Origin of the sequence: Bradyrhizobium yuanmingense, assembly GCF_900094575.1 — a bacterium.
In the GTDB taxonomy this organism is placed as follows: domain Bacteria; phylum Pseudomonadota; class Alphaproteobacteria; order Rhizobiales; family Xanthobacteraceae; genus Bradyrhizobium; species Bradyrhizobium yuanmingense.
This window is the reverse complement of the sequence record NZ_FMAE01000012.1, coordinates 113,649-159,771: the sequence shown is the minus strand read 5'-3', so window position 1 is coordinate 159,771 and position 46,123 is coordinate 113,649. Positions and strand designations below refer to the sequence as shown.

Sequence of the window (46,123 nt, the reverse complement as noted above, 5' to 3'; positions counted from 1 at the left end):
GCCGAGCAGGTGTCCGGTGGCGGCTACGACGTGGTCTGGAAGAACTCGGCCAATGGGCACTACTCGGTCTGGAGCACCGACAGCAGCGGCAATTTCGTGACGACGCTAGCCGCGGCTCCCGAGGTCCTGGGGAGCGATCCGACCCTGAAAGCACTGGAGCCGACGCTGCAGCAGGATCTCAATGGCGACGGCACGATCGGAGTGCCGATTGCCAGCCCCGTCACGATCGAGGCGTTGGGATCGACCAGCGTGGTGGTGTCCGGCGGCAATTACTATCTGACCAACATCTCGACTGGCGTCGGCCCAACGCTGAAATACCAAGGCAATGTGGTGGACACGGCCAATTACACGACGTGGTCCGTCATTGCTGCCGAGCAGGTGTCCAGTGGCGGCTACGACGTGGTCTGGAAGAACTCGGCCAACGGGCACTACTCGGTCTGGAGCACTGACAGCACGGGCAACTTCCTGACCACCCTTGCCGCGGCTCCGGAAGTGCTCGGGTCCGATCCGTCTCTGAAAGCGTTGGAGCCGACGCTCCAGCAGGACCTCAACGGCGACGGCACGGTGGGCGCTGCGCCGACATCCGGTGATGGTTTCGCGTTCGATTTCACCCAAAGCGGGGCGTCGCTGACTGCTCCATCCGAGCCGCCGGACTTTATCCCGGCACCAGCCGATCCGTGGACCGCGTCGGATCAGTGGACTTCACCGGCGGACAGTCACGGTACGGCTGCAATCGACATTCTGGCCGACTTTCTCCAGGCCCGTCACGATTTCGATTTCCAGCTGACCTGAAGGCGATGTCGTTTCCGTGAGGCTTCTCCGGCAAACATCTCTGTCTTGGTTCGCCGATGTCCCATCCTGGCGACTAAATTGCAGCTATCCGCAGTGACGGGAATGGCCCGCGAGCGGGATCAGGCGATTTCGAGCGAGTGCTTGAAGTAAGCGATCGTCTCCTTCAGCCCGTCTTCGAGCGCAACCTTCGGCTCCCAGTTCAGCACGGCCTTCGCCTTGGCGAGGTCGGGCTGGCGCTGACGCGGGTCGTCCTGCGGCAGCGGCTTGAACTCGAGCTTGGAGCGCGAGCCGGTGAGCTCGATGACCTTTTCGGCGAGCTCGCGAATCGTGAACTCGGAATTGTTGCCGAGATTGATCGGGCCGGTGACGTCTTCCCCAGTCACCATCAACCGCATGATGGCCTCGACGAGATCGTCGACATAGCAGAACGAGCGGGTCTGGCCGCCGTCGCCGAACACGCTGATCGGCTCGCCCTTCAGCGCCTGGACGATGAAGGACGAGACCACGCGACCGTCATTTGGCTGCATGCGCGGGCCGTAGGTGTTAAAGATGCGCGCGACCTTGATCGGCAGGCTGTGCTGGCGCCAGTAGTCGAAGAACAGCGTTTCGGCGCAGCGCTTGCCCTCGTCGTAGCAGGAACGGATGCCGATCGGGTTGACGTTGCCCCAGTAATCCTCGGTCTGCGGGTGGATCAGCGGATCGCCATAGACCTCGCTGGTCGAAGCCTGGAAGATGCGCGCCTTGAGGCGCTTGGCGAGTCCCAGCATGTTGATGGCGCCGTGCACCGAGGTCTTGGTGGTCTGCACGGGATCGCGCTGGTAGTGGATCGGTGAGGCCGGACAGGCCAGGTTGAAGATCGCATCGACCTCGATGTAGAGCGGGAAGGTGACGTCGTGCCGGACCGCCTCGAACAGCGGATTTGCGATCAGATGGGCGATGTTGCGTCGGCTGCCGGTGAAATAATTGTCCGCGGACACCACCTCGGCGCCGGCATCCAGCAGCCGCTCGCAGAGGTGCGAACCGATGAACCCGGCGCCCCCGGTCACGAGGATGCGGCTGTTCCTGTAGTTTTCAAACGGCATGATCGGTTCCAGATTGTCCGCGGGGAGCAGGCTGAGTGGTATCGGCAACGGCCGGACTCGCCAATAGCCAAATGGGTTTGGATGGAGGTGTTATAGTATCCCTACTGTGCATGGGGTTGTTTTGGCATTTCTTTCCAGCCGGGTCCCGCCATACCTCTAGAATTCCCGCCGTTTCAGCCAGGCCCGCGCCCCCCAATGGGCAAAGCACCAGGCGGACCGGGGCAAGGAGAGCTGCTCGACGTTGCGATAGATCTGCCAGACCCATTTGGCCGAACGCAGCGGACGACTGGAGACCGAGGAGCCTCTGACCCGGTAACGGGCCAGATCCTCGTTGAGGCCGTGTGCGGTATGGCCGCGCTTGAGGATCGAGAGCCACAGGCAGAAATCGTCGTAGCCCTCGTTCTTCATAGCGACGGGACCTGCGATCTCGCGGTCGACCATCGCGGTCAGCGTCGCGATCGCAGTGTTCTTCAGGAGCTGCCCATAGGCGAGCGAGGCCGGCACCTCGATCAGCCGGCCAGTCACCGTGTTGGTGTCGTTGATGCGGCGAAAGGCGGTGTAGCTGAGTGCGGCCTGCTTTGCCTTCGCGAAGGCGAGCTGCCGCTCGAGCTTCTCGGGCAGCCACAGATCGTCGCTGTCGAGGAAGGCGAGATAGCGGCCCTTCGCCTGGTCGATCGCGGCCTGTCGCGCCAGCGCCGGGCCGCCATTCTTCGCCTGCCGGATCAGCTTGACGCGCGGATCGCGCTCGCCGATGCCGGCGATGATTTGCGGGGTCTTGTCCGTCGAGCAGTCGTCGGCGATCAAGAGCTCCCAATCTGTGAATGTCTGGCTCTGCACCGAGCGGATCGTCTCCTCGATCAGGCCTTCGACGTTCCAGGATGGAGTGATGATCGAAACGAGCGGCATGACGGGTCCGTTCAGTTCGCGCGGTCAGGCGCGGCGATTGCGGTACGCAAGGAGGCCGCAAAGGTGTCGAGCAGCTTGGTGTCGCTGACATAGAGCTCGCCCGGATAAGACCGTCGCCAGGCCGACTCGAAATAGGGCGCGCCCTTGGCGGGATCGAACGGCCCGGCGGCGAGCGCCGCGCGCAACCGTGCGGGTACGTCGGCCAGACGATCGACCGCATAGACCAGCGGACAGGAGCGGTAGAATGCGTCGCCCATCACCACCACCGGCTTGCCGAGCAGTAGCGCTTCGGCGCCCGACTTGCTGTTGACGGAGACGACGGCAGCGGCGCGATCGAGCACCGTGTAATTGTTGGTCTGCGGCGGCAACAGCACGAAATTGTCGAACCGGTGCGCGAGCTCGAACAGGCGGGCGGCCGAGATTGCCCCGATCTGGGCAGGATGCTCCTTCACCACCAGCACATGCGAATCCGGGATCGTGCGCAGCAGGAAGTCGACGGTCGCGACCTGGTCGAGATAGTCCGGCGAGCGAAGCGTCAGCGCCATATCTGCCGGAACGTGGAACGGATAGTAGACGAAGGGCGTTTGGGGAAGCGGCTGGTAGAGCTTGCGCAACCGCGTCGCGTTAAGCGCCATCGCGGCATGCACCTGAGCGTGACGCAGATTGTGCCCGAATTCCTGGTGCTTGCCGAGCGCGAACTGGTCCCAGAGCTTTTCGACGAGACGATTGGCGTTGCGCAAATTGACGATCTTCTTGAAGGCCGCCGAATAATGATGCTGGTCCTTCTTGGGAATGACGATCGCGCGCTGCGTCAGCGTGTCGTCGAGATAGGCGCGGACCTCTGATGAAACCGTGTCCGCCGGCGTCGGCATCACGTCGGGCGCGCCGAGCGTGTCGGGCGTGAAATACATGCGGCCGCGAAAGAACGACGGCTCGATGAACCAGTTGCGGATGTTGCGGCGCCTTGCGGCGTAGAAGCTCGCGATCACCGAGAGAAAGCCGCCGAGCTCCTGCACCAGCTCCGCGTGCTTGCCTTGCCGCTCCAGCCGGTCGAGCACCGTCTCCATCGCGTTGGCGTAGATCATGAAGCGGCGGCGCAAGGCGGCGCTATCGCGGATCCCGAAGGTGAAGCGCTCATGGCTGAACAGGAAGTTCGTTCCGTCCAACCCGTAAGATGCGACGCGCGTATCGAAGGCGCCGCGATCGTCGGGCGAGGAGCCGGCCTTGAGGCCTTCGCGATACATGTTTGTGACCGGCACGCCCTCGGCTACCGACATCTCGGCACTGCGATCGTCGAAGGCAAGCAGCTCCACGTCATGGCCTGCCGCGCGCAAGCGTTGCGCCACCGGAATCCAGAACCGCGTCTGGTATTCGGCAAGCGTGGTGATGAGAATGGTCTTCGCAGATGCTGTCATGGCTCTATTGGGCGTGTTCGATCGCAATGCTCGCGAGCGGCAAGCCCGTCATCGCGCAATGTGCGCGCCTTGCCGTATATTGCGACGGGCTCGCCTGATCGTGCGCGGCAATGCGCTGAAGCAGGGGCTGGACGATGGACGGTGCGATCCGCTTGTCGCGACGGGCCGGATTGAATTGGCTGCGAAGCCGCTCGGTGACGGCCGAGCCGAGCGCGGCGCTGGCGGCGCCCTTGATGATCTGGCCGATGCTCGGCTTGTCGCGCGTGCCCTTCATGGTGGCAAGCAGCGATACGTAGGGCCGGCGCGCGTTCAGCGCGCGCGTCAGGACGTCGGCGACGCGTTCGGCGGCTTGCCCGTCGTTCAGGTGAAAGAATGCCTCGATATCGGCGGCGTGAACGCGGGCGAAATCGAAGGCCTCGGTCTCGCGCTCGATATGGTCGATGGCGCTAAGCAGCTCGTCGAACGAGGCGACCGGCCGGCTCACGCGTGCGGGCAGCGCGGCATGGCCGGCGGTCGTTGGCGTGTTCAGGTATTCGAGCTGGAGCGGGAGCTTGCCGAGCAGGACCGATTCCACGGCCGTTCCACAATTGAGATGAATGACGGCGGCCGCATTGCGGATGCGGTCGAGCACGCTGCCGGTGCCGTCGATCAGGACGTTGGCGTGGCGCGAGAGCGCGCTGCGGTAGACGTCTTCTCTCTCGAAGGGGTGCGGTCGCACGAGAATGTTGCGGTCGGGGCGCGCTGCGGCAAGCCGGTCGATCTCGCCGAGATAGCTCGCGAAGACCTGCTTCAGGTCCGCGATGAAGCGATCGACATAGGTGCCGTCCCAGCCGGCCCGCACCATCGCTTCGCGCTCGCCGCCCGGCCTGCCGGTGAAGCGTGAATTGACCAGCGGAAAGTTGGCGTTGACGAGCAGGTAGCCGCGCGGCTCGCCGTCGAGCAGCGTGCGCCAGCGTGGGGCTGCAAAGTCGAAGCGCGGGCATCCGGTGAGGTGAAGCTGCTCCGGCTTCATCGTTTCGGCGGCGAGAAAGGCGTCGTGCAGCCGGCTGCCCCAGAAGAAATAGCCCGTCAGGATGTCCGCGTAGCCGCTGCCCTTGATGTGGGCCGCCATAGCCGGTGGCGAATTGCCGCCTTTCTCGGCGAGCACGCCGCCCTCGGTATCGAGCACGTAAAGCGCGAGGCCCGCCTTGGCGAAGCTGCGCATCAGGTCGAGATTGACGGCACGCGCGTAGTTGACGACCAGTGCGTCCAGCCCGAGCCGTGGGACATCGACGGCCTGCTCGTACATCGGCACCAGCACGACCGAGACCCCGCGTCGCGCGAGTTGATAACCGAGCATGACCGCCCCCGGCAAGTCACGCTTGGGGTGATCGACCACCAGGCCTATGCGCAAGATGTGACTCCCGGCCGGCCGCGTCAGAGCCGCATTACTGCGCGCTCGAGCTCCGTCAGCGCGCCGGCCGCTCGGAAGCGCGGCGGCGGCTCGGGGAAGATGCGCGGCTGTTGGATGTAGGTTGCCGTGTAGAGGAGGCGGTTGTGATCCGACTGAATTCGGCTTCCCATGTGCAGGCAGCGGGCCGTGTTCACAATGAAGGAAGACAGGCGCGGCGCGATCATTTCCTTGACCGCGTCAGGACCGGTCTTGGCGAACACCTGTGCGTCGCTCATGTGGCTCTTCAGCGTGTTGCGGAAAGGCCTCGACGGGCCGGCCGGGATGAACGTGAACGGACCGTCGGCCGTGTCCCTTACATCGGTGAGATAGATGAAGAGCTTGCACACGCGCTTGTCGTCGTGATCCAGATGCCACAGCTGAGAGTAACTCAGTGCTTGGTTCGGAGTGGGTTGCGACAGCGTCAGCAATACGTCCGACAATTGTGGCAGATCGTGCATGAAGTCGCCGATGATGCGCAGTGCAGCCGGTTGTAGGGCGTAGCGCACGAAAGGATGGTCGGTCGCGAATGCGCCGTTGACGAGGTCTTCGTCCAGCAGACTGACCCAGAAGGACTTATGCCCGAGCTGCTGCTTGCCGGTAAGTTCGTTCAGCCGGCTCACCTTGGCCTCGCCCACCGCAGCGACCGCTTCAGCGAGGCTGCGGTCCACGAGCTCGGACACGTCGACATACCCGTCCGCCGCCAGCTTGCGGCTCGCCTCGGACCATTCGGGCTTCGAGGGAAGCCGATTGAGGAGCTCGATGCGTTTGGCGCGCGCTGGCAACTGCAAGGTGGTCAGAGCTGCCTTTATCGCCCATCCAAGATCAGTGCGATTGACATGCCACAGGAGGCGACGGAATTGGCTGACCTTTGGCTTGCTCGGGGCGGGCCGATCAGTCGTCGTGTCGATGGCTGTCATGTGGGCTCCCAGCAATACAAAAAACCATCATTGTGGATCGTCGGCGCGAACGGCATTCGTTCGCGCGCCAGGACGCGGAGGCGGCCCTGCCGCTCGTAATCGTCGAGCGTCGAGAACAGCTGCGTCTGGTAGTCGACCGAACGGATGTAGAGGAAGCTGACGATATCTCGGGGGCTCGAGAGATTCAGTAGCTCCGTCGTCGGCTCGATGTTGATGACGCGCTTTGGCCTCGCAGCAATGATGTTGTCCACCACCTTGCGCACGTCATAAGGGATTTGCTCGATGCAGAAGTACGTGAAGACGACCTGATCCTTGATGGCGGAATAGTTCGGGTCGTTGCTGTCGGTCAGGTCGATTTTGTCGAGCGATATCCGGTCCGAAAGGCCAAAATGTGCTGCGATCTCCCGGCCCGCAGCAATGCCGTTCGGCGCGATGTCGAACCCGCGGAGCCTCCAGTCGGGATGACTGAGGTGAAGCGACAGCAGATTGATGCCGCAGCCCGCGCCGAGTTCGATGACCTCCGTGGCGCCACCAGTATGCCGTGCCAGCAGGTCGGCGAGGGCTCTGGCGCGATAGCGATAGTAGTCGTCAGCCGCGGTCCTGCAAATCTGATTGTCCACCTTGCGAAGACCCAGCGCGGGGTTCTTCTGTATCAGGAACTCGTCGACGTTGGCAGCCTTGGTCCATTTCTTTTCTGACAGCATCCGCTGCCAATGCGTCAGATTATACTCGGAATCGACGATGTCGGCCGTGCGCTTCACGCGGCGCAAGGCAAGACGGCCAATGCTCCTTGCTGCGTCGATAGCATAGCTCATGGCCTTGTCCGACAAAGACGCCGGAGCGAACCCTGGAGTGACCGCTTTCGTATCTGTCGCGTGGATGTTCATTCAACTGCTTTTGGATGTCAGTCCCATCAATTGCCCGACGGCGGGAAATACACTCCGGTGCCGCTTCTCCAGCACCAGGAAGTATTGGAGCACCCAGGTCACCAGACAGAAAACCATGGAACCGAGCGCGAGCTTTAGCACGCTGTCGAACCGAATGTAACCTGCAATTGTTGCTAGAAAAACGCTTGCCAGGAGGAGGATTGCGAACTGGGTTCCGATCATCTTCGCGAACTGATTGCGATCGAGCTCGAGTGCACTGCGCAACTCTCTCAACTGCAAGGGAAGCACGGCGATACTGCCGATGACCTGGCCAAGTATCAGGGCGCGTTCCGCGAACAAATGCAGTGTCGCGGCGGAGATCGCCGCCCAGATCAGAAGCTGAACGGCCACCAGCCGGTTGAGCTTGGCCTGCACCTCGGGCCGCGTCAGGAAGATCAGGCTGCCGGTTGCCACATATTGCGCGCAGATCGGAACCAGGAAGCTGAGGCCCATCCAGAACGCGTAGGGCGCAAGAAGCGGGCCGATCCAGATCTCCATGATTTGAGGCGAAAGGATAGCGGTGCTGGCGAGCGGCGGTACGACGAACATCGGCATCATGACGACGCCGAGGTCGCCGAGGCGCTGGAACGACGCGGCGCTGCCGCGCTCGTCGAGCCGACTGGCAACCGGAAGCAGAGCGGAAGTCAGGAGACTGACCACAACCTTGGAGAGCCGCGACAATCGTACCAGCGCGTCGTAGGTGCCGACGGCCCTGGGGCCGAACAGCAATCCGATCAGGAACGGTTGAAACGGTCCGGAAATGCCGCCCATCAGCTTGCCTTGCAGCAGCAGCAGGCAACGATGCAGAATGTCCTTTCGGATGTCCCGGGTCCAGGGCAGCAATCGCACGTGCTTGTGCCGCAGGGCGACGAAGGCGGCAATACCGATGACGACGGCGCGGGCCACCAGGGTGGCGAGATAGATGTAGGCGACCACCTCGAAGCCTGCCGCCGCCCACGATGCTGCGAATGTCAGGCCGACATAGGCCGCCGTCGACGTGACCTCGGCGGCGCGGAGCAGGTTGTAGCGCTCGAAGCCTTTGACAATGCCTTCCCACACCAGCGCCGGAACGAAGATCAGATTCGCGAGGGCCGTGTAATGCATGATGCGGGCGAACGTATCGAGGTGTGCGGCGTCAACTTTCATCGCGATGACGAACAGCGGCGTCGCGAGCCAGATCGCGGCGCTGAGGATCAAGGCAAGAGCGATGGAGGCCGCGGCCAGGAAGGCGATCTGGCGGCTGGCCTGGGTCCAGTTACGGTGCTCGCGCGCGCGCGCGACGACCTGGGTGGCGACTTCGGACAGGCCGAGGTCCAGCACCGCCATCATGCCACTGGGAAGCAGCAGTCGCGAGATGACGATGAGGCCGAACTCGGTCACCCCCCAGGTACCGATGATCAGCGGAATGACTGCGAGGCCCAGCAAGGCGGCCACGCCGAAGGCAAACGCCGAAATCACCGTGTTCTGGATTAGGCGCTTGATCATCGGTGTTTGGTTACCAGGCGCTCAATCCGCCATCGACGGCGATGTTCTGCCCGGTCACATAGGAGGCCGCGTCGGACACCAGGAACAGCATTGTCCCCACCATCTCATCCGCCCGCGCCATGCGGCCAAGCGGGACGCGAGCACCGTAGCGCGCCTTGAAGGTCTCGTTCTGGCCGCTCTCCACCCCGCCCGGGGTGAGCGTGTTGACCCGAACGCCCTTCGCAGCCCAGTAAGTCGCGAGGTGCTTGGTCAGGCCGATGACGCCGGCTTTGGACGCCGTATAGACCGCCGGCGTGTTGATGGCGCGGCCGAGATATTCGGAGCCGTCGTAGATGCGCTGGTCGGGTGCCATCAGGCCGTAGATCGAGGCGGTCTGCACGATCGCACCATAGCCGCGCTCGGCCATCCGGCCGCCGAGCACCTGCGCGACGGTGAACATACCGTCGAGATTGACCGACATGATCTCGCGCCAGGTATCCTGCGAGAACGTCTCGACCGGGGCGAAGAAGGCGTCCACATCGCGGGTCTTGCTGGCGGCGTTGTTGAGCAGGATCGAGACCACTCCGAGGTCGGATTCGATTGCATCGGCCGTCTTGCGCACCGCATCGGGATTGGTGATGTCGCAACCGTAGCCCTTGGCCCGGACGGCATGGCGTGAGGCGACGTCGGCCGCCGCCGCGTCGGTCGCAGCCTGATCGAGATCCACGATCGCGACATTGGCGCCGAACTCGGCAAGCCCCTCGGCAAATCGACGTCCGAGAATGCCGCAGCCGCCGGTGACGACGGCCGTCCGCCCAGTCAGATCGAACAGAGCCTTGAAGCTCGCGGTCATCGCTTGCGCCTCCTCAGGCCGGCAGCCGCTGGCGGAGCAATAGTTCCACCAATGCAAAATCGAGATCCGAATCGATGTCGATCGAACGCTCTTCCGGCATCTCGAACAGGCGCGTATCCGGATAGAACACCGCGGGGTGCTCCAGGAACGGTGCGACCCGCCAGACATAGATCGACGCGTTCATGTCGAAGCAGCGCGGGGCGTCCTGCCGTCGGGTGATGGGCGGATTGGCGGATTTCGAGAGGCCGACGCTGCCGTCGGTGCGCTGCTCGACGAGGTTGAAATACGGCGAGCGCCGCGCCGGCGCACCGGTGATGACATTGCGCGCGCCGCTCTCGCGCAGCAACGCCACTGCACCGGTGATGTCCGAGGCCAGCCTGAGCGGGGAAGTGACGTCGAGATCGACGAAAATTTCCGGCGTCCGACCCATTTGCGCTATGGCCTGCTCGAGGCAGTGCCGGATCGCCGGCAGCTTCGGCGCGGTGTCGGTCGCCATCTCGTCGGGGCGTTTGACCGCGATATCGGCGCCGGCCTTCACCGCCGCATCGAGCAAGGCGTCCGAATCGCTGCTGAAGGCGATCGCGTCGAACAGGCCGGTCTCGCGCGCCTGCTCGATGCTCCACGCGAGCACGGGCCTACCCAGGAGATCGCGCGCGTTCTTGCCGACGACACCTTTCGAGCCGCCTCGCGCGCAGATGGTACAGACAAGGCTCATGGCGACACCCAGGTCTTGCTGCGCAACGCGCGCTCGCTGGCGTCGATCAGATGCATGACGCCGAGGGCCTCCGGCAGGGAGCAGGCCGGACTGGCGCCTTGCATCGCGGCGACATGCATGTCGCGGTAGGTCTGGTCGCGCTCGCTGGGAATCTCCCTTGCCTTGCCGTTGACGGCGAGGCGGCCGCCGACGAGATCGGCCTCGATGGTGTCGTCCTCGACATTGACGCGAATGCGGCGGACGCCCTGACGGTCGAGATAGTCCATGTGGACGTGGACGGACGGCGCCCGCTGCATATCGAGCAGCAGGTCAAGGTGGTCGTCGACGTCGATGTCGCGCGCACCGGAGGCGCCGCCAAGCGCAGCGACGCGATGCCATGGCCCGAACAGCCAGAGCAGATAGTCCAGCTCGTGGCTGAGATCCCGCAGCACGCCGCCCCCGGCATCAGCCGTGGCGGAGGCGGTTGTGCGGTGATCGCGGTCCGGTCGCCAGTCCCTGATGTCCTGGCCGACATAGGCGCCGACCGTGATCACGTCGCGTCCGCGCAGCGTGTCCGCCAGCGCCGTCATCACTGGGTGAAAGCGCAGATTGTATCCGACGCTGACATGGGCAAACGGATATTTCGGGGGCGGTGCCGGCGTTGCGAAAAGCGGCTTTTCGACGAGGACTTTGCCATGGAAGCCGGTTTGCGCCAGCTCTTGCAGATGGTCCGCATGGCGCGCCGTCTCGGTGGCAATCACCACGTAGTCCGGATGCGCCGCCGCGACGGCCTGCGCGATCGAACCGTAGTCGCCACCTTCGCGCCGGCTGACCGTTGCGACCCGAAGGCCGAGCTCGCGCAGGACGCGCGCATGCCTTGTGCCGATCGAGCCGAGGCCAACCACGACGGCTGTTGTCGAGATCACGGGAAGACCTCGTGAAACTCCGCATGCGCCTGCTCGAAATCCTCCAGCCGGCCGATGTCGAGCCAGTACTCGCGAATTGGATAGACCGCGACGCGTCCCTTGTCGGCGATCACGCGCTCGAGCACGGTCGGCATATCGATGCTGACGCCCCGCGTGACGTGGCGGAAGACCGACCTGCCGATCACATAGATGCCCGCACTGACGAACCAGCTCTCGGTCGGCTTCTCGCGAATGGTCTGGAGAAATCCGTCCGTGGTGGACACCACCCCATAGGGGACGTGCACCTTGTGCTCGCGGACAGCCATCGTCGCTTCTGCCGGCGCTCCGTTGTGGAAGTCGAGAAGCGCTCCGTAGTTGATCGTGGTGAGGATGTCGCCGTTGGTGACGATCATCGGCAGATCCGGCGGTGTTGCAAACAGCCCGAGCGCACCGGCAGTGCCGAGGCGCTCGGTCTCGTGCACGTACTGGATGTTAGCGCCAAAGGCGACGCCATCGGCAAAGTAATCCTTGATCGTCTGGGCCTTGTAATTCACCGAAATGAAGATGTTGCCGAAGCCTTGCTGGACGACGTTGCGGACGATCGTCTCGAGCAGCGGGCGGCCGCCGACATTGAGCATCGGCTTCGGAACGTCGCGCGTCAGCGCACCCAGGCGCTCGCCGAGGCCGCCGGCCATGATCAGCACCGGATTCTGATACTGGCGCGGCTCGAGCAGCTCATCGAGCGTCTCGACCACGACGAGATGGCCGCCCTCGTCGACGAGCGGGAGCTGCTTGATCGACCTCTGCCGCATCAAATGCAGGCGATCCTCACGGGGCAAGGTCGCAGGGGCCGACACCGGCGTCCGGTTCATGATGTCGGTCGCAAGCCCGGTGAGGGCGATGCCGCGCAGCAGTCCGCGTCTGACGTCGCCGTCGGTGACCACGCCGAGCAGCCGGTTCTGGTCGTCGAGCACCAGCGCAATCTGGATGCTTCCGCTCTCGATCGCGGCAATGGCCTCGCCCACACTGGCCTGGGTACCGACGATGGCCTTGCGCCAGGATTTCATGGCAATTCTGCCTCGTACACGCCGGATTTGTGGGCAGCCCACGGCTGAGCCTGCTATATCGCGGCTGCGAGAGGCGGCGTCAACCCCGTCAGGGGACCCGGGCTTGTCCTTGTTAATTCAAGCGTTTTCAGGCGCAATCGGTCGGTTTGAAGCGCCCGGGCCCGGCCGCTAAGATCGGTGCAGCTCAGGGGAATCGCGATGGACGATCTGATCATCATCGGCGGCGGCGAACATGCCTTCATGGTCTACGAGGCAGCGCTTCTGTCGGGCCAGTTCAACGTCATCGGTTTCCTCGATCGCCAGCCGGGAACGTTGGGCGATGCGCGCTATCTCGGAACCGATGATGTTGCGCCGAACTATCCCGATGCCGCCTTCGTGGTCGGGGTCGGAACGATGCAGGCGGGGCCCGCGCGCCGGCAGATGATCGGCCGGCTGCAGCTGACGCGCTGGGCGTCGGTGATCCATCCGCGCGCGTTCGTCTCGCCGTCGGCAACGATCGGTCTGGGCTGCGTCATCATGCCGGGCGCGATCGTCAATGCGCGAAGCATGATCGGCCATCACTGCATCATCAATTCGGGCGCGGTCGTCGAGCACGACGTGCGCATTGGACACTACACCCATCTCTCGCCGGGAACGGTGGTCGGCGGTGGCGCCGAGATCGGCGACAATTGCTTCGTCGGGCTCGGCAGCCGTGTCCGCGATCACATTTCCATCGGCAACGATACGCTGGTCGCGATGGGCTCTGTCGTCACCGGCTCATGGCCGTCCGGCTCGGTGCTGCGCGGGGTTCCTGCCAAGCCTCGCCGCTAGACCGGATCATCCGGCTCGAGCGCCCGCGGTGCCGCGGTCCCGATCAGGGACCAGTACTCGATCGGCGACCGCCCCGTGCCCGGCCGCTTGGCGGTGATGTCGGCCGGGCCGATGATCTCGCCGGCCTTCAGTGCGCGTGCCGCCACGATGCTCTTGCGCGCGACCGGCACATTGCCGACCTCGGACTCCCTCGGTGCCTTAACGCCGTCGCCGAGCGCGGCCTCAACATTGCGGATGGCGCCGACCATCCGCTTGAAATCATCAGGTTCGAGCGAGGCCGCGTGGTCGGGACCGGGCGCGCTGCGATCCAGCGTCAGGTGCTTCTCGATGACCGCCGCGCCGAGCGCGACCGCGGCGACCGAAACCTCGAAACCGTCAGTGTGATCGGAATAGCCGACCGGAAGCTGGAACGCCGACCGCATCGTCGCCATCGCAGCGAGGTTCACATCGGCGATGGGGCAGGGATATTCGGTCGTGCAATGGAGCAGGCTGACGTGCCGCGCCAGCGCGGCGCGCGCTGCCGGATCGCGCCACGCCGCGCGGAAAGATGCGAGGCCCGCAGCATCGTTGCGCTGCGCGTAGCCGTGCGCCAATACGCCGAGGGCTTCCTCGATCTCGCTGAGCGTCGCCATGCCGGTCGAGAGGATCAGCGTCGCACCGGCCCTCGCTGCAGCGTGCAGCAGCGGGGCATTGGTGAGATCGCCCGATCCGATCTTGATGCGCGGCAGTTCGAGCGACAGCAGAAAGGCGAGTGAAGCGTCGTCGAAGGGTGTCGACAGGAACTCGATACCGCGCTCCTCGGCGCGCGCGATCAGTGTGTGATGTGCAGCCTGCGGCAGCTCGAGACGTTCCAGCATGGCGAGCTGGCTCTCGGCGGCGTCCGTCGTGCGCTGCTGGTAGCCGGCCTTCTTCGCCGCTCCGCCCGCCAGCGCCTTTGCATTGAAGGTCTGGAACTTGACGATGTCGGCACCGGCATCGGCCGCAGCATCGACGAGGGCCAGTGCCTTGTCCAGGCTGCCGTCGTGATTGACGCCGGCCTCCGCGATGATCAGCGTGTGTCTCGTCATGGCCGCGCTCCGTTTGCGGGAGCTTCGTAGAAGCCCTTCTTCAGGAGCTGGCCGAAATCCGGGATGGCCGCGATGATGTCGGCAAAGCGCCGGCTGGAATCGCCGTCGCCATAGGGATTGACGGTGTCCTTGCGGCCCCGCTCAAGCGCTTGCGAGATCGCCGCGGCGATCGCGCCGCGCTCGGGCGTGGCGTGAAATACCGAGTCGGCGCGCTCGCGCCCCTTCTGACGGTCGCCGATGTCCACCGTCGGAACACCGAATGACGGCGCTTCGAGGATGCCGCTCGACGAATTGCCGATCACGACGTCCACCTGGCTCATCAGGCTGAGATAGCGGAGCTGCCCGAGCGAGGCGACCGCGATCGTGTTCGGCCGGCCGGCCGCGAAGGCCTTGGTCCGGTCGTTCAGCGCGCGCCCTTCGGCATCGGCATTGGCGAGCGTGAAGATGAGGCGAAAGCCGGGATCGAGCCTCGACAGCGCCGCGAACAGCTCATCCAGCTCGGCCACCGAGCGTCCGGCCTCGACCGTCACCGGATGGAACGTCACGAGCGCATTGCGCTCGCCGAGCGGCATCCCGATCGCGTTGCCGATGTCGTCGCGGTTCATCAGATCGAGATGCTTGATGGCGTCGATGCCGACCGAGCCGATGGTGTGGACACGGGTTGGGTGCTCGCCAAGCTGCATCAAGCGCCGCGTCGAGTCCTGATTGCTGGTGAAATGCAGATGCGACATCTTGCTGATGGCGTGGCGGACGGATTCGTCGACCGCGCCTTCGGTGACGTCGCCGCCGAACAGATGCGCCATCGGCAGCCGCATGAACATCGCGGCCTGGGCGGCCGCGAACATCTCGAAGCGGTCGCCGAGCACGACGACGAGATCCGGTTGCAGCCGCGTGAACGCGTCGGCAAAGCCGATCACGCCGAGCCCGACCGATTTTGCAACGCCCGCGCCGGTGTCGCTGGCAAGCAGCGTCTCGACGCGCTCGTCGACTTCGAAGCCCTCGTCGCGGATGGCGTTGAAGGTGTAGCCGAACTCGGGCGCGAGATGCATACCGGTGGCGATGAGCTGGAGCCTCAAGCCTGACGTCTCGCGGATCGCGCGCATCGGCCAGACCAGCAGCCCGAAATCGGCCCGGCTGCCGGTGACGAAGCAGATCTTTCGCGTTCCGCTATTCATCGCGGGCTCTGATGCTGGCGCTGCTCGGCAGGTTGATCAGGCGGCGCTCGATCGACTCGGCGGTGGCGAGATCGCCGCGCGGGCTGTCCGAGAACATCGGCAGGCGGTGCATCAGGGTCCAGGCCGGCCGCGCGCCGAAGCCGGCTTCGTTCAGCGCCGTCAGCAGGTCGTCCCGCCGTCCGGCATGGGCCTCGTCGAGCAGGATCGCGTTCAGCCAGTAATTGCTCGTGGTGCCCTCGGGCTCGCGCGAGAAGCATACGCCGGGAACGTCCGCAAAGACGCGCTCATAGGCCGCAGCCAGCCGGCGCTTGCTTGCCAGGAAACCGTCGAGCTGCTCGAGCTGGGCGCAGCCGAGCGCGGCGTTCAGGTTGGGCAGGCGGTAGTTGAAGCCGATCTCGTCGTGCACGAAGGCCCATTTGTGCGGCAGCTTCGCGGTGGTGGTGAGATGCTTGGCGCGGCGTCCGAGCTCCTCGTCGTTGGTGAGGATGGCGCCGCCGCCGCCTGTGGTGACGATCTTGTTGCCGTTGAAACTCAGCGCCGCGAGCCGCGCCTGCGATCCGACGGCGTGACCCTTGTAGGTCGAGCCCAAGGATTCCGCGGCGTCCTCCACCAGTGCGATGCCCCAGTCGCGGGCGATCGCGGCGATCTCGTCGAGCTCGACGGGATGGCCGAACGTGTGCATCGGCGAGATCGCAGCGATGCGGTGTCCGGTCTCGCGATTGACCGCGCCCTTTGGCGTTCGCTCGGCAATCCTCTCGAGCCGCGCGGCGAGGGCGCGCGGGTCCATGCCGAGCGTGGCGAAGGAGCTGTCGACGAAATGCGGCACCGCCCCGCAATAGGCGATCGCGTTCGTGGTCGCGATGAAGGTCAGCGCCGGCGAGATGACCTCGTCGCCGGGCTCGACGCCGGCGAGGCGGAAGCAGGCGTGCAATGCCGCCGTGCCGTTGACGACGGCGACCGCGCGTTTGGCGCCCGTCACCTCCTCCAGCATCCGCTCGAAGCGGTCGACGAACGGGCCGACCGAGGAGACGAAAGTGCTCTTGATGCATTCTTCGAGATAGGCGACCTCGTTGCCGGCAAACACCGGCTCGTGCAGGCCGAGGATGCCGTTGGGCGTGCCTGCGGCGCGCCGGACGGCATCGACCACGGCGTTCGGATCGAAGGTGCGCGTAGAGACGTCGGATCTGGTCGCGGCCGTTCCCACAATTGCCTCAGACATTGTAGACGTCCGCCTTGTAGCGGCCGAGATTGACGGGATTGGTGAACCAGTTCACCGTCTTCACGATGCCCTGGCGCATGCCTTCGATCCCACCGAATTCCGGGGCCCAGCCGAGCTGCTGGCGCGCCTTGGAATTGTCGGCCCAGAGGCGCTCGACCTCGCTATTGGCGGGACGCAGCCGCGCCTCGTCGGTCTCGATCTCGATCGTGGTCCCCATGACGTCGGCGATCATCTGCGCGGTGGCGCCGACCGAGATCTCGAAGCCGCTACCGAGATTGATGGTCTGGCCGACGGTCTGCTCGGCCGGTGCGGTGAGTCCCGCGATCAGGCCGCGCGCGGTGTCGGTGACGAAGGAGAAGTCACGGGTCGGGCTGACGGCGCCGAGACGAATCCTGCGCTTGCCGGTCGCGATCTGGCTGATGATCGTGGGGATCACCGCACGCGCCGATTGCCGCGGTCCATAGGTGTTGAACGGCCTGATCACGACGACCGGCATGTCGAACGAGGCGTGGAACGATAGCGCCATCTGATCGGAGGCAATCTTCGAGGCCGAGTAGGGCGACTGGCCGACCAGCGGATGGCTCTCCTTGATCGGAACGGTCTGCGCCGTGCCATAGACCTCGCTGGTCGAGGTCTGCACGAAGCGCCGCACGCCGGCCATGCGCGCGGCCTGGAGCACGTTCACGGTGCCGCGCACATTGGTCTCGACATAGGAATCGGGCGCGACATAGGAGAAGGGAATCGCGATCAGCGCCGCCAGGTGCAGCACGTCGGTGCAGCCGCTGGCGGCTGCGATCATGAAATGCGGATCGCGGATGTCGCCGGCGACCACCTCCACGGACTTCATGATGTCGGCGGGAACGGTGTCCAGCCAGCCCCAGGAGTTGAAGGAGTTGTAGCAGACGATCGCCTTGACGCGGGCCCCGGCTTTCACCAGCTCCTCGACGACATGCGAACCGATGAAGCCGTCGCTGCCGGTAACGAGGACGCGGGCGTCCCTCAGATCTGCCATGCCGGACCCCAAAAGGCGATTAAGCCAGTCTTCGCAACAAGATGGCGCTATAGCATACTGGCGGTCGCGCGCAACATAGCAGCGGTGCGAAAGCTGACAAATGCCCGGGAATGCAGCAGTTTTTGACGCGCCATCTAAGTGTTGCCGGCCGCGTTCAGGCGCGCTCTTACGAACGCCTCGAGATTGCCGCCCTGGAACAAATGGCCGGGAAGTCCGGCAGCCTGCGCGGCCTCGAGGTCGCTCGGCTTGTCGCCGATCACCATGCTGCGCGCCATGTCGATGGGGAAACGCTGCGCCAGGTCGGCGATCATGCCCGGCGCCGGCTTGCGACGGTCGCTGACGCGGCAATAGCGGGCCACGGTTCCCTCGGGATGATCGGGGCAATATTCGAAGGCGTCGATATGCGCGCCGACCAGCGCCATCTGCTCCGCCATCCAGCGGTGCAGGGTGACGACGTGATGCTCCTCGTAATAGCCGCGCGCGACGCCGGATTGATTGGTGATGACGAAGGCGAAATAGCCGGCGTCGTTGACGGTCTTCACGGCCTCGCGTGCCCCGTCGATCCATTCGAGCTTGTGCGTCTCGAATGTGTAGCCGGAATCATGGTTGAGCACGCCGTCACGGTCGAAGAACACGGCGGGACGCCGCAGCTTCTCGCGCAGCTCGCGGTCGGCGCGCGCGAAATCGTCGGGGATGCCGATGTCGATGAAATAGCCGCGATAGGCGGTGCCGCGCAGCTCGCCGCGCGCGGCAAGGCCGGGAAACACGTCCTGTTCGAGGGAGGCGGGAAGCTTCGCGATATCGGCGAGAACGGACTTGTCGACGACGTAGATCCCGGCATTGACCGGCCCCGTGGCGCCCGCACCCGGGGCGATGAAATCGCGCACCACGTCGCCTTCGAGCGCGACGCGCCCGTAGCGGTCCCCGACGACGCCGTCGCGCAATGCCATGTGAATCCGACCGTCCCGCGCACGCGCGATCAGATCAAGCAGGTTGAAGTCGAACAGCGAGTCGCCGTTGAGCAGCAGGAAACGGTCGTGCAGCAGATCGCGCGCGTTCACGAGCGCGCCGCCGGTACCGAGCGGCTCGGTTTCGCGCGACACGACGATCTTTGCCCGGCCCCGCGCCGCTCCGGCGTAGTGGCTCTCGACGATGTCGGCCTTGTGGCCGGCAAGCAACAGGATCTCATCGAAGGCCTGATAGCGGGCGAGTTCATCGATCAGCGTGTCGAGAAACGGCCGGCCGCCGATCTCGAGCATCGGCTTCGGCACGGATTTGGTGCGTTCGCCAAGGCGGGTGCCGAGCCCACCGACGAGGATGACGGCTTGTCTCAGCATGATTTGTCCCTCCGATGGCATGAGTGATGCAACACGACGCGCATCAGAGGGGCGATCAGGCTGCAAGTATCTGCAAGCCGCTGATCTCCTTCGGCCGGCTGCAGAGTCGTGCGTACGACCGATTTTGCACCTGTTGCGATCATTTCGTTCACGGTGTCCAGACTGGAGAACAGATGGGCGGCCGGCGCGCCGTTGGTCGCCCGGACGATGCCGATCGTATACGGGTCCGAGAGGATGTAGGTTCTGGCGGAGCCAACTGTGCCGAGCTGGATCAGGAAGAACAGCAAGGTCAGGACAAATGTGATCGTCCACATCGCGAGATCTCTTGGATGGGGCCCGTCGCAGCAGCCGAGAATTGGCGATCTTCAATTTCCTTTCGGCAGGTCAGTCGGGCGGCCAACGATCAGGGAGCCTAGCGTGAACAGATCCTCCGGAGAGAAATTTCGAAAGCGCGGTGCCAACCGTTCCAGGATCTGCTGCTCAGGTGGCCGGCGGTCTGGTTGGTCGCTGAGAAGTTCAAACCCGGCCTCTCTGAACAGCTGCAGATATTCGCTATGGCGCAAACGATTGACGTATTGGAAGCGAGACTGGAAGGGCGCCCAATCCTCGTCGGAATAGGTCAGGAAATTGAATGAGCTGATGGACGGATCGAAGCCTTTGAAGTGGTCGCCGTAGTCGATTTGCATGAGGATAAGCCCGTCAGGGCGCATGATGCGTCGCAACTCCTTCAGGATCGCCGCGATGTCGCTCTTGGGAATGTGCTCGAGCGTTTCGACCGAGACCGCGCAGTCGATCGAATCGGCTGGCAGGCCTGTCGTTCGGGCATCGGCCGGTGCGCGGTAGTCGATGTGCCAGTAACGTTCGAGGTCCTCTACGGACTTCAAGTCGGGGTGGTCGGTCCCGCTCAGTCGAGAAATCACGGCTGCGTTGGCGCGGATCAGTTCCAGCTTGGCCAAGCGCTCGATGTCGACGGTGATGAAACGTCGCGCCCCATGTGCACTGAAGGCGAGAGGAATGATCAGATCCCGCCCGGCGCCGAACTCGTAAAAAGTCGAATCCCGTAACGGTCGGATGCTGTACCTGTCGTGGACGCCCAGCAGCCGCTGCGCAAGCGTATAGATGGACCTGACCTGTCGTTCGGGGCGCGGCAGCCGTCGTGTGACGTAGCGCTGCAGGGCGTAATGCAGGTCTTCGCCCCAGGGAATGTTCGACAATACGGAGAACGCCCGCGCCTTTGTTTGCCAGCGCACGTCAGCATTTCCTCGCCGGAATGGCCACGATCGGAGTGATGCTGACGAGCGGTGGTTGAAGCACGGTGTAGGTCCAAGAAAGGCCGATGTTCTGCCTGTTTGAGGCAGATACCAACTCACATAGCTAGTTTCGGTCATACGGGAGCCGCAGCCCCAATGCAAGGACTGGAGCACAGAGATGGCGGCACTCGTTCCGGTAGCAAGAGCGCCCTCATGTCCAGCAGCCGCTTGGGCGACCAAGGCTTGAGCCTGACGAAAGTCGCGGGTCACCTTTGGTGGATCAGACGGCAGGACGGACCGAGGGCGGCCAGGGCCACAATGGTTCCTCGAGAATTTGGCACAGGAGCCGATTAATCAACCATAGATTGCTTAGTATGATGTCGACCGGGCGCCCCATTCACGGTATGGAGCTTTCCGTTCATATTGTGTCCGGGACAAGAGTACATGCCCATGATCGAGCGTGCGCCCCAAGCTTCAGTTCGTCCGCAGCTTGCGAGGTGGTCCGATGTCGCTATCCGAACAGTACGGAAGCATTGGGTTCTTTCGCTCGCCATCGGAGCCATGTTGTTGGCTGCTCTCGGTTCCCTGGACGTCGGCCGAAAGGTGGAATCCTGGACCGCAAGCGCGACGATTGCACTTGGTACAATGCCCAGCCTTGACGGCCTTCTCGGCCGGTCTGCGATGACCGTCGAACGCGTAGAGAGTGCCCGTGAGCTGGTGACACGGATCGGAGGGATTCAGTTCCAAGACAGTGTACTTGCCGATGCTCGCAAGGCACTTCACGACCGCCGGGGGGCGTTCGCCGGAGCTTCGTTGCGCGGGATCGTCATAGACGATTCCATCATCCGTCTGGAGGCAAGTTCCGCCTCGAAGGAGGAGGCGCTGATCCTGCTTAAACAGGCCGTTGCCGCAATCCAGGCCGTTCATCAGAAATTGCTTGAACCCAGAATGGAATTGTTGCGTTCCGTGCGCGACAGCCTTCAAGATGCAAAGGTGCGCCTGAGCGATTCGCTCAAGAAGGGCGACATATACGTTACGCCGGCTCGGCCGGATGGCACGGCCTTGATGTCGAGCCCCGGGGGCTCAGTTGATGGAATTCTCAACGTCGAAACGCGCATTGCGTTACTGACCTATAGCGAGCGCACCGTGAGGATGACAGGCCTGCAGGATGGATCATCTCCTGTGATGGAAGGCCCCAGGGAGGTCAATCTCGTGCAAAGAGCCATTCTGGCGGGCTTGGGCATCGTCCTTTTCATTGGCCTTTTGACTTTCCTTCTGAAGCGATCGGTCCGCGTCGGGTAGAGCTGGCCATGACCCTTTTGGCTGGTGTCTCGATACTGCTCTTCATCGTTTGGTTGTTGCGCTTCAGATCGACAATTTTCCTGTGCCTCGCCTTTCTTTTGTTTACCTTCGTGTGGCGGACGATCTCCTCGTTCTACATCGATCTCTCGGGGCCAATCCTTTCGTCCCAGCTTCAGATGTTCATTGGTCCCGGCGTCATGACTGTGTTCCAGTCGATCGCCTATTTTCTGACGCTTCTTCCATTCCTCTGGGTCTTCAATGCGCAGGCGCTGGATGATTGGGCTCGGTCGGCTCCAGTTCCCGAGCCGCATCCGAGCCAATCTCAACTGACTCTGTCGGACGTCACATTCTACGTGTCGGTCCTTTTCTTGATCCTGCTTTTCGGCGCTCTGATCCAGGGGGGCGTCATTCCACTGTTCGCCAAGATCGAGCGTTGGACCTTCAACGAGCAGGCCAATTTTCTTCATCGCTTTGTGATCGAGCGAGGCGACATGGTCTGCTTCTGGTGGGGGACCATGTTCGTCGCTGAGTGGTTGCGACGGCGGCGATACGATTATCGCTTTCTGGTTTTGCTGGCTGCAATGATCTTCTACATGTTTCTCGTAGGCGGGCGCTTCTCGCCCTTCTACCGATATTGTGGATTCTTTATCATACCGTTCTCGGCGGCTTTGCTCGTTCAGGCGCGAGGCTTTGCAGGCGGACGTTCGTTAAGCTTGCTGCCTCGGATCGCCGATCGCCGCATCGTGCTGGCGGGCACCGGCATCATAGCGGCGACGGTCGCGATGATTGCATTTGCGCTCTACTGGAATCTGACCAGGGTCAGAGGATACGAAGGAGAGGCCGCGCGGGGCGCTTTCGTGGAGCGCGCTCTCGTGCAGCCGTCAGAGATAGGATGGGCGTCCTATCAGCGTGTTCTGGTCAACGGAGATTGGGATGCACGCCGTGCCTTCGATGCCCTGTTCGGGCGTCCCATCGTTGCGGGACGAAACACGACACCGCAGTTCCTGATGTCCGAAACGATCGGTGAGCCACGGACGACGGAGCACATCACGGGCGGGTTTCAATTCGCAGGTGGATTTCCTGAAATCTTTTTCGAGCTGTTTGGTCCCTATTTGAGCTGGTTCTTTCTGCTGGGAGCCGGCTGGCTCACGGCGCTCATTTCCGCGATCATGATCCGCTCAATCGTTGCCGGGCGATATCTGACGGCAATGCTGTCGTTCTATGTGCTGTATGGCTTCTACGTCATGTACATCGGGGGCATGCTGAACTTTGCGGCGACGCCGACATATTGGATCAAAATTGCCGCGCTGTTCGCCGCGATCATTCTGGAGGAGCGTTGGCAGATGTTGGGCCGTCCCGTTCTCCCGTGGGTGCTCGCCGACAAAACTCGCTTGTTTCGCCGCTCTGCGGTTTCCAAAGTTTAGGAGCTACGTCCGGCGAGCAGCGCAGAGCGGTGTCGCTCTCGTCGTGAGCGGCGCGCCGCGGCTACCACACGCTTCGACCGCCATCCATCACCAGGTTCTGCCCGGTCATGTAGCTCGAGGCATCCGAGCACAGGAACTGCACCGCGGCGCGGTACTCGTCGACCTCGGCCATGCGGCCCATCGGGATCAGGCGCGTCAGTCGCTCGACGAAGGCCGGATCCTGGTTGTTGAAGACCCCGCCCGGCGAGATCGCGTTGACGCGGACGCCGTGATCGGCCCAGTACGTCGCCAGATATTTCGTCAGCCCGATCAAGCCGTGCTTGATCACGGAGTAGGTCACCGGCTTCACCGGCTGCTCCTCCTCGCGCGTCACCTGCGGTTGGCGATAGAGCCGCTGGTCCGGCGCGATCACGCCGAGATCGGAGGCGATGTTGAGGATCACACCGCGGCCACGCGATGCCATTGCGCCGCCGAACACCTGAGCGCATAGCATCGCGCCGGTCAGGCCCACGGCGATCTCGGTCTGCCATTGCGGCACCGGAAACGCCTCGAAGCGGGAGGAATGCATCACGCCGGGTGCGGAGGTCACCTTGGGATCGATGGCCGCGTTGTTGACGAGGATGTCGACGGAGACGCCGCGGCCGGAAAGCTGCTCGTGCGCAGCGCGCACCGAATCGAGTGTGGTGACGTCGATCGCAAGCGCGATCAGGTCGGCGGACGGCGCATTCTGCTTGAGTGCGGCAACGGCGGCTTCGGCCTGCGCAAGTCCGACGTCGGTGACGACGACGCGCGCGCCGGCCTCGGAGAGCGCGGCGACATGCTGCCGGCCGAGCAGGCCGCCTGCACCGGTTACGAGAGCGGTGCGGCCGGTCAGGTCATAGCGTGAGGACGGGCTTGGCATCGGGAGCTCCTGTTCAGCCGCGCAATTGGCCGCCGTCGGCGACCATGACGCTGCCGGTAATGAACGCCGCGCGCGGCGAGGCGAGGAATGCGACGAGGTCGGCGACCTCTTCCGGCTTGCCGAGCCGGCGCAGCGCCACCTCGCGCACAAGCATGTCCTCGACCGCGGCCCTGTTCTCGGCGAGCTTGCGCGCCCAGGTGCCGTCGGCGGCGAGGATGTTGCCGGGCGCGACCGCATTGATGCGGATGCCCTCGAGCGCCAGCGGGCGCGCCAGCCCGCGCACGGTGGCGTTCAGCGCCGCCTTCGCGGCATAGTAGGTGACGGGCGCGCCCAGCGCCGCCATGCCGGCGATCGAGGAGATACAGACGATCGACCGGTCGCCGCTGCCGCGCGCCATCAGCGGCCGTGCGGCCTCGATCATGTTGGTCGTGGCGAAGAAATTGAGATCCATCACCCGCGACCATTCCGCTGCATTCTCCTGCCCGGGCGGCACGGAAGCGCCGCTGCCGACGTTGCAAACGAGAATGTCGAGGCGTCCCCACTGCCGTTCGACCTCGTTCAGCAGCCCCGCTGCGGCAGCCGGATCGGTGACATCGGCCACGTGAACCGACGTGCTGCCGCCGACCGTAGCCCGCGCGGCATCGAGCGCATCTGCGCCGCGCGCCGCGAGCGCGACCCTGGCGCCTTCTGCGGCGAGCGTCGTCGCGATCGCGAGCCCGATGCCGCGGCTGGCGCCGGTGACGAGCGCGACGCGATCATCCAGCTCGAGCCTCATCGCGCGGCATCCTCGATCCAGCGAACCGTCATGTTGCGATATGTCGCCAGCGCGCCGGCGTGATCGCCGTCGCCGGCCCGCGCGGTTTGCAGGATGTATTGTCCCCTATAGCCGGAGCGCTCGATCAGCCGGATCGTCTTGGCGAGATCAGCGTTGCCGGTGCCGAGCGGCACGGTGGTGCCGCCGCGCACGCGGTCCTTGACATGGACGTTGAGAATGCGGGGCGCGTAGGCCTCGATCTCCTCGGCGCTGTCGTAGCCCAGCGAGGCGCTGTTGCCGCTGTCGTAGTTGATGCCGAAGACCTCCGCCGGAAACGCCTCCATGAAGCGGGCGAGGTCGCGCGGCGGCAGATCGGACTCGAAGACGATCTTGACGTTCTGTCTCACGAGCTGCTCGCGGCGGGCGATCAGCACCCGCTTGAGCGTGTCGCTCTCGCTCTCGCGCTCGATCTTGCCGTTGTCGACCAGCGGGACCACGATGAACGCGATGCCGATGCGGCTGCAGGCGGCAATCAGGAGATCGAGATCGTTGACGAGGGCATCGCGCACGACCGCATCGACCTTCCAGAACGGCGCTTGCATGAAGCAATCGCCGGTCAGGCTCGGGATGCGCACGCCATTTTCGCGTGCCAGCGTCAGAATCTCCTGTTGTCCCGGCTCGGTCATCAGCGGGTTCTCGCGCAGCCGCTCCTGGTCGATGGTCCATTCCATCCGCGTCAGGCCGAGCGCCTTGGCGCGGGGAAATTCCTCGCGCCATTCGTTCCACGGGAACGCCTGGATCTTGCCGTCGACCAGGGCCGACAGGCGTCCCTGCATGAAGCCGATGCGTTCGAGCGTTGCGGTCACGATGTGCTATCCGAACTGATGGCGAGGCCCTTGGCGATCCAGCCGCCGTCGACAAAGATCTCCTGGCCGGTCACATAGGCGGAGGCTTCCGACACGAGAAAGACGGCGGCACCCACCATGTCGGCGGGTTGCCCCCAGCGGCCGAGCATGGTGTGGCGGCGCCGATCCTCGTGCATGACGGGGTCGGCATAGCTCTTCGCGGTCATCTCGGTCGCGACGTAGCCCGGCGCAAGTGCGTTGACGCGGATGCCGTCCGGTGCGTAGTCGGCGGCGAGTGCCCGCGTCAGCCCGGCAAGCCCCGCCTTTGCCGCGACGTAGCCGGGATTGCCGGGGAAGCCGCGCACCGAATTGATGCTGGTGACGTTGACGATCGCCGCCGAGCCCGCGTTCTTCAGGAGCGGATAGGCGGCGAGGATGGTGGCGTAGACGCCGGTGAGATCGGTTGCGACCGTGGCACGGAAGCGTGCGAGCTCGCTTTCGCCGCCTTGGGCCGGAAGACTGATGCCGGCGGCGTTCACGAGTGCGTCGATCCGATTGCCTTTTGCCGCAATGGCGCGGAATGCGCCTTCGATCGCGCTGTCGTCGGAGAGGTCGCAGGCCATGGCGGTGACGCCCTGCGGCGCGGTTCCGGACCGGCTGAGGCCGAACACGGTGGCTCCGGCATCCTTGAGGCCGCTCGCGATCGCCGCGCCAATGCCGCGCGAGGCGCCGGTGACCACCGCGATCTTGCCTGCGAGCGAGAAGGCGCTGAGATCAGGCATAGCCGTAACTGCGCATGATGGCGGCGCAAAGCTTGACGTCCTCGGGGCGGTCGATCTGGAACATCTTGTGACGATCCATGACGTGGAAGCCGATCTTGCCGCCGAGACGATTGTTCTGCTCGCGCAGGAGGGATGGGATCAGGACGTAGAACGAGCCGTTCTCGAGGTAGCGCTTCTCGATCTGCTGGCGCATGCGGCGGTTGCGATAGTCGTAATTGATCGGCTCCGGGCCGTTCGCGCCGATCCGCCAGTTGAAGTAGTCCTCGACCTCGCAGACCGACAGCAGGCTGTCGAGATGGTCGCGATCGAAGGTCTCAAGTGCGTTCTCGATGTCGCCGGGCTCGCGGATCGGCGATGTGGCCTGAAGCGCGACCACGCGCTCGAACCGGCCCAGTCGCGCCTCGATCGCATCGAGGGCATGCAGCCAGGCGGATTCGGAGGAGGCGAGGTCGCCCGAAATGTCGTCCGGGCGCCGCACGCCGACCGCGCCGGCGGTCTCGGCCGCGGCGAGGATCGCCTCGCTGTCCGACGAGACGGCTACCACGTCGACGCCGCGCGCCGCGCGGGCCTGTTCGACCGTCCAGGCGATCAGGGGCTTGCCGCAGAGATCGAGCAGGTTCTTGTGCGGGATGCCCTTGGAGCCGCCGCGCGCGGCGATCACGGCCAGCGTCTTGCGCGCCATCAGATGTGTCCCTCCAGACGCTCGAGCGCGGTCCAGAAGCCTTCGCCCATGTTCTTGTGACCCTGCCATATTTCGGGAATGAACGATGCCGTCGGTGCATGCTTGCGCAACACCTGTCCGATCTCGTCGAAATCGATCTCGCCTTCGCCGATCTGAAGACCTTCGCCGTCGAGGCCCTTGGCGTCGCCGAAATGCAGATGCGCGGTGTGCGGCCCGAGCTGGGTGAGGCCCTGCGCGAAGTCGAAGCCGAAATGATTGGCGGCGAGCTTGGTGTGGGAGATATCGACGCACATGCGCAAATCATGCTTGGCGCAGAACGCGGCCGATTCCTCCGGGAAGATGAAGATGTTCTGGTGGCGCTGGCCGCCGAAATGCCAGGGAAACGGCGCCATGGTCTGCGGCGTCAGCTCGACACCCTCCATGTCGAGCTCGGTCAAGCTCTGCGCAAAGACGCGGTAGCGCTCGGCTTTCTCCTCCGGCGGCAGCGGCTCGTCCATGGTGAAGCCGCCGATATTGGCGACGATGGGCGGACGCTTGGTCTTGGGGAAGAATTTCTTCAGGCCGCGGGTGATGTCGATCACCGCCTGGGTCTGCTCCAGCGAGTAGCGCCGCAGCGCCTCGTCGGGCGTTGCGAGGTCCATCAGCTTGGAGCCGGCAAACAGCTCCGGCGCATGCACCACGAAACCGAGATCATAGGTGCCCGACAGATAGGCCGCCGGATCGCGCTCCATGTCGCTGTAGCTGAGATGGAATTCGATGATGTCGGGCTCGCAGATTTCCAAGAAGCGTTCGGTATCGTGATAGCGCACCGGCACGCCCCAGGGGCGGTCGAAGCGGTAGCGCCGCGCCTTCGCGGCGCCTTCATTGAGGTCGCTCTGGAAGAAATAGTCGTCGGCCGCCATCGTTCGCGTCAGCTTGCGGCCGAGCAGCGCCGGCATCTTGAGCGGCGACAGGCCCTGTCCCGGGCTCTTCACGGCGATGTCGCTTTCGGAGATCACGGTGCCGGCCGACAGGTCGCGCGCGGCCACCAGGCTCTTGGCGAGGTTTTCGCGGTTGATCAGCTCACCCTGGCTCAGCGCGCGCTCGGCGAGCTTCTCGCCGCGGGCCGCTTCCACCTCGCGAATGCCGGAGACGAGTGCCTTGAATTCCTCCGGCTCGAGACTTGCGGCATGGTCGGGACCTTCCATCTCGCGATCGAGCGTGATGTGGCGTTCGATGACGACGGCGCCGAGCGCGACGGCGGCCGTCGAAACGGCAATGCCGCGCTCGTGGCCGGAATAGCCGACGACCGGATGGATCTCGCGCAGCGTTTCCATGAAACGCAAATGAATGTTGTGGAGCGCGGCCGGGTAGGTGCTCTGGCAATGCAGCAGCACGTAGCTGGCATTCCGGTCGTCGAGGAACTTCGCCGCGGCCTTGATCTCGTCCGTCGTGCTCATGCCGGTCGAGACGATCAACGTCTTGCCGGTGGCGGTGAGGCGGGCGAGCAGCGGCAGATTGGTGAGGTCGGCGGACGCGACCTTGTAGGCCTCCACGCCGAAGCCTTCGAGCACGGCGACGCTCTTGGCGTCCCAGGGCGTGCAGAGGTACTCGATGCCCTTGGCTGCGCAATATTCGGCGATCTTCTTCTGCTGTGCGGTCGGCAGCTCGAAGCGGCGCAGAAGATCGAGCGTATATTCGACGGCGAGGTCGTCGTCTTTCCCGGACAGGCTCGAGGCGCGATAGACCTCGTCGAGCTTGCGCATCTGGAATTTGGCGCAATCGGCTCCGGCGGCGACCGCGGCATCGACCAGCGCAATGGCGCGGTCGAAGTCGCCATTATGGTTGTTGCCGATCTCGGCGATGACGTAGCAGGGTTCGCCATCGCCCAGAAGACGGTTGCCGATGCGGACCGGAGCAGGCTGTTTGGGCGATGTCATCAACATTCTCGTCTCATATGCGTCATGCTAGCTGGGCGGGAACACGGGACTTCCACGTCCGCAGCCCGTTCTCCTCGAACATGATGCGCGAACAGCTGTGCCCCTGCTGTTCCAGCGCCGCGATCAGCTGATAGCGCTCGAACGGGCGGACGAAGAACATGAAGTAACCGCCGCCGCCCGCGCCAAGCAACTTGCCGCCGACCGCGCCATGCTGCTTGGCAAAATCATAGATCGCGTCGATCGCGTCCGACGAGATCTTGGAGCTCAGCTTCCGCTTGGCGTGCCAGGCCTCGTCGATCAGCCGGCCGCATTCCAGCAGTTGACCGCGCAGCAGATGCCGCCTGATGTCGCGCGTCACTTCCTTCTGCTTGGCAGCTGCGGCCACCGCGTCGCTGGTCTCGTGCTGAGCCTTCTGGTCGCGATGAATGGCGCCGGAATCGCGCCCCGAGCCGACGTAGCAGAGCACCAGGCTCTCCTCGAGCTCGGCGATGATGTTGGGATCGAGGCGAAGCGGCACGATGGTGTTCTGGTCGGAGAAGAATTCCATGTGATTGAATCCGCCGAACACGGTGGCGTACTGATCCTGCCAGCCGCCGGGGATGTTGAGCATCAGCCGCTCGGCCTGGAAGGCCATCTCCGCGATCTCGTGGCGGTCCCACTGGTCGCTGCGAAATTCGTTGAAGCAGCCGATGATCGCCGACGAAACCACCGCGGAGCCGCCGAGGCCGGAACCGACCGGGAAGTCGGCGGACACTTCGAGCTCGAAGCCGTAAGTCGGCTTGATCAGGCGCACGACCGACTTGATCAGTGCGAGATCTCCGCCCGTTCCGAGCTCGGTGAGATTGTCGGCCTCGACCGTGCGGCGGAAGTCGTGCGAGTAGATACGGATGCTGGGATCGCTCCGGCGCCGCAACGTCGCGTGAGCGTACATCTTGATCGTGGCGCTGATGACCGCGCCGCCGTCATTCGCCACGAAGTAGTGCGTCAGGTCGGTGCCGCCGCCGGAGAAGCTGATCCGCACCGGCGAGCGGGCGCGCGCGAACACCTCGCTCTCTTCCGACAGGTTGAACAGTTCGCGGCTGAACACGTCGACCAGCCGTCCCTCGCCATCGAGGATCGGCACGACGTGGACGCGCTGGTCGAGCAGCTTGAGGATCTGCTCGCGTGGCCCGCCGGTCGGTGCCCAGACGAATTTGCGGTTGATGCAGGACACAACCCGGTCTTGGATCGTGATACCGGTGAGCATGCGCCTGCGGATGTCGCCGTCCGTTACGGCGCCGACGATTCGCCCACTCGCGTCTTGCGCGAACAGGATGCCGAGCATGTTCGCGTTCAGGCGCCGGAAGGCTTCCTCAATGGTCTCCGTCTCGGCGATCGTGACGAGGGTTCGGTCAAGCACGTTTGGGGTCCAGAAAGGGCCGATTCCGGCCATATCGCAGCGTGGTCTGGTAATACGGGAGCAGCCCGGACGATGCAAGGTTCCTGCGCCCGGCGGCATCGCAGCCATGGCCCGAAGGTCGGGCTCTACGCTCGTCATCTTCGTCGTGCCGCGAGTTCGTTCCGCGCTCCCGCATTCGCGGAGGGATGTGCTCAGCCCCGGCAATGACCTGCTGTCGAAATCGAGCTGAAGTTAGCGCTCGTCCACGATGACCTTGCCGTCATTCGGCAGCGTGCCGGGACCGACCAGCTCGACGGCTCCTCCGAGCTTCGTTATCGCGCGCAAGCTGGCCGCGATGTCGTCGCGTAGCGAGTCGCTAGGGGGCGCAGCTTCCGCTCTCAACGTCATGGCGTCGGTCTCGCCTTGGCGCGTGACGATGAGGCGAAGTCTTCCGAGCCCCGCGTGGCGCTTGCCGATCTCGGCGATCTGCTCGGGCCGGACGAACATGCCCTTGATCTTGGTGGTCTGGTCGGCGCGGCCCATCCAGCCTTTGATGCGCATGTTGGTGCGCCCGCACGGGCTCGTGCCGGACAGGGCCGCGGTGAGGTCGCCGAGCGCGAGCCGAATCCAGGGATGGTGCGGGTCGAGCGAAGTCACGACAATCTCGCCGACGTCACCTGGTGCGACCGGATCGCCAGTGCCGGGCTTGACGATCTCCAGGATCAGGTCCTCGTTCACGACCATGCCTTCGCGGGCCTCGGTCTCGAAGGCGATGAGGCCGAGATCGGCGGTACCGAAGGCCTGGTAGGCATCGATGCCGCGCCCCTTGATCTCGGCCTGGAGCGAGGGCGGAAACGCTGCGCCCGAGACCAGCGCGCGCTTGATCGAGGAAACGTCACGCCCCGAGCTTGCCGCGGCATCGAGCAGAATCTTCAAGAAGTCCGGCGTGCCGCTGTAGCCGACCGGCCGGTAGGCCTCGATCAGCTCGAACTGCTGTTCTGTGTTGCCGGGGCCGGCCGGGATCACCGCGCAGCCGAGCGCGCGCGCCGACGCATCGAAGATGAACCCACCGGGGGTGAGATGGTAGCTGAAGGTATTGAGGACGATGTCGTCGGGGCGGAACCCGGCTGCGAACAGCGCCCTTGCGCCGCGCCAGGGATCGGCTTGTCGCCCTTCCGGCTCGAAGATTGGACCGGGGGAGGTGAACAGGCGGGCGAACGAGCCAGGCGCCGCCGCCACGAAGCCTCCGAAGGGCGCGGAGGCCTTGTGCAGGGCGGGCAGTTCCGACTTGCGCAACACCGGCAAATCCGCCAGAGCCGCCCTGGAGGTCACGGCGGCGGGATCGAAGCCTTTCAGCCGCTCGGCATAGGCCGGGGCGGCCATCGCGGCTCGCAGCACCTCCGGGAGGCGGGCGAACAGGTCGGCCTCGCGCGCGGCTTGCTCACGCGTCTCGCGGGCGTCGTAATGGGCGGTCATGGCTGTTCTTTCCGTGTTGGCATCCGTTGCGCGCCGCCACCGGCATGGCTATCAGACCGCCAGTGGCGAGGCTTGAAAGGGACCCGATGGCGGACGAAGGAATCATTGCGGCGGACGAGGCGTCGAACGTCGTTGCGCGCCTGAAGCGCCGTATGATCGACGAGGCGCTGCCGCTGTGGTCGACGGTCGGCTGGGATCACGCCGCAGGCGGCTTCATCGACCGGCTGCACCGCGACGGTGCGGCGGATGCCGCCGCGCCCCGGCGCGTGTTCGTGCAGGCCCGCCAGATCTGGTGCTACGCCAAGGCGGCACAGATGGGCTGGTATCCTGAGGGGCGCGCGATTGCGCTGAAGGGGCTGGAGCACCTGCTGGCCAAAGCGAAGGCGCCCGATGGCCGGCCTGGCTATGTGCACCGGCTGACGCCGGACGGATCGGTGCTGGATGCCCGGCGTGATGCTTATGACCACGCCTTCATCCTGTTTGCGCTCGCCAGCGTCTATGCGCTCGACCAGGATACGCAGGTCCGCGCCGAGATCGATGCGCTGCTCGCCTTCCTCGACGGACACCTGCGCTCGCCGCATGGCGGCGTTCACGAAGGCCTTCCGGTCTCGCTGCCGCGCCGGCAGAACCCGCATATGCATCTGTTCGAGGCGATGATCGCGTGCTTCGAGGCGACCCACGATCTGTCGTTCCAGAACCGTGCCGGAGAATTCTTCGCATTGTTCCTCGCCAACCTCTACGACAAGCAGAGGCACGTATTGTCGGAATATTTCGAGGAGGACTGGTCGAAGATCGAGCCGGTCAGCGTCGAGCCGGGTCACCAGGCGGAATGGGTCTGGCTGCTGAAGAGTTTTGAACGCATCACGGGATGCCCGACCAGCCAGCGGCGTGCGGAATTGCTGGAGACCTCGCTGCGCTATCGCGACGAGGCGACGGGCTGCCTCGTCGACGAGGGCGATGCAAGCGGCAGCATCCGCCGCAGCACGCGCCGGCTGTGGCCGCAAACCGAGATCGCGAAGGCGTGGATCGCGCAGGCCGAATCCGGCGAGCCGGGTGCGGCGGACGAGGCGCGCGCGGCGCTGGTGCGGCTCGAACGGCATTATCTCAGCCATCCCGTCAAGGGCGGCTGGTACGACCAGTTCGATCGCGACGGCAAATCGCTGATCGACACCATTCCTGCGTCGTCGTTCTATCATGTTCTCTGCGCGGTCACGGAAGCCGAGCAGGTGCTCGGCTAGGCTCCTTGTGGATCACAGCCAGCGCTTGCGCCGCTTGAAGCTCTTGAGGTTCTTGAAGCTCTTGCGCTGGTCGCCGGCGCCGCCGAGGTAGAATTCCTTGACGTCCTCGTTGTCGCGCAATGCGTCGGCGCTGCCGTCGAGCACGACCTTGCCCTGCTCCATGATGTAGCCGTGGCTCGCCACGGAGAGCGCCGCGCGCGCATTCTGCTCGACCAGGAGGATGGTGACGCCGAGATCGCGGTTGATCTTCTGGATGATCGAGAACACCTCTTTCACCAGCAGCGGCGAGAGGCCCATCGAAGGCTCGTCCATCAGGATCATTTTCGGGCGCGCCATCAGCGCGCGGCCGATTGCGAGCATCTGCTGCTCTCCGCCGGAGAGATAACCGGCAAGGCCGGTGCGCTCCTTCAAGCGCGGGAAATAGCTGAAGACCATGTCGAGGTCGGCGTCGACCTCGCGGTCCCGGCGCGTGAAGGCGCCGAGCTTGAGATTCTCGAGCGAGGTCATGTCGGCGACGATGCGCCGGCCCTCCATCACCTGGAAGATGCCGCGGCGGACGATCTTGTCGGGATCGATGCCGTTGATCCGCTCGCCCTCGAACAGGATCTCGCCGCGCGTCACCTCGCCGTCCTCGGTCTTGAGCAGCCCCGAGATCGCCTTGAGCGTCGTGGACTTGCCGGCGCCGTTGGCCCCGAGCAGCGCCACGATCGCGCCCTTGGGCACGTCGAGGCTGAGGCCGCGCAGCACCAGGATCACATCGTCATAGACGACCTCGATGTTGCGCACGGCGAGGAGGGGAGCGGACTCCACGGCGGTTGGCCTGGCGCGGGATGCTTCGAGGGTGTCGGTCATGCTTCAAAACTCCGCTGTCATCGCCCGGCTTGACCGGGCGACCCAGTATTCCAGAGGCGCCTGAGATTCATCGAGAAGCCGCAGCGTACTGGATCCCCCGCCCAGGTGCGCAATTGCGCACAACGCGAGGGATGACAGTGTTCGCGTGGTGAAAGCAGGGCTCACCACCCCAGCCATTCCGGCTTGCGCGGCAGCTCGACGGTCTTGACCTTCTCGAGCTTGATCGTGCCGTTGGCCATCAGGTCGTTCAGGTCGGCATTGGTCGAACCGGAGACCTTGGTGCGATAGAGATCGACCTTGAGGGTGCCGCGATGGTCCTTGTTGGTCCAGGTCGAGGGATTGCAGACGCCGTCCATGCCGGCCGGCACCCAGTCCTTCTTCTGGTAGAAGCCCTTGGCGACGTTCTCACCGGTGGCACCTCCGTTCTTGGCGGCCCAGTCGAGCGCTTCCCTGGCGTAGAGAGCGCTACAGACGCCTGCGATATAGTGCACCGGTCGATAGGCCTTGCCGCTTGCATCCGATATTTTCGAGATTTCCATCACCGTCTTCATGCCTGGCGCGTTGCCGCCCCAGGTTACGGCCGTGCGTAGCGGGAAGACGACGCCGTCGGCGGCGTCAGCCGCAGTCTTGGCGGCGTTCTCGTCCATGCCCCAGACATTGCCGAGGAACTGCACGTCCACGCCGGCGGTCTTGCAGGCCTTGAGCACGGAGATGTTCGAGGCTGCGGTGTTGCCGAGATAGGCGTAGTTGGCGCCGGAGCTCTTCAGGCTGAGGCATTGCGCGGAGTAATCGCCGGGCGTCAGCGCGAACACGATCGGCGGCAGCACTTCGAAGCCGAGCTCATTGGCGATCGCCTCGCCGGCGGCCTTCGGCGCGTTCGGGTACGGATGATTGCCGCCCATATGGACGAATTTCGGCTTACCGCTCTTGCCCTTGGCCTTCCAGTCTTCCGCCGCCCAGGTCACCAATGCCCGCATCGCGTCCGAATAGCTCGGGCCGTAGAAGAAGTTGTAGGGCGCGGGTTTGGCCTTGCCGCTCACGCCTTCCGGATCGGTCAGCGCCGCCGCGTAGGAGGCGGAGATATAGGGAATCTTGTCCTGCGCGACAAAGCCGGTCAGCGCTTCGGTATCGGCGGTACCCCAGCCCATGATCGTTGCAACCTTGCCGTCCGGCGCCGACCACTTCTTGTAGAGCGCGATCGCGCGCGGCACCTGATAGCCGTAGTCGTTGGTATCGAGGTTGACCTGCTTGCCGCCGATACCGCCGTTCTTGTTGATCCAGGCAAAGGTGTCGGCGACGGCCTGGCCGTAGGGCGTGCCAACGTCCGACGTCGCACCGGAGTAGTCGGCGAGATGGCCGACGGCGATCTGGGCCTGCGCACTGGCCGCAAAACCAGCGATCGCAAACGCGAGCGACGCGGTGCTTAAAAGCGATTTGGTCTTCATGGGTTGGTTCCTCCTGTTATCGTTTAAGTGAAGTAGCCGTGCTCAATGCGAGAACGGGTAGAGTTTCCAATACGCCTTGATCTGTCGCCAGCGATGCGCGAGCCCATCGGGCTCGAACATCAGGAATGCGATGATGATCACCCCGATCGCGATCTCTCGCAGAAAGGTGATGTTGGTGTTAAGCGAGAGCGCCTTGTCGATCGCGCCGCCCTTCAAATGATGGCTGATGAACTCCATCGCCTCGGGCAGCAGCACCACGAAGGCGGTGCCCATCAGCGTGCCCATGATCGAGCCGGTGCCGCCGATGATGATCATGGCCAGGAACAGTATTGAGCGCTCGATGCCGAAGCCTTCCTGGGAGACCACGAGCTGATAGTGCGCGTAGAGCGCGCCCGCGATGCCGGCGAAGAAGGCGGCGAGACCGAACGACAGCGTGCGGTACCTGGTGAGGTTGATGCCCATGATCTCGGCGGAGAGATAATGGTCGCGGATCGCCACCAGCGCGCGGCCATCGCGCGTGCGCATCAGGTTGGTGACGAGGATGTAGCTCAAGAGCACATAGGCCAGCACGACGTAGAAATATTGCCGGTCGCCCCGCAGCGTGTAGCCGAAGATCGAGAACGGCTCGGCGCTCGCCGGCACCGAGCCGCCGGAGAACCACTCGGCGCGCGAGAAGAAGTCGAGCAGGATGTATTGCGCGGCCAGCGTTGCAATGACGAGGTAGAGTCCCTTCAGCCGCGCCGCGGGGATGCCGAAGATCAACCCAACCAGCGCCGTCACGAGTCCCGCGAGCGGGATCGCGAAGAACACCGGGATCGGCGCATTATTGGAGATGTAGGCCGAGGTGAAGGCGCCGAGCAGGAAGAAGGCCGCGTGTCCGATCGAGATCTGGCCGGTGAAGCCGACCAGGATATTGAGGCCGAGCGCCGCGATCGAGAAGATGCCGATCTGGATCAAAATGCTGAGCCAGTAGCCGCTGAAGAGTTGCGGCGCGAGGCAGAGCAGCGCGACGCCCAGAATCGCGAAGTTGCGGCTGGTGGTGGTCGGGAAGATCGTGGTGTCCGCGGCGTAAGTGGTGCGGAAATCACCAGCGGGAATGAGGGCAGGGCCGGCCATGGATCAGATCCGCTCGATGTCGTGGGTGCCGAACAGGCCGTAGGGCTTGATCATCAGCACGATGATGAGAACGTAGAACGGCGCGATCTCGTAGAGATTGCCCCAGTGCAGATACTCGCTGTCGACATATTGGGCGACGTTCTCCAAAAGCCCGATGATGATGCCGCCGAGCACCGCGCCGCCGACGGAATCGAGCCCGCCGAGGATCGCCGCCGGAAACACCTTGATGCCGTAGGCAGCAAGGCCCGAGGACACGCCATTGACGACGGCGACGACGACGCCGGCGACCGCCGAGACGGTCGCCGAGATTGCCCAGGCCATCGCGAACACGCTCTTGACGGAAATGCCGAGCGACTGCGCCACCTGCTGGTTGAACGCGGTGGCGCGCATCGCAAGGCCGTACTTCGACGCGCGGAAGAACCAGGCCATGCCGATCATCATCGCGACCGACACCACGAGGCTCATGACGTAGACGGTCTGGATCTGCAGTCCGAACAGGTCGACCGACTGGCTCTCGAACACGCGCGGGAACGGCTGCGGATTGACGCCGAACATCCATTTCAGCGTCGCCTGCAGCACGGTGGAGAGGCCGATCGTCACCATGATCACCGAGATGATGGGCTCGCCGATCATCGGCCGCAGGATCAGCACCTGCACCGCGATGCCGAACACGAACATGAACACCAGCGTGATCGGCATGCCGATCCAGAACGGCACCTGGTATTTCGCCAGCAAGGCCCAGCACACCCAGGCGCCGACCAGCAGCAATTCACCTTGCGCGAAGTTGACGACCTGCGTCGCCTTGTAGATCAGCACGAACGACATCGCGACTACGCCATAGAGCGTGCCGACCACGAGGCCGTTGACCAGGAGCTGGATGAGGAAGGCGGTGTTCATGTTGGGTGACTCAGCCCGTCATTGCCGGGCTTGACCCGGCAATCCATCGATGAGGAAGGAAGACTGTTCGGAAGAGGATGGATGTGCGGGTCAAGCCCGCGCATGACGAGGATCTGTATCACTCCGCAGCCTCCGCCATGTGCCCGTGCCCGCCGAGGTCCACCACGCGCAGCGTCGTTCGCACCCGCTGCGTGGTGCCGTCCTGGAAGCGGATCACGGTGTCGACGGGGATGTCGGAATCGCCGCGGTAGATGGCGTCGATGATGCCGGCGTATTTCTCGTTGATGACGCCGCGGCGCACCTTTCGCGTCCGGGTGAGCTCGCCGTCGTCGGCGTCGAGCTCCTTGTAGAGCAGCAGGAAGCGCGAGATGCGCTGGGCCGGCGGCAGCGTGGCGTTGACGGTCTCGACCTCCTTCTGCAGCAGCGCGTAGACCTCCGGCCGTGAGGCGAGGTCGCTGTAGGTCGTGAAGGAGAGGCGGTTCTTTTCCGCCCATTTCGAGATGATGGAGTAGCGGATGCAGATCATTGCCGCGAGCGCGTCACGGCCGGCCCCAAGCACCACGGCTTCGGCGATATAGGGCGAGAATTTCAGCTTGTTCTCGATGAATTGCGGCGAGAAGCGCTCGCCGCGGGAGGTCTCGGCGAGATCCTTGATGCGGTCGATCACGACGAGCTGGTGGTTGGCGTTGAAATAGCCGGCGTCGCCCGAGCACATCCAGCCGTCCTTGATATCGGCGACGCTGGCCTCGGGGTTCTTGTAGTAGCCGAGGAACATGTTGGGGTGCCGCACCACGATCTCGCCGACGCCGTGGACGTCGGCATTGTCGATACGGATCTCGACATTATCGGCCATCGGTACGCCGGTGGTATCAGGATCGACCTTGCCCTCGGGATGCAGCGTGTAGGCCCCGAGCAGCTCGGTCTGACCGTAGAGCGTGCGCAGCGGCACGCCCATGGCCTGGAAGAACTTGAAGGTGTCAGGCCCGAGCGCCGCACCGCCGGTCGCGGCCGAGCGCAACCGGGTGAAGCCGAGGCGATCGCGCAGTGCGCGGAACAGGATCGTGTCGGCAAAGCCCGAGCGCTTGCCCTGTTCGAGCGCGGCAAGGCCCGACTTCATGCCGATGTCGAACAGGCGCTGCTTGAAGGGCGTTGCGTCCATCACCTTGGCACGGACGTCGGCGGCAATCGATTCCCAGACGCGGGGCGCGAACAGAACGAAGGTCGGTGCGATCTCGCGCAGATCGTTCATCAGCGTGTCCGGCTCTTCGACGAAGTTGATCTTCATCCGGCAGAGCAGACCTTTGCCGAGCACGTAGACCTGTTCCATGATCCAGGGCAGCGGCAGCACCGACACGTATTCGTCATCGGGACCCTTGGGGTCGAAGGCGAGATAAGTGGCGCAATGGCCGAGCACGCGTCCGGCGGCGAGCATCGCGAGCTTCGGATGCGAGGTGGTGCCCGACGTCGTGCAGAGAATCGCGACGTCCTCGCCCTCGGTGGCATCGACCAATCTGTCGTAGAGTTCCGGCTCGCGTGCTGCCCGCGCGCGGCCGAGCTCGGCGAATTTCTCCGCCGGCATCAGGCGCGGGTCGTCGTATTTCCGCATCCCGCGCGGATCGGAATAGATGATGTGCTTCAGCTTCGGCACGCGCTCGGCAAGGATGAGCAGCTTGTCGACCTGCTCCTCGTCCTCGGCGAAGACCAACTGCGCCTCGCCGTAGTTGAGGAGATAGGAAGCTTCCTCGTCCAGGACGTCGCGATAGAGCCCGAGGCTGAGGCCGCCAATGGCATGCGTCGCAACTTCTGCCGCGACCCAGTCGGGCCGGTTGTCGCCGATGATGCCGATGACATCACCGCGGCCCAGGCCGAGCTCGATGAGGCCGAGCGCGAAATCGCGCACGCGGGCCTGATAGTCGTTCCAGGTGAAGATGCGCCAGAGCCCGAGATCCTTCTCGCGCATTGCGATCTCGTTGCCGTGCTCCCTGGCATTGAGCCGGAGCATCTTCGGATAGGTGTCGGCCTGCGCGACGCGGCCCGCATAATCCATCATGCCGCGCTCTCCTGCGCCGGAGAGGCATCATCGGGATCGACAAGCACCTCGTCCTCTTCGCCGAGATAGGCACGCCTGACGTGCGGATCGGCGAGCACGGTGGCCGGATCGCCCTCGGCGATCTTCTTGCCGAAATCCAGCACCATGACGCGGTGGGAGATGTCCATCACCACGCCCATGTCGTGCTCGATCATCACCACCGTCATCCCGAACTCCTCGTTGAGATCGACGATGTAGCGGGCCATGTCCTCCTTCTCCTCGAAATTCATGCCGGCCATGGGCTCGTCGAGAAGGATCAGGCGCGGCTCCAGCGCCATGGCGCGGGCGAGCTCCACGCGCTTGCGCAGGCCGTAGGGGAGGGTGCCGGCGGTGGCCTTGCGCACCGGCTGCAGATCGAGGAAGTCGATGATCTCTTCCACCTTGCGACGGTGCTCGAGCTCCTCCTTGCGCGCGCCGGTGAGCCAGTACAGCGAGCCCGTGAGGAAATTGTTCCTCAGCAGGTGATGGCGGCCGACCATGATGTTGTCGAGCACGCTCATGTGGTGGAATAGTGCGAGATTCTGGAAGGTACGGCCGATGCCGAGTGAGGCGCGGGCATTCGGCGTCAAGCCGGTGATGTCGCGGTCCCGATAGAACAGCTGGCCTTCGGTCGGCTTGTAGCGACCGGAAATACAGTTCACGATCGAGGTCTTGCCGGCGCCGTTGGGGCCGATGATCGAGAACAGCTCGCCTTCCCTGATGGCGAAGCTGACGTCGGTCAGCGCGCGGACGCCGCCGAATCGTAAGGACACGCCGCGCACTTCGAGACTGGTAGCCACCAAACGAATCCCTCCCGGTGATGGCGCTTGATTGGCGCTCTTCCGTTCCTGTCAGGCGATCCTAGTACGGTCGTGCCGGCCAGACCATGCAGCTATTGGTCTCGACCGCACCGGCGCCACCTTCGTTCCCGTGAGGGATCAAAAGCCGCATCGCCCGAGGTGGTCCTCAATAGGGGAAAGCGCTATTTTGAAATGTCTCCGGCCTGACAATTCTGCGACAAAGTTGTCGGGCCGAGCGGGTCTTCATCTTTCGTCGGATGGATGGCCGAAGCGATTCTGTTGCAGTGCAACAGGAGCATGGGGTGACTGAACGGTGCGGCTGGCTTCGAGATCATGATTTCAGAGGATCATCTGAAGCGCATTGCCGCCTGGTCGCGTGAGCTCACACCAGCCGAGATCGAGGTCGCGCGCGCCGGAATTACGGAACGGTCCTACGGCACCGGCGAGAGCGTGTTCATGCGCGGTGATATTTTTGCCTATTGGGCCGGCATGGTGGGCGGCCTTGCCCGTATGGGCGGGGTCTCGCGCGACGGCAAGGAGACCAGCCTTGCCGGGCTGACGGCAGGGGCCTGGTTCGGCGAGGGCAGCGTGCTCAAGAACGAGCCGCGCCGCTACGACGTGGTCGCGCTGCGCGACAGCCGCATCGCGCTGATGGAACGCAGCGCCTTCATGTGGCTGTTCGAGAACAGCGTCGGCTTCAACCGCTTCCTGGTGCGCCAGCTCAACGAGCGGCTGGGCCAGTTCATCGGCATGCTCGAGGTCAACCGCACGCTCGATGCCACCGCGCGCCTCGCCCGCAGCATCGCCTCGCTGTTCAACCCGATCCTCTATCCGGAATCGACCGCGCATCTGGAGATCACCCAGGAGGAGATCGGCGCGCTCTCCGGCATGTCCCGCCAGAACGCCAACCGCGCGCTGAACCGGCTGGAGAAGGAGGGGCTGCTGCGGCTGGAATATGGCGGGGTCACGATCCTCGATATCGCGCGGCTCGGGAGCTACGGGGAGGAGCGATGATCTGCGCATTCCCGGTGCTTCCGTGCTCATAGAGTTCGACCATCGCGCGTCGGACTCGCCTTACGTCGAGCGGGTATGGCGCAGCCGGAGCCGGCGTGGCGGCTCGTTCCTGTCGATGGCCGAGGGAAATATCGAGCTTGTGGTCACCAGGCTCCCGGAGCTTCTGGCGGTGACGCTCCGAGGGCCGGTCACCCGCGGGACACTCGTCGAATGTCCCGCGAGCGGCGAATGGCTCGCGATCCGGTTTCGGCTGGGAACCTACCTGCCGGAGATACCGACGAGCGCACTGATCGACCATCAAAACATGCAGTTGCCGGTGCTGCCCAACGGCCGTTTTCTGTTTTCGGGTCTGAGCTGGGACATTCCAGGCTATGACGATGCGGAAAGTCTCGTCGCTCGCATGGCGCGCGCGGGTGTCATCGCACGCAGCCACGCGACCGATGCTGCGATCGACGGCGACGTCGACTGGATGAGCCGGCGTTCGGTTCAGCGCCACTTTCGCCGCGTTACGGGCATGACGTTCAGCAGCCATCAGCAGATCGAGCGGGCGCGTCGCGCCGCGGCCTTGCTGGTGAGCGGCAGCTCCGTTCTGGACGCGACATCGGGCGCTGGCTATTTCGATCAGGCCCATCTTACCCGCTCGGTCAGGCAACTGATCGGCATGACGCCTGCGCGCCTCTCGCGCGAGCGGCCGCAATTGTCGTTTTCATACAAGACGACTACGTCCTGATCGCAATATGCCTGGATCGCTCCGGCCGCGCTGGTGGAGCAAACATCGGAGGAGCGCTGCGGTGAGTTTTAAGGCCTATCTCGACAATATCCAGGCCAAGACCGGCAAGAGCCCGGACCAGTTTCGCAAATGGGGCAAGGACCGGGGTTTTTCGACCGGGGCGGGATTGGCCGCCGGCGTGAAAGCGGGTGCCATCGTGGCCGCGCTCAAGGACGAGTTCGGCCTTGGCCACGGCCATGCGATGGCCATCGTCGCCCTTCTCAAGGGGAAGGCGTCGTAGGTGATGACGATTTCCAAGTCGAGACATGTGGCCGGCTGGGTCATGAGCGGGCTCGTGATTGCCTTCATGCTGTTTGATGCCGGGATGAAGCTCGTCCCGCTGGACGTCGTGATCAACGCGACCGCCGAGCTCGGCTATCCCCCCTCGGCCGATCTGGCGCGCGCGCTGGGCGTGGTGGCGCTGGCCTGCACCGCGCTCTACGGCTTCCCGCGAACAGCCGTGCTCGGTGCGATCCTGCTGACCGCCTATATGGGCGGCACGGTGGCGGTTCACTTGCGGGTCGGCAACCCGCTCTTCAGCCATATGCTGTTCGGCGTCTATCTTGCTGGTCTTGCCTGGGGCGGTCTCTATTTGCGCGATTCGCGGGTGGCGGCGTTGCTTCCTCTGAGATCGCCGCCGGTGGAGGTCTGACGTCGTTACGGGGACGCCGTCATCGCGCATTGGCCGGCGCGTGCGCCGGCCACAGATCGGCGCGCCAGCGGATCGCGATTGCCACCATCGCGACGAATCCTGCGCCGGCATAAAGCGAGCCCGTCGCGGAATAGCCGATGACGTCGATCAGGCTGCCGGCCGCGAGCAGTCCGAGCGGCAAGCCATAGATCACCATCATGCGCACGCCCATGACACGGCCGCGCAGATGTGCGCTCGCGGTGCGCATCAGGATGACGGCAGCCGAGATCATCGACATGCTCTGGGCGATACCGGCGAGGACGAGGCAGGCCATCGCCACCGGCATCGTCCTGACCTCGACGAACACCAGCAGCATTGCGTACCAGGCCAGCGTTGCGCCGATCAGGAGCCGGGCAATGCGTACGCCACTGACCAGGCTGAGCGTGATGGAGCCGATTAGCGAGCCGACGGCGAAGCTCGCCGAAAGATATCCGAGGCCGGTCTGATCAGTGTGAAAGATCTCCCGCGCGATGTAGGGCAACAATCCGCCCGTGAAAGGAAATGCGGTGAGATTCGCCAGAAAAGCGACGCACAGCGCCGCGCGCATTGCCGGCCCGTTCCAGGCATAGACGATCCCCTCTTTGAGGTCGCCAAGCAGCCGCGAAACGGTGTGGCTGCTTGCGGGAAGATCGCTCGTGGTGACGGTCCTTTTCGGCTGGGTCAGGCAGAGCATGAGAAGCGCTGCCGTGAAGTAAAGGCAGGCGATCGCCACATAAACGAGGCCGATACCGAGCACGGCGAACAGCCCGGCCCCCGTCAACGCTCCGGCAATGCGCGCGCTGTCCTGGGTCGTGCGCGCAACACTGATGGCGCCCACCAGCTGCTCGGCCGGCATGATATCGGCGAGCAGCGCGCCGCGAACGCCGAGATCGGAGGGGCGGATCAAGCCCATGATCGTGACGATGATCATGACGCTCAGCGGCGTCAGATGACCGCTCAGCGCGAGGACCATGATGGTCGACGACAGCGCCGCATAGGCAAGGCGCATGACAACCAGGAGATCGCGATGGCCGATCCGGTCGCCGATCATGCCGAACACGGGCGCGACCAATGTTCCGACGAACTGGAGTGAAGCCAGCAGCGTGAGCAGCAGCACCGAGCCGGTCTCGACGATGACGTACCAGCCGAGCACCAGCGTCTCGACCTCGAAGGCCCAGGAGGTGAGCAGATCGGACGGCCACTGGAAGCGGTAGTTGCGGATGCGGAATGGCGCGAGCGCCGAAGGTCGTGCAGTGGCGCTCACGACGCGATGACGCGTGTCACGGCGATTTCCTTAACCTTGTTGTTTCTTCTTGCTGTGGCGCAACCTAACGCTGGCGATGCCGGTGTCAATCGCAGTCGCCGCAGGCCGCCCCCGCGCTCGGCTCTTACCTCGCGGCGCTGGCCGCTTTCCTGTCGGCTAACGCACTTGCCATGGCCGAGATCAGAGGACGCATGAAATAGGCTTCGTCGGCGGGCGAGACGTCCGTGCGCAAGCCATGCGCTGCGAGCTCGCCGGAAACGGCCGGGCCGACCGATGCGATCAGCGTGCGTTCGAGACCTGCGCGCAGCTTCGTCTCGCTGCCGCGCGCCTTGGCAACCTCGATCAGCCGGCGGACCTGGCCGAGATTGGTCAGGGCGATCGAGTCGATGCGTCCCTCTGCCATGTCGTCAATGGCGGCGACGATGTTGGCATCGGCAGCCTTGGAATCGTAGACGTAGGGCAGCACCGTATCGACGTCGGCGCCTTGCGCGGCCAGCGCGCCGGTCAGCGCGCTATGATCCTTGTCGGGATAGAGCTGCAGACCGAGGCGCCGCCCCTTCAGGTCGAGTCTGGCCAGCATCTCGATCACGCCTTCGGTGGTCGGCTTCTCCGTGGTCTGCTGCGTCTCGAGGCCGATCTCGCGCAACGCCTTGCCCGGCTTCGGGCCTCGGGTGAACTTGCGCGCCTGGGCGAGCGCCGCGACAAGGGCAGCGTCGAGCCCGCGGGCGCGGGCGAGCTTCATGATGCGGCGCAGGCCTTCGCCGGTCATCAGCACGAGATCGTCGAAGGGCTTGTCGATGGCGCGGCGGATCCAGGCCTCGACTGGAGCCGGGTCCGGCGCATCATGGATGGTGAACATCGGGCATTGCACGACCTCGGCGCCTTGCTCGGCCAGAAGCTTGGAAAACTGCGCCTCCTCGCGCGTTTCCAGGATCAGGATGCGGTAGCCGTTCAAGCGGTCGGCCATGGGTATGCTCCGTTGAGAATTCGCAATTGTCCGTTCATCCTGACTCCGCGGTTGGGATTGGCGCAAGGGCGGGTCGGTGCTAGAGCAGGGCGCAATCCGCTGGATCGTTCCGCTGCACAAACCTTCATCAAGAGCCGAGCCTTGCCCGACCATCAATACGTCCTGACCCTGTCCTGTCCGGATCGCCCAGGCATCGTCTCGGCGGTCTCGACGTTTCTCGCTCATAACGGACAGAACATCCTCGACGCCCAGCAGTTCGACGACATCGAGACCAAGAAGTTCTTCATGCGGGTGGTTTTCACAGCGGCCGATCTTGCCGTGGAACTCGCGGCACTGCAGACCGGCTTCGCCGCGATCGCCGAGCGTTTCGGCATGGAATGGCAGATGCGCGACCGCGCTGCGCATCGCAAGGTGATGCTGCTGGTGTCGAAGTCCGATCACTGCCTGGTCGACATCCTCTATCGCTGGCGAACCGGCGAATTGCCGATGATTCCGACCGCGATCGTCTCCAATCACCCGCGCGAGGTCTATGCCGGGCTCGATTTCGGCGGCATCCCCTTCCACCATTTGCCCGTCACCAAGGAGACCAAGCGCGAGCAGGAGACACAGATCATGGACCTCGTCGGCAAGACGAAGACCGATCTGGTGGTGCTCGCCCGTTACATGCAGATCCTGTCCGACGATCTCTCGGCAAAGCTGTCGGGGCGCTGCATCAACATCCACCACTCATTCCTGCCGGGCTTCAAGGGTGCCAAGCCCTATCACCAGGCCCATGAGCGCGGCGTCAAGCTGATCGGCGCCACCGCGCATTACGTCACGCGCGACCTCGACGAGGGCCCGATCATCGACCAGGACGTCGAGCGCATCAGCCATCGCGACACGCCGGAAGATCTGGTCCGCAAAGGCCGTGACATCGAGCGCCGCGTGTTGGCCCGGGCCATCCGCTACCATCTCGACGACCGCGTCATCCTCAACGGCCGCAAGACCGTGGTGTTCGTGGATTAGCGAATGGGGGACGAATGGTGAGTGGAGGGGGAGCGCGTCCTATTCGCTACTCCCTGTTCGCCATTCGCTTCCTCAGCGCCCCGCGCCAGCCGACGTCGTCCCCGTCGCGCCCTTCTGGGCCTGTTCTTCCTTCTCGCGATCGGTCGCCGGCATCAGCCGCTTGCGCTCGCGCTCCTTCATGTAGGCATCGTATTGCGGCGTGCCGGGCCGCGGCGGCGCATCAGCGGGCAGG

44 protein-coding genes and 1 pseudogene (1 of these 45 running past the window's edge) are annotated in these 46,123 nt (G+C 64.3%); 10 read left to right on the top strand and 35 right to left on the bottom strand.

The features are described from left to right. Positions 1-792: pseudogene (locus GA0061099_RS33850) on the top strand (M10 family metallopeptidase C-terminal domain-containing protein); the annotation flags it as partial. Positions 793-911: 119 nt separating this feature from the next. Here GA0061099_RS33850 and GA0061099_RS33845 read toward each other — a convergent pair. From GA0061099_RS33845 to GA0061099_RS33795, 11 genes are all read right to left on the bottom strand, one after another. Next, positions 912-1,874: a UDP-glucuronic acid decarboxylase family protein gene (locus GA0061099_RS33845; RefSeq protein ID WP_036007439.1), complete on the bottom strand. Its 963-nt coding sequence runs from the start codon at positions 1,872-1,874 to the stop codon at positions 912-914. A 156-nt stretch (positions 1,875-2,030) separates the two neighbouring features. Beyond that, positions 2,031-2,780, bottom strand: a complete 750-nt coding sequence (locus GA0061099_RS33840; protein ID WP_036007432.1) for a glycosyltransferase family 2 protein — start codon at positions 2,778-2,780, stop codon at positions 2,031-2,033. 11 nt (positions 2,781-2,791) lie between these two features. Then, positions 2,792-4,195: a capsular polysaccharide export protein, LipB/KpsS family gene (locus GA0061099_RS33835; protein ID WP_036029824.1), complete on the bottom strand. Its 1,404-nt coding sequence runs from the start codon at positions 4,193-4,195 to the stop codon at positions 2,792-2,794. Between the two features lie 4 nt (positions 4,196-4,199). Continuing rightward, the gene (locus GA0061099_RS33830) at positions 4,200-5,588 is read right to left on the bottom strand and encodes a surface carbohydrate biosynthesis protein (protein WP_036029826.1); all 1,389 of its coding nucleotides are present in this window, start codon (positions 5,586-5,588) and stop codon (positions 4,200-4,202) included. A gap of 23 nt (positions 5,589-5,611) precedes the next feature. Beyond that, entirely contained in the window at positions 5,612-6,544 is a 933-nt protein-coding gene (locus GA0061099_RS33825) for a hypothetical protein (protein ID WP_050996163.1), read from the bottom strand. Next, positions 6,541-7,431, bottom strand: a complete 891-nt coding sequence (locus GA0061099_RS33820; protein WP_036029829.1) for a class I SAM-dependent methyltransferase — start codon at positions 7,429-7,431, stop codon at positions 6,541-6,543. Before GA0061099_RS33820 ends, GA0061099_RS33825 begins: the two co-directional genes overlap by 4 nt. Continuing rightward, the gene (locus GA0061099_RS33815) at positions 7,432-8,955 is read right to left on the bottom strand and encodes an MATE family efflux transporter (protein WP_036029831.1); all 1,524 of its coding nucleotides are present in this window, start codon (positions 8,953-8,955) and stop codon (positions 7,432-7,434) included. Positions 8,956-8,965: 10 nt separating this feature from the next. Next, entirely contained in the window at positions 8,966-9,787 is an 822-nt protein-coding gene (locus GA0061099_RS33810; protein ID WP_036029832.1) for an SDR family oxidoreductase, read from the bottom strand. A 13-nt stretch (positions 9,788-9,800) separates the two neighbouring features. Continuing rightward, positions 9,801-10,502, bottom strand: coding sequence for an acylneuraminate cytidylyltransferase family protein (locus GA0061099_RS33805; RefSeq protein WP_036007421.1), 702 nt, complete (start codon positions 10,500-10,502; stop codon positions 9,801-9,803). Next, complete coding sequence (locus GA0061099_RS33800) at positions 10,499-11,407, bottom strand: Gfo/Idh/MocA family protein (protein WP_036007419.1); 909 nt, start codon at positions 11,405-11,407, stop codon at positions 10,499-10,501. The genes GA0061099_RS33805 and GA0061099_RS33800 overlap by 4 nt, the downstream gene beginning before the upstream one ends. After that, positions 11,404-12,453: a nucleotidyltransferase family protein gene (locus GA0061099_RS33795; protein WP_036007417.1), complete on the bottom strand. Its 1,050-nt coding sequence runs from the start codon at positions 12,451-12,453 to the stop codon at positions 11,404-11,406. Before GA0061099_RS33795 ends, GA0061099_RS33800 begins: the two co-directional genes overlap by 4 nt. A 198-nt stretch (positions 12,454-12,651) precedes the next feature. Here GA0061099_RS33795 and GA0061099_RS33790 point away from each other — a divergent pair, with 198 nt between their 5' ends. Next, complete coding sequence (locus tag GA0061099_RS33790; RefSeq protein WP_036029839.1) at positions 12,652-13,263, top strand: acetyltransferase; 612 nt, start codon at positions 12,652-12,654, stop codon at positions 13,261-13,263. On the opposite strand, the gene neuB is transcribed toward GA0061099_RS33790, so the two are convergent. The 7 genes from neuB to GA0061099_RS41535 all read right to left on the bottom strand — a co-directional run bounded on the left by neuB (position 13,260) and on the right by GA0061099_RS41535 (position 20,323). After that, on the bottom strand, positions 13,260-14,330 hold the full coding sequence (neuB, locus tag GA0061099_RS33785) for an N-acetylneuraminate synthase (RefSeq protein WP_036007413.1): 1,071 nt from the start codon (positions 14,328-14,330) through the stop codon (positions 13,260-13,262). The genes GA0061099_RS33790 and neuB overlap by 4 nt on opposite strands. Beyond that, positions 14,327-15,505: a UDP-N-acetylglucosamine 2-epimerase gene (neuC, locus tag GA0061099_RS33780; protein WP_036029841.1), complete on the bottom strand. Its 1,179-nt coding sequence runs from the start codon at positions 15,503-15,505 to the stop codon at positions 14,327-14,329. The genes neuB and neuC overlap by 4 nt, the downstream gene beginning before the upstream one ends. Beyond that, positions 15,498-16,724, bottom strand: a complete 1,227-nt coding sequence (locus tag GA0061099_RS33775) for a LegC family aminotransferase (RefSeq protein ID WP_036029844.1) — start codon at positions 16,722-16,724, stop codon at positions 15,498-15,500. Before GA0061099_RS33775 ends, neuC begins: the two co-directional genes overlap by 8 nt. Continuing rightward, positions 16,717-17,736, bottom strand: a complete 1,020-nt coding sequence (locus tag GA0061099_RS33770; protein ID WP_036029846.1) for an NAD-dependent 4,6-dehydratase LegB — start codon at positions 17,734-17,736, stop codon at positions 16,717-16,719. Before GA0061099_RS33770 ends, GA0061099_RS33775 begins: the two co-directional genes overlap by 8 nt. A gap of 134 nt (positions 17,737-17,870) precedes the next feature. Beyond that, complete coding sequence (locus GA0061099_RS33765; protein ID WP_036029848.1) at positions 17,871-19,073, bottom strand: HAD-IIIA family hydrolase; 1,203 nt, start codon at positions 19,071-19,073, stop codon at positions 17,871-17,873. Next, positions 19,067-19,387, bottom strand: a complete 321-nt coding sequence (locus GA0061099_RS33760; protein WP_036029851.1) for a hypothetical protein — start codon at positions 19,385-19,387, stop codon at positions 19,067-19,069. The genes GA0061099_RS33765 and GA0061099_RS33760 overlap by 7 nt, the downstream gene beginning before the upstream one ends. Before the next feature lie 51 nt (positions 19,388-19,438). Beyond that, positions 19,439-20,323 carry a class I SAM-dependent methyltransferase gene (locus tag GA0061099_RS41535; protein WP_050996167.1) on the bottom strand — a complete coding sequence of 295 codons (885 nt, stop codon included), beginning with the start codon at positions 20,321-20,323 and terminating at the stop codon, positions 19,439-19,441. A 444-nt stretch (positions 20,324-20,767) separates the two neighbouring features. On the opposite strand from GA0061099_RS41535, the gene GA0061099_RS33750 reads away from it, so the two are divergent. Both GA0061099_RS33750 and GA0061099_RS33745 read left to right on the top strand, forming a co-directional pair. Continuing rightward, positions 20,768-21,625, top strand: a complete 858-nt coding sequence (locus tag GA0061099_RS33750; RefSeq protein WP_141697710.1) for a hypothetical protein — start codon at positions 20,768-20,770, stop codon at positions 21,623-21,625. 8 nt (positions 21,626-21,633) lie between these two features. Beyond that, positions 21,634-23,049 (top strand): DUF6418 domain-containing protein, encoded by a 1,416-nt coding sequence (locus GA0061099_RS33745; RefSeq protein WP_036007399.1) that lies wholly within the window; start codon positions 21,634-21,636, stop codon positions 23,047-23,049. A 61-nt stretch (positions 23,050-23,110) separates the two neighbouring features. Here GA0061099_RS33745 and GA0061099_RS33740 read toward each other — a convergent pair whose 3' ends face one another. From GA0061099_RS33740 to GA0061099_RS33705, 8 genes are all read right to left on the bottom strand, one after another. After that, positions 23,111-23,950, bottom strand: a complete 840-nt coding sequence (locus GA0061099_RS33740; protein ID WP_036029858.1) for an SDR family oxidoreductase — start codon at positions 23,948-23,950, stop codon at positions 23,111-23,113. 13 nt (positions 23,951-23,963) lie between these two features. Continuing rightward, complete coding sequence (locus GA0061099_RS33735; protein ID WP_036029860.1) at positions 23,964-24,725, bottom strand: SDR family NAD(P)-dependent oxidoreductase; 762 nt, start codon at positions 24,723-24,725, stop codon at positions 23,964-23,966. Then, the gene (locus GA0061099_RS33730; RefSeq protein WP_085972403.1) at positions 24,722-25,570 is read right to left on the bottom strand and encodes a sugar phosphate isomerase/epimerase family protein; all 849 of its coding nucleotides are present in this window, start codon (positions 25,568-25,570) and stop codon (positions 24,722-24,724) included. The genes GA0061099_RS33735 and GA0061099_RS33730 overlap by 4 nt, the downstream gene beginning before the upstream one ends. Beyond that, positions 25,567-26,331 (bottom strand): SDR family oxidoreductase, encoded by a 765-nt coding sequence (locus tag GA0061099_RS33725; RefSeq protein ID WP_036029862.1) that lies wholly within the window; start codon positions 26,329-26,331, stop codon positions 25,567-25,569. The genes GA0061099_RS33730 and GA0061099_RS33725 overlap by 4 nt, the downstream gene beginning before the upstream one ends. Further along, on the bottom strand, positions 26,324-27,013 hold the full coding sequence (locus GA0061099_RS33720) for an acylneuraminate cytidylyltransferase family protein (protein WP_036029864.1): 690 nt from the start codon (positions 27,011-27,013) through the stop codon (positions 26,324-26,326). The genes GA0061099_RS33725 and GA0061099_RS33720 overlap by 8 nt, the downstream gene beginning before the upstream one ends. Next, positions 27,013-28,932, bottom strand: a complete 1,920-nt coding sequence (locus GA0061099_RS33715; protein ID WP_244429391.1) for an N-acetylneuraminate synthase family protein — start codon at positions 28,930-28,932, stop codon at positions 27,013-27,015. Before GA0061099_RS33715 ends, GA0061099_RS33720 begins: the two co-directional genes overlap by 1 nt. A 22-nt stretch (positions 28,933-28,954) precedes the next feature. Beyond that, on the bottom strand, positions 28,955-30,331 hold the full coding sequence (locus tag GA0061099_RS33710) for a GHMP family kinase ATP-binding protein (RefSeq protein WP_050996170.1): 1,377 nt from the start codon (positions 30,329-30,331) through the stop codon (positions 28,955-28,957). A 231-nt stretch (positions 30,332-30,562) separates the two neighbouring features. Next, positions 30,563-31,786, bottom strand: a complete 1,224-nt coding sequence (locus GA0061099_RS33705; RefSeq protein WP_036029869.1) for a phenylacetate--CoA ligase family protein — start codon at positions 31,784-31,786, stop codon at positions 30,563-30,565. A gap of 86 nt (positions 31,787-31,872) precedes the next feature. Between GA0061099_RS33705 and GA0061099_RS33700 the strand changes: the two genes are divergently transcribed. After that, positions 31,873-33,024 (top strand): AGE family epimerase/isomerase, encoded by a 1,152-nt coding sequence (locus GA0061099_RS33700; RefSeq protein WP_036029871.1) that lies wholly within the window; start codon positions 31,873-31,875, stop codon positions 33,022-33,024. A 12-nt stretch (positions 33,025-33,036) separates the two neighbouring features. Here GA0061099_RS33700 and GA0061099_RS33695 read toward each other — a convergent pair whose 3' ends face one another. The 6 genes from GA0061099_RS33695 to GA0061099_RS33670 form a co-directional block, all read right to left on the bottom strand. Further along, on the bottom strand, positions 33,037-33,876 hold the full coding sequence (locus tag GA0061099_RS33695; RefSeq protein ID WP_036029872.1) for an ABC transporter ATP-binding protein: 840 nt from the start codon (positions 33,874-33,876) through the stop codon (positions 33,037-33,039). A 161-nt stretch (positions 33,877-34,037) separates the two neighbouring features. Next, the gene (locus GA0061099_RS33690) at positions 34,038-35,321 is read right to left on the bottom strand and encodes an ABC transporter substrate-binding protein (protein WP_036015698.1); all 1,284 of its coding nucleotides are present in this window, start codon (positions 35,319-35,321) and stop codon (positions 34,038-34,040) included. 42 nt (positions 35,322-35,363) lie between these two features. Further along, positions 35,364-36,437 carry a branched-chain amino acid ABC transporter permease gene (locus GA0061099_RS33685; RefSeq protein ID WP_036015700.1) on the bottom strand — a complete coding sequence of 358 codons (1,074 nt, stop codon included), beginning with the start codon at positions 36,435-36,437 and terminating at the stop codon, positions 35,364-35,366. 3 nt (positions 36,438-36,440) lie between these two features. Continuing rightward, a complete protein-coding gene (locus tag GA0061099_RS33680; protein WP_036029874.1) occupies positions 36,441-37,334 on the bottom strand; it encodes a branched-chain amino acid ABC transporter permease in 894 nt (297 codons plus the stop codon). A 118-nt stretch (positions 37,335-37,452) separates the two neighbouring features. After that, positions 37,453-39,384 (bottom strand): long-chain fatty acid--CoA ligase, encoded by a 1,932-nt coding sequence (locus GA0061099_RS33675; RefSeq protein ID WP_036029876.1) that lies wholly within the window; start codon positions 39,382-39,384, stop codon positions 37,453-37,455. Continuing rightward, entirely contained in the window at positions 39,381-40,202 is an 822-nt protein-coding gene (locus GA0061099_RS33670; RefSeq protein WP_036029911.1) for an ABC transporter ATP-binding protein, read from the bottom strand. Before GA0061099_RS33670 ends, GA0061099_RS33675 begins: the two co-directional genes overlap by 4 nt. Before the next feature lie 333 nt (positions 40,203-40,535). Between GA0061099_RS33670 and GA0061099_RS33665 the strand changes: the two genes are divergently transcribed. The 4 genes from GA0061099_RS33665 (at position 40,536) to GA0061099_RS41885 (ending at position 42,637) form a co-directional block, all read left to right on the top strand. After that, a complete protein-coding gene (locus tag GA0061099_RS33665) occupies positions 40,536-41,216 on the top strand; it encodes a Crp/Fnr family transcriptional regulator (RefSeq protein WP_036015705.1) in 681 nt (226 codons plus the stop codon). A gap of 115 nt (positions 41,217-41,331) precedes the next feature. After that, positions 41,332-41,946: a helix-turn-helix transcriptional regulator gene (locus tag GA0061099_RS33660; protein ID WP_158644890.1), complete on the top strand. Its 615-nt coding sequence runs from the start codon at positions 41,332-41,334 to the stop codon at positions 41,944-41,946. A 61-nt stretch (positions 41,947-42,007) separates the two neighbouring features. Beyond that, on the top strand, positions 42,008-42,226 hold the full coding sequence (locus GA0061099_RS41890) for a DUF4287 domain-containing protein (RefSeq protein ID WP_036015710.1): 219 nt from the start codon (positions 42,008-42,010) through the stop codon (positions 42,224-42,226). A 3-nt stretch (positions 42,227-42,229) separates the two neighbouring features. Then, entirely contained in the window at positions 42,230-42,637 is a 408-nt protein-coding gene (locus GA0061099_RS41885; protein WP_036029880.1) for a DoxX family protein, read from the top strand. Between the two features lie 19 nt (positions 42,638-42,656). Here the strand turns inward: GA0061099_RS41885 and GA0061099_RS33645 are convergent, their stop codons facing one another. Both GA0061099_RS33645 and GA0061099_RS33640 read right to left on the bottom strand, forming a co-directional pair. Beyond that, positions 42,657-43,919, bottom strand: a complete 1,263-nt coding sequence (locus tag GA0061099_RS33645) for an MFS transporter (RefSeq protein WP_036029884.1) — start codon at positions 43,917-43,919, stop codon at positions 42,657-42,659. Positions 43,920-44,043: 124 nt separating this feature from the next. Then, the gene (locus tag GA0061099_RS33640; RefSeq protein ID WP_036029887.1) at positions 44,044-44,886 is read right to left on the bottom strand and encodes a uroporphyrinogen-III synthase; all 843 of its coding nucleotides are present in this window, start codon (positions 44,884-44,886) and stop codon (positions 44,044-44,046) included. A gap of 141 nt (positions 44,887-45,027) precedes the next feature. Between GA0061099_RS33640 and purU the strand changes: the two genes are divergently transcribed. Further along, a complete protein-coding gene (gene purU / locus GA0061099_RS33635) occupies positions 45,028-45,891 on the top strand; it encodes a formyltetrahydrofolate deformylase (RefSeq protein WP_036029890.1) in 864 nt (287 codons plus the stop codon). Positions 45,892-45,963: 72 nt separating this feature from the next. Here the strand turns inward: purU and GA0061099_RS33630 are convergent, their stop codons facing one another. Next, a protein-coding gene (locus GA0061099_RS33630; RefSeq protein ID WP_036015722.1) for a hypothetical protein crosses the window boundary here: on the bottom strand, positions 45,964-46,123 show its 3' portion. Its footprint extends 122 nt past the window's final position; 160 of the gene's 282 nt are visible here — the last part of the coding sequence; its start codon lies beyond the right edge, outside the window; its stop codon occupies positions 45,964-45,966.

Excerpts from the sequence above, each read along its gene's own strand:
- GA0061099_RS33845 (WP_036007439.1), bottom strand. The coding sequence starts at position 1,874 with ATGCCGTTTGAAAACTACAGGAACAGCCGCATCCTCGTGACCGGGGGC.
- GA0061099_RS33840 (WP_036007432.1), bottom strand. The coding sequence starts at position 2,780 with ATGCCGCTCGTTTCGATCATCACTCCATCCTGGAACGTCGAAGGCCTG.
- GA0061099_RS33835 (WP_036029824.1), bottom strand. The coding sequence starts at position 4,195 with ATGACAGCATCTGCGAAGACCATTCTCATCACCACGCTTGCCGAATAC.
- GA0061099_RS33825 (WP_050996163.1), bottom strand. The coding sequence starts at position 6,544 with ATGACAGCCATCGACACGACGACTGATCGGCCCGCCCCGAGCAAGCCA.
- GA0061099_RS33820 (WP_036029829.1), bottom strand. The coding sequence starts at position 7,431 with ATGAACATCCACGCGACAGATACGAAAGCGGTCACTCCAGGGTTCGCT.
- GA0061099_RS33815 (WP_036029831.1), bottom strand. The coding sequence starts at position 8,955 with ATGATCAAGCGCCTAATCCAGAACACGGTGATTTCGGCGTTTGCCTTC.
- GA0061099_RS33810 (WP_036029832.1), bottom strand. The coding sequence starts at position 9,787 with ATGACCGCGAGCTTCAAGGCTCTGTTCGATCTGACTGGGCGGACGGCC.
- GA0061099_RS33805 (WP_036007421.1), bottom strand. The coding sequence starts at position 10,502 with ATGAGCCTTGTCTGTACCATCTGCGCGCGAGGCGGCTCGAAAGGTGTC.
- GA0061099_RS33795 (WP_036007417.1), bottom strand. The coding sequence starts at position 12,453 with ATGAAATCCTGGCGCAAGGCCATCGTCGGTACCCAGGCCAGTGTGGGC.
- GA0061099_RS33790 (WP_036029839.1), top strand. The coding sequence starts at position 12,652 with ATGGACGATCTGATCATCATCGGCGGCGGCGAACATGCCTTCATGGTC.
- neuB (WP_036007413.1), bottom strand. The coding sequence starts at position 14,330 with ATGACGAGACACACGCTGATCATCGCGGAGGCCGGCGTCAATCACGAC.
- neuC (WP_036029841.1), bottom strand. The coding sequence starts at position 15,505 with ATGAATAGCGGAACGCGAAAGATCTGCTTCGTCACCGGCAGCCGGGCC.
- GA0061099_RS33775 (WP_036029844.1), bottom strand. The coding sequence starts at position 16,724 with ATGTCTGAGGCAATTGTGGGAACGGCCGCGACCAGATCCGACGTCTCT.
- GA0061099_RS33770 (WP_036029846.1), bottom strand. The coding sequence starts at position 17,736 with ATGGCAGATCTGAGGGACGCCCGCGTCCTCGTTACCGGCAGCGACGGC.
- GA0061099_RS33765 (WP_036029848.1), bottom strand. The coding sequence starts at position 19,073 with ATGCTGAGACAAGCCGTCATCCTCGTCGGTGGGCTCGGCACCCGCCTT.
- GA0061099_RS33760 (WP_036029851.1), bottom strand. The coding sequence starts at position 19,387 with ATGTGGACGATCACATTTGTCCTGACCTTGCTGTTCTTCCTGATCCAG.
- GA0061099_RS33750 (WP_141697710.1), top strand. The coding sequence starts at position 20,768 with ATGCCCATGATCGAGCGTGCGCCCCAAGCTTCAGTTCGTCCGCAGCTT.
- GA0061099_RS33745 (WP_036007399.1), top strand. The coding sequence starts at position 21,634 with ATGACCCTTTTGGCTGGTGTCTCGATACTGCTCTTCATCGTTTGGTTG.
- GA0061099_RS33740 (WP_036029858.1), bottom strand. The coding sequence starts at position 23,950 with ATGCCAAGCCCGTCCTCACGCTATGACCTGACCGGCCGCACCGCTCTC.
- GA0061099_RS33735 (WP_036029860.1), bottom strand. The coding sequence starts at position 24,725 with ATGAGGCTCGAGCTGGATGATCGCGTCGCGCTCGTCACCGGCGCCAGC.
- GA0061099_RS33725 (WP_036029862.1), bottom strand. The coding sequence starts at position 26,331 with ATGCCTGATCTCAGCGCCTTCTCGCTCGCAGGCAAGATCGCGGTGGTC.
- GA0061099_RS33720 (WP_036029864.1), bottom strand. The coding sequence starts at position 27,013 with ATGGCGCGCAAGACGCTGGCCGTGATCGCCGCGCGCGGCGGCTCCAAG.
- GA0061099_RS33715 (WP_244429391.1), bottom strand. The coding sequence starts at position 28,932 with ATGACATCGCCCAAACAGCCTGCTCCGGTCCGCATCGGCAACCGTCTT.
- GA0061099_RS33705 (WP_036029869.1), bottom strand. The coding sequence starts at position 31,786 with ATGACCGCCCATTACGACGCCCGCGAGACGCGTGAGCAAGCCGCGCGC.
- GA0061099_RS33700 (WP_036029871.1), top strand. The coding sequence starts at position 31,873 with ATGGCGGACGAAGGAATCATTGCGGCGGACGAGGCGTCGAACGTCGTT.
- GA0061099_RS33695 (WP_036029872.1), bottom strand. The coding sequence starts at position 33,876 with ATGACCGACACCCTCGAAGCATCCCGCGCCAGGCCAACCGCCGTGGAG.
- GA0061099_RS33690 (WP_036015698.1), bottom strand. The coding sequence starts at position 35,321 with ATGAAGACCAAATCGCTTTTAAGCACCGCGTCGCTCGCGTTTGCGATC.
- GA0061099_RS33685 (WP_036015700.1), bottom strand. The coding sequence starts at position 36,437 with ATGGCCGGCCCTGCCCTCATTCCCGCTGGTGATTTCCGCACCACTTAC.
- GA0061099_RS33680 (WP_036029874.1), bottom strand. The coding sequence starts at position 37,334 with ATGAACACCGCCTTCCTCATCCAGCTCCTGGTCAACGGCCTCGTGGTC.
- GA0061099_RS33675 (WP_036029876.1), bottom strand. The coding sequence starts at position 39,384 with ATGATGGATTATGCGGGCCGCGTCGCGCAGGCCGACACCTATCCGAAG.
- GA0061099_RS33665 (WP_036015705.1), top strand. The coding sequence starts at position 40,536 with ATGATTTCAGAGGATCATCTGAAGCGCATTGCCGCCTGGTCGCGTGAG.
- GA0061099_RS33660 (WP_158644890.1), top strand. The coding sequence starts at position 41,332 with ATGGCCGAGGGAAATATCGAGCTTGTGGTCACCAGGCTCCCGGAGCTT.
- GA0061099_RS41885 (WP_036029880.1), top strand. The coding sequence starts at position 42,230 with ATGACGATTTCCAAGTCGAGACATGTGGCCGGCTGGGTCATGAGCGGG.
- GA0061099_RS33640 (WP_036029887.1), bottom strand. The coding sequence starts at position 44,886 with ATGGCCGACCGCTTGAACGGCTACCGCATCCTGATCCTGGAAACGCGC.